General features: G+C 39.3%; 46 protein-coding genes, 1 tRNA gene, 1 other RNA gene and 1 pseudogene. 35 read left to right on the top strand and 14 right to left on the bottom strand.

The annotated features are described in order from the left end of the window. Positions 1–383: 383 nt before the first annotated feature. Positions 384–1,655 (bottom strand): polyamine aminopropyltransferase, encoded by a 1,272-nt coding sequence (speE, locus tag ACTB0Y_RS08855; RefSeq protein ID WP_463206455.1) that lies wholly within the window; start codon positions 1,653–1,655, stop codon positions 384–386. A gap of 84 nt (positions 1,656–1,739) precedes the next feature. Here speE and ACTB0Y_RS08850 point away from each other — a divergent pair, with 84 nt between their 5' ends. The 3 genes from ACTB0Y_RS08850 to ACTB0Y_RS08840 all read left to right on the top strand — a co-directional run bounded on the left by ACTB0Y_RS08850 (position 1,740) and on the right by ACTB0Y_RS08840 (position 3,138). Continuing rightward, positions 1,740–2,108 carry a response regulator transcription factor gene (locus tag ACTB0Y_RS08850; RefSeq protein WP_463206454.1) on the top strand — a complete coding sequence of 123 codons (369 nt, stop codon included), beginning with the start codon at positions 1,740–1,742 and terminating at the stop codon, positions 2,106–2,108. A gap of 11 nt (positions 2,109–2,119) precedes the next feature. Then, positions 2,120–2,929: a 3-deoxy-8-phosphooctulonate synthase gene (kdsA, locus tag ACTB0Y_RS08845; RefSeq protein WP_463206453.1), complete on the top strand. Its 810-nt coding sequence runs from the start codon at positions 2,120–2,122 to the stop codon at positions 2,927–2,929. A 136-nt stretch (positions 2,930–3,065) separates the two neighbouring features. After that, positions 3,066–3,138, top strand: a tRNA-Lys gene (locus tag ACTB0Y_RS08840). 236 nt (positions 3,139–3,374) lie between these two features. On the opposite strand, the gene ACTB0Y_RS08835 is transcribed toward ACTB0Y_RS08840, so the two are convergent. Next, on the bottom strand, positions 3,375–5,054 hold the full coding sequence (locus ACTB0Y_RS08835; RefSeq protein WP_463206452.1) for an alanine/glycine:cation symporter family protein: 1,680 nt from the start codon (positions 5,052–5,054) through the stop codon (positions 3,375–3,377). Between the two features lie 146 nt (positions 5,055–5,200). Between ACTB0Y_RS08835 and ACTB0Y_RS08830 the strand changes: the two genes are divergently transcribed. Both ACTB0Y_RS08830 and ACTB0Y_RS08825 read left to right on the top strand, forming a co-directional pair. Further along, positions 5,201–6,418 carry a hypothetical protein gene (locus tag ACTB0Y_RS08830; RefSeq protein ID WP_463206451.1) on the top strand — a complete coding sequence of 406 codons (1,218 nt, stop codon included), beginning with the start codon at positions 5,201–5,203 and terminating at the stop codon, positions 6,416–6,418. Between the two features lie 159 nt (positions 6,419–6,577). Next, positions 6,578–7,273 carry a cytidylate kinase-like family protein gene (locus ACTB0Y_RS08825; protein WP_463206450.1) on the top strand — a complete coding sequence of 232 codons (696 nt, stop codon included), beginning with the start codon at positions 6,578–6,580 and terminating at the stop codon, positions 7,271–7,273. Between the two features lie 169 nt (positions 7,274–7,442). Here ACTB0Y_RS08825 and ACTB0Y_RS08820 read toward each other — a convergent pair whose 3' ends face one another. Genes ACTB0Y_RS08820 through pbpC form a run of 4 tightly spaced genes read right to left on the bottom strand, consistent with a single transcriptional unit; the run spans position 7,443 to position 11,979 of the window. Then, positions 7,443–8,474: a hypothetical protein gene (locus ACTB0Y_RS08820; RefSeq protein ID WP_463206449.1), complete on the bottom strand. Its 1,032-nt coding sequence runs from the start codon at positions 8,472–8,474 to the stop codon at positions 7,443–7,445. Beyond that, the gene (locus tag ACTB0Y_RS08815; RefSeq protein WP_463206448.1) at positions 8,455–9,015 is read right to left on the bottom strand and encodes a hypothetical protein; all 561 of its coding nucleotides are present in this window, start codon (positions 9,013–9,015) and stop codon (positions 8,455–8,457) included. Before ACTB0Y_RS08815 ends, ACTB0Y_RS08820 begins: the two co-directional genes overlap by 20 nt. 25 nt (positions 9,016–9,040) lie before the next feature. Beyond that, entirely contained in the window at positions 9,041–9,610 is a 570-nt protein-coding gene (locus tag ACTB0Y_RS08810) for an RNA polymerase sigma factor (RefSeq protein ID WP_463206447.1), read from the bottom strand. A gap of 26 nt (positions 9,611–9,636) precedes the next feature. Next, positions 9,637–11,979 (bottom strand): penicillin-binding protein 1C, encoded by a 2,343-nt coding sequence (gene pbpC, locus ACTB0Y_RS08805; protein ID WP_463206446.1) that lies wholly within the window; start codon positions 11,977–11,979, stop codon positions 9,637–9,639. A 199-nt stretch (positions 11,980–12,178) separates the two neighbouring features. Here pbpC and ACTB0Y_RS08800 point away from each other — a divergent pair, with 199 nt between their 5' ends. The 7 genes from ACTB0Y_RS08800 (at position 12,179) to ACTB0Y_RS08770 (ending at position 19,990) form a co-directional block, all read left to right on the top strand. Beyond that, positions 12,179–13,276 carry a glutaminyl-peptide cyclotransferase gene (locus tag ACTB0Y_RS08800; protein WP_463206445.1) on the top strand — a complete coding sequence of 366 codons (1,098 nt, stop codon included), beginning with the start codon at positions 12,179–12,181 and terminating at the stop codon, positions 13,274–13,276. A gap of 12 nt (positions 13,277–13,288) precedes the next feature. Beyond that, complete coding sequence (gene citD, locus ACTB0Y_RS08795) at positions 13,289–13,579, top strand: citrate lyase acyl carrier protein (protein WP_463206444.1); 291 nt, start codon at positions 13,289–13,291, stop codon at positions 13,577–13,579. A 16-nt stretch (positions 13,580–13,595) separates the two neighbouring features. Beyond that, the gene (locus tag ACTB0Y_RS08790) at positions 13,596–14,489 is read left to right on the top strand and encodes an HpcH/HpaI aldolase/citrate lyase family protein (RefSeq protein ID WP_463206443.1); all 894 of its coding nucleotides are present in this window, start codon (positions 13,596–13,598) and stop codon (positions 14,487–14,489) included. A 6-nt stretch (positions 14,490–14,495) separates the two neighbouring features. Beyond that, the gene (citF, locus tag ACTB0Y_RS08785; protein WP_463206442.1) at positions 14,496–16,052 is read left to right on the top strand and encodes a citrate lyase subunit alpha; all 1,557 of its coding nucleotides are present in this window, start codon (positions 14,496–14,498) and stop codon (positions 16,050–16,052) included. 11 nt (positions 16,053–16,063) lie between these two features. Continuing rightward, positions 16,064–17,452, top strand: a complete 1,389-nt coding sequence (locus ACTB0Y_RS08780) for a triphosphoribosyl-dephospho-CoA synthase (RefSeq protein WP_463206441.1) — start codon at positions 16,064–16,066, stop codon at positions 17,450–17,452. Further along, positions 17,442–18,524: a [citrate (pro-3S)-lyase] ligase gene (gene citC, locus ACTB0Y_RS08775; protein ID WP_463206440.1), complete on the top strand. Its 1,083-nt coding sequence runs from the start codon at positions 17,442–17,444 to the stop codon at positions 18,522–18,524. Before ACTB0Y_RS08780 ends, citC begins: the two co-directional genes overlap by 11 nt. Before the next feature lie 161 nt (positions 18,525–18,685). After that, on the top strand, positions 18,686–19,990 hold the full coding sequence (locus ACTB0Y_RS08770; RefSeq protein ID WP_463206439.1) for a M28 family metallopeptidase: 1,305 nt from the start codon (positions 18,686–18,688) through the stop codon (positions 19,988–19,990). A 211-nt stretch (positions 19,991–20,201) separates the two neighbouring features. Here ACTB0Y_RS08770 and ACTB0Y_RS08765 read toward each other — a convergent pair whose 3' ends face one another. Beyond that, a complete protein-coding gene (locus tag ACTB0Y_RS08765) occupies positions 20,202–20,588 on the bottom strand; it encodes a DUF3276 family protein (protein WP_463206438.1) in 387 nt (128 codons plus the stop codon). A 329-nt stretch (positions 20,589–20,917) separates the two neighbouring features. Here ACTB0Y_RS08765 and nusB point away from each other — a divergent pair, with 329 nt between their 5' ends. The 13 genes from nusB (at position 20,918) to ACTB0Y_RS08700 (ending at position 29,978) form a co-directional block, all read left to right on the top strand. Beyond that, positions 20,918–21,877, top strand: a complete 960-nt coding sequence (gene nusB / locus ACTB0Y_RS08760) for a transcription antitermination factor NusB (RefSeq protein ID WP_463206437.1) — start codon at positions 20,918–20,920, stop codon at positions 21,875–21,877. A gap of 12 nt (positions 21,878–21,889) precedes the next feature. Then, positions 21,890–22,357 (top strand): DUF1573 domain-containing protein, encoded by a 468-nt coding sequence (locus tag ACTB0Y_RS08755; RefSeq protein WP_463206436.1) that lies wholly within the window; start codon positions 21,890–21,892, stop codon positions 22,355–22,357. Positions 22,358–22,367: 10 nt separating this feature from the next. Then, positions 22,368–22,682 carry a preprotein translocase subunit YajC gene (gene yajC / locus ACTB0Y_RS08750; protein ID WP_463206435.1) on the top strand — a complete coding sequence of 105 codons (315 nt, stop codon included), beginning with the start codon at positions 22,368–22,370 and terminating at the stop codon, positions 22,680–22,682. Between the two features lie 279 nt (positions 22,683–22,961). Further along, positions 22,962–23,984, top strand: a complete 1,023-nt coding sequence (locus ACTB0Y_RS08745) for a CdaR family protein (RefSeq protein ID WP_463206434.1) — start codon at positions 22,962–22,964, stop codon at positions 23,982–23,984. Positions 23,985–23,993: 9 nt separating this feature from the next. Beyond that, a complete protein-coding gene (gene coaE / locus ACTB0Y_RS08740) occupies positions 23,994–24,584 on the top strand; it encodes a dephospho-CoA kinase (RefSeq protein WP_463206433.1) in 591 nt (196 codons plus the stop codon). Continuing rightward, positions 24,577–25,296 carry a TerB family tellurite resistance protein gene (locus tag ACTB0Y_RS08735; RefSeq protein ID WP_463206432.1) on the top strand — a complete coding sequence of 240 codons (720 nt, stop codon included), beginning with the start codon at positions 24,577–24,579 and terminating at the stop codon, positions 25,294–25,296. The genes coaE and ACTB0Y_RS08735 overlap by 8 nt, the downstream gene beginning before the upstream one ends. A gap of 90 nt (positions 25,297–25,386) precedes the next feature. Further along, the gene (locus ACTB0Y_RS08730; protein WP_463206431.1) at positions 25,387–25,833 is read left to right on the top strand and encodes a DUF5606 family protein; all 447 of its coding nucleotides are present in this window, start codon (positions 25,387–25,389) and stop codon (positions 25,831–25,833) included. Between the two features lie 130 nt (positions 25,834–25,963). Continuing rightward, entirely contained in the window at positions 25,964–26,278 is a 315-nt protein-coding gene (locus ACTB0Y_RS08725) for a NifB/NifX family molybdenum-iron cluster-binding protein (protein WP_463206430.1), read from the top strand. Between the two features lie 15 nt (positions 26,279–26,293). Beyond that, positions 26,294–26,515, top strand: coding sequence for a DUF5320 domain-containing protein (locus ACTB0Y_RS08720; RefSeq protein WP_463206429.1), 222 nt, complete (start codon positions 26,294–26,296; stop codon positions 26,513–26,515). A 154-nt stretch (positions 26,516–26,669) separates the two neighbouring features. Next, positions 26,670–27,542: a damage-control phosphatase ARMT1 family protein gene (locus tag ACTB0Y_RS08715; RefSeq protein ID WP_463206428.1), complete on the top strand. Its 873-nt coding sequence runs from the start codon at positions 26,670–26,672 to the stop codon at positions 27,540–27,542. Between the two features lie 33 nt (positions 27,543–27,575). Beyond that, a complete protein-coding gene (locus ACTB0Y_RS08710) occupies positions 27,576–28,445 on the top strand; it encodes a nucleotide-binding protein (protein WP_463206427.1) in 870 nt (289 codons plus the stop codon). A gap of 1 nt (position 28,446) precedes the next feature. Beyond that, positions 28,447–29,340 (top strand): ATP-binding protein, encoded by an 894-nt coding sequence (locus ACTB0Y_RS08705; protein ID WP_463206426.1) that lies wholly within the window; start codon positions 28,447–28,449, stop codon positions 29,338–29,340. A 206-nt stretch (positions 29,341–29,546) separates the two neighbouring features. Continuing rightward, the gene (locus ACTB0Y_RS08700; RefSeq protein WP_463206425.1) at positions 29,547–29,978 is read left to right on the top strand and encodes an OsmC family protein; all 432 of its coding nucleotides are present in this window, start codon (positions 29,547–29,549) and stop codon (positions 29,976–29,978) included. A 63-nt stretch (positions 29,979–30,041) separates the two neighbouring features. On the opposite strand, the gene ACTB0Y_RS08695 is transcribed toward ACTB0Y_RS08700, so the two are convergent. After that, positions 30,042–30,545: a hypothetical protein gene (locus ACTB0Y_RS08695; RefSeq protein ID WP_463206424.1), complete on the bottom strand. Its 504-nt coding sequence runs from the start codon at positions 30,543–30,545 to the stop codon at positions 30,042–30,044. Between the two features lie 226 nt (positions 30,546–30,771). Here ACTB0Y_RS08695 and ACTB0Y_RS08690 point away from each other — a divergent pair, with 226 nt between their 5' ends. After that, positions 30,772–31,482, top strand: coding sequence for a DUF5020 family protein (locus tag ACTB0Y_RS08690; protein WP_463206423.1), 711 nt, complete (start codon positions 30,772–30,774; stop codon positions 31,480–31,482). Between the two features lie 13 nt (positions 31,483–31,495). On the opposite strand, the gene ACTB0Y_RS08685 is transcribed toward ACTB0Y_RS08690, so the two are convergent. Together ACTB0Y_RS08685 and ACTB0Y_RS08680 are read right to left on the bottom strand one after the other, a co-directional pair. Then, the gene (locus tag ACTB0Y_RS08685; protein ID WP_463206422.1) at positions 31,496–33,850 is read right to left on the bottom strand and encodes a cache domain-containing protein; all 2,355 of its coding nucleotides are present in this window, start codon (positions 33,848–33,850) and stop codon (positions 31,496–31,498) included. Positions 33,851–33,999: 149 nt separating this feature from the next. Continuing rightward, entirely contained in the window at positions 34,000–35,196 is a 1,197-nt protein-coding gene (locus tag ACTB0Y_RS08680) for an S-adenosylmethionine:tRNA ribosyltransferase-isomerase (protein ID WP_463206421.1), read from the bottom strand. 148 nt (positions 35,197–35,344) lie between these two features. Here ACTB0Y_RS08680 and ACTB0Y_RS08675 point away from each other — a divergent pair, with 148 nt between their 5' ends. The 3 genes from ACTB0Y_RS08675 (at position 35,345) to rnpB (ending at position 37,201) form a co-directional block, all read left to right on the top strand. Then, positions 35,345–36,403, top strand: coding sequence for a Smr/MutS family protein (locus ACTB0Y_RS08675; RefSeq protein ID WP_463206420.1), 1,059 nt, complete (start codon positions 35,345–35,347; stop codon positions 36,401–36,403). A gap of 13 nt (positions 36,404–36,416) precedes the next feature. Further along, entirely contained in the window at positions 36,417–36,821 is a 405-nt protein-coding gene (locus ACTB0Y_RS08670; protein WP_463206419.1) for a bacteriohemerythrin, read from the top strand. Between the two features lie 19 nt (positions 36,822–36,840). Beyond that, an RNA gene (rnpB, locus tag ACTB0Y_RS08665) (RNase P RNA component class A) lies at positions 36,841–37,201 on the top strand. Between the two features lie 144 nt (positions 37,202–37,345). Here the strand turns inward: rnpB and ACTB0Y_RS08660 are convergent. Genes ACTB0Y_RS08660 through ACTB0Y_RS08650 form a run of 3 tightly spaced genes read right to left on the bottom strand, consistent with a single transcriptional unit; the run spans position 37,346 to position 41,543 of the window. Then, the gene (locus tag ACTB0Y_RS08660) at positions 37,346–38,536 is read right to left on the bottom strand and encodes a tetratricopeptide repeat protein (RefSeq protein ID WP_463206418.1); all 1,191 of its coding nucleotides are present in this window, start codon (positions 38,534–38,536) and stop codon (positions 37,346–37,348) included. A gap of 9 nt (positions 38,537–38,545) precedes the next feature. Further along, complete coding sequence (locus ACTB0Y_RS08655; RefSeq protein ID WP_463206417.1) at positions 38,546–41,122, bottom strand: T9SS type B sorting domain-containing protein; 2,577 nt, start codon at positions 41,120–41,122, stop codon at positions 38,546–38,548. Continuing rightward, on the bottom strand, positions 41,112–41,543 hold the full coding sequence (locus tag ACTB0Y_RS08650; protein WP_463206416.1) for a DUF6702 family protein: 432 nt from the start codon (positions 41,541–41,543) through the stop codon (positions 41,112–41,114). The genes ACTB0Y_RS08655 and ACTB0Y_RS08650 overlap by 11 nt, the downstream gene beginning before the upstream one ends. Before the next feature lie 7 nt (positions 41,544–41,550). On the opposite strand from ACTB0Y_RS08650, the gene ACTB0Y_RS08645 reads away from it, so the two are divergent. From ACTB0Y_RS08645 to ACTB0Y_RS08630, 4 genes are all read left to right on the top strand, one after another. Beyond that, a complete protein-coding gene (locus ACTB0Y_RS08645) occupies positions 41,551–42,189 on the top strand; it encodes a HupE/UreJ family protein (protein ID WP_463206415.1) in 639 nt (212 codons plus the stop codon). Between the two features lie 82 nt (positions 42,190–42,271). Beyond that, entirely contained in the window at positions 42,272–43,309 is a 1,038-nt protein-coding gene (locus ACTB0Y_RS08640; RefSeq protein WP_463206414.1) for a T9SS type A sorting domain-containing protein, read from the top strand. Between the two features lie 121 nt (positions 43,310–43,430). Further along, positions 43,431–44,630 carry a hypothetical protein gene (locus ACTB0Y_RS08635; protein ID WP_463206413.1) on the top strand — a complete coding sequence of 400 codons (1,200 nt, stop codon included), beginning with the start codon at positions 43,431–43,433 and terminating at the stop codon, positions 44,628–44,630. Positions 44,631–44,663: 33 nt separating this feature from the next. Further along, a complete protein-coding gene (locus ACTB0Y_RS08630) occupies positions 44,664–47,804 on the top strand; it encodes a beta-phosphoglucomutase family hydrolase (protein ID WP_463206412.1) in 3,141 nt (1,046 codons plus the stop codon). Positions 47,805–47,981: 177 nt separating this feature from the next. Here the strand turns inward: ACTB0Y_RS08630 and ACTB0Y_RS08625 are convergent, their stop codons facing one another. Then, complete coding sequence (locus tag ACTB0Y_RS08625) at positions 47,982–52,505, bottom strand: carboxypeptidase regulatory-like domain-containing protein (RefSeq protein ID WP_463206411.1); 4,524 nt, start codon at positions 52,503–52,505, stop codon at positions 47,982–47,984. A gap of 368 nt (positions 52,506–52,873) precedes the next feature. Here ACTB0Y_RS08625 and ACTB0Y_RS08620 point away from each other — a divergent pair, with 368 nt between their 5' ends. Both ACTB0Y_RS08620 and istB read left to right on the top strand, forming a co-directional pair. Beyond that, the gene (locus ACTB0Y_RS08620; RefSeq protein ID WP_463206410.1) at positions 52,874–53,323 is read left to right on the top strand and encodes a hypothetical protein; all 450 of its coding nucleotides are present in this window, start codon (positions 52,874–52,876) and stop codon (positions 53,321–53,323) included. An 86-nt stretch (positions 53,324–53,409) separates the two neighbouring features. After that, positions 53,410–54,125, top strand: a pseudogene (istB, locus tag ACTB0Y_RS08615) (IS21-like element helper ATPase IstB); the annotation flags it as partial.

Genomic DNA, 54,125 nt, shown 5'->3' with positions numbered 1-54,125 from the left:
GAACCCATATTTTTCGTTAACAAATAACAAAAAACCTAAAAAGATATGGGACTGTTCCGAAGTCTTTTGATTTTGGCAGGCAGGGAACACTGTTTTGACATTATAAACTACTTTTTTTCTGGAGTTTCAAAAAAGATATCGCATAAATAAACAAAAGTAATTGTTGTTGATTCTCTTTTTAAAAAAGTTTCGGATGGATGTGATATTGGATAACATCCTGACCGTTGGAAGGTTATTGAATGCAGCTGCAACTAATTGAAAGGAATCGAAAAAGCCGGAAGTGGATGAGTGATCATAGGTTATAGATCCTGGATCAAGGCTTGACGGCCATTGAGTGGCGTGTGCGATTAGTTAAAGGGAATCGAAATGGCCGATCGTAGCCGCTAATTTAGCATCTTCTTCACATACTCAGGCATTGCAAAAGCTGCCATATGCGTCGCATAATTATAATAGCTAGTGCGTTTTTGACTTACAAAAAGTTTCACTGCGCCCTGATCTACATCGCGTGGATCTTTCCCACTTTGCATTACTACCTGAAATGACCAGATACCCGAAGGAAATGTGGGCACATTGAACAGCATATTAAACTTATGCTCAACACCAAAGACCTGTTTCAGATTCTGATCGATTTGTTTGAATGCCTTTTCATTAAATTTTGGAGATTCTCCCTGAACAACAAGGGCTCCTTCGGAGGAAAGTAATTGCCGGCACCTGTCAAAAAATGCCGGGGTATATAATTTTGATGGTTTCCCCGAACTGTGTGGCCCATCAATGATAATAAGGTCATAGGGAACATCGCCATTATTTTCGACAAACTCCAGTGCATCTCCTATTATTAAGTTGAGCCGTTCATCGTCGTAAGCTCTGGAAAGAAAAGGTAAATAATTTTTCGAGGCTTCCACCACCATTTCATCAATCTCGACAAGATCGACATGTTTCACACCGCCGTGCTTCAACACTTCACGTGCAGAACCTCCGTCACCCCCACCCAAAATCAGCACACGTTCTATATTTTGGCATGCCATCATTACCGGATGGGCAATCATTTCGTGGTAATGATATTCATCTTTTTCTGTGCAGATTAACCTGTTACCTGACGTTAATGCTTTGCCATAAGCATAGGTCTCAATAACCCTTATTCTATTGTAAGCCGAGCGTTCATCGAAAAGCACATTACCTGTGTAGCGTAACGACAAAGCCTGGTAATTATCGCGGTCGGTGAACCAAATATTTCGTTTAAAACGAGGAGTTACCTTTTCTGCTGTGTCGAGCCGTGCATCTTTTAACTTCAGCGCTGTATCAAGTAAACGAATGGTACCTCGCCGCATTTCCAGCGCCGAATAATTTTCTGCCCTGAAAGCGTTTTTCAGGTGTTCAAATGCAACCCATGGTTCAACAGTTTCACCGCAAGTAAACAAATCTACTGCGGCATAACGGTATTCAGGCCATGTATGTATGGCGAGGTGACTTTCCTGAATGACAATTACACCGGAAACGCCCAAAGGCGAAAAATGATGGAATGTAGAATTTATTATAGTTGCACCCGAATGTTCAGCCGCCCCAATCATTTGTTCTTCAATAATTTGAACATCATCCATTACATCCGGATCACATCCTGTAAATTCAACCAATATATGTCGTCCCAATGATTCCATAAGCAAAAGTCAAATGTAGTTAAAAATTCGTTTTTTTGATACCAAATAGTTATTTTCGTAGGATAAACATTAACGAATAAAACCGTGTACAAAATACTTATAGCCGACGACAACCATCACTTCACTAAAGCCTTATCATACTTATTAAAAGAACTTTACAAAGATCAGATTCAATATGTAAGATCGGTAAGCAATGGAGAAGAGGCCGTTGAAATAACTAAAAACGAAAATTTCGACATTATTTTCATGGATGCCGACATGCCGGTTATGGATGGTATTGAAGCTACCCGAAAAATTATTGATAAAAACAGATTTGTAGTGGTTGTGGCCGTGTCTTTTCATCAGGAAATGGAATACGTTCAGGAAATGTTGGAAGCCGGGGCCCGGACTTATATCATCAAAGAAGATATGGACAGCAAATCGTTGGAAAATTGCTTTAAACTCATTGTTTAATACATATAAAAATGCTTAATACAATTTCAAATATTCAGAACCTCGACAATGGTCAGTTTTTTCTATTGGCCGGACCATGTGTGGTTGAAAGTGAAAACATTACATTGCGCACTGCAGAAACACTTAAAGCATTAACCCATAAATTAGAAATACCTTTTGTATTTAAATCATCGTACAGAAAAGCCAATCGTTCGAGAATTGATAGTTTTATGGGTATTGGCGACCAGGAAGCGCTAAAAATACTTGAAAAAGTTAAAAGAGATTTTGAATTACCCATTATTACCGACATTCATTTACCCGAAGAAGCAGCCATGGCTGCTGATGTAGCAGATATTTTACAAATTCCTGCCTTTCTTTGCCGGCAAACGGATATTTTAATAGCTGCTGCAGAAACAAACCGTGTAATTAATATCAAAAAAGGGCAATTTCTATCTCCGGAATCCATGAAATTTGCTGTGCAAAAAGTAGTTGACTCAGGTAACTCAAGAGTAATGCTCACCGATCGGGGAACCATGTTTGGCTATAACGATTTGATAGTAGACATGCGTAGTATACCCAAAATGCAGGCACTTGGTTTTCCGGTAATTGTAGATGTGACGCACTCATTGCAACAACCCAACACCACATCTGGCGTAACCGGAGGAGAGCCGGAGATGATTTCTACGATTGCTCGAGCAGCCGTAGCAGCAGGAACAAACGGTATTTTCATGGAAACACACCCTAATCCGGCAGAGGCTAAAAGCGATGGAGCGAATATGCTACAACTCGACCAGCTTGAGGCCATTTTACAGAAGCTGGTGGCCATAAAAAATGTTTTATAATTTTTTTCATAGAGCAACCTACTTCAAATCAATAATTTGAATATCAAACTCATTTTAATACCTAAAAAAAAATATAAATATTTTTTGGAAACTATATAAAATAGCCTACTTTTGCAACCGCCTTTGAGAAAGGAATGACTCGGTAGCTCAGTTGGTAGAGCACATCCCTTTTAAGGATGGGGTCCTGGGTTCGAGACCCAGCCGAGTCACAAAAAAGTTTGGAGTGTGAGTTTTGAGCAAGAAGCACAAAATTTGCACTCCTTTTTTTTATTGCTCAATACCCAAACCCTAACTCAAACTTATCGACTTCTTCCGGTGGTCATATAAAAGTTTGGAGTGTGAGTTTTAAGCAAGAGGCACAAAATTTACACTCCTTTTTTTATTCCTCAAGACTCAAACCCAAACTCAAACTAATTAAATGCCATCAGCAGGAACAATTTATTTATTACTCCGGCGTTTTTTCATCCGGCCATTCTTTCTTAAAATCGAACCAGTATTTCTTAATGGTTGACCGTACCTCTTTCCGAAGCATTAACAATCCAAATAAGTTAGGAATAGCCATAAATACCACAGTTAAATAAGACAAGCTCCAAATTATGGTTGTATCGGTAAAACTGGCAAAAAAGAAGGCTGCCACATAAGCTAATCGGTACCATATCACGTATTTTGATCCGAATAGGTAAATAATAGATCGATCACCGTAATAAGACCATGCGATTGCTGTAGAAAAGGCAAAAAGTATCAACCCAATTGAAATTATGTATTGCCCATAATCCCCAAAATAACTTCTTTTGAAAGCTTCAGCAGTTAAAGGGGCACTATGAATCAATGATTTACCTTTCAAAACAATTTCTCCGCTCTGTGTGTCGAGCACTCCAGCATCGACATTAATTTTTCCGGTATATGGGTTCTGATTCTTATAAACTATTACGTCTTCTGCAACCGACCTGGCATGTAAAATGGTGTTATCCTCGATGATATTTCCGTTTTCTGCTGTTAACTCACCAGAAAACATATCTAAAGAGCCCTTATCCATCATGTAAGTCTTAATTTCTTTAAGTTCTGATTCATTAGATGTGTCATATTGTTGGTCAAGTACTACAATATCGGTCTCTTGAAACTCATTTTCAATTTTTTGTGACCAAACACCGGAAGAAAGCAAAACGAGCCCGGTAATGGTGCAAATTATAATGGTATCGATAAAAGGTCCAAGCAAACCAACAAGCCCCTCAGATACTGGTTCTTTAGTTTTGGCGCTGGCGTGTGCTATAGCTGCAGAGCCTTGACCTGCTTCATTCGAAAACAACCCTCTGTTAACACCGTTATTGAATGCAAAAGCAAAGCTGGCTCCAATAAAACCTCCAACTGCAGAGGTGCCATTGATTACATCCGTAAAAATAGCTGAAAAAGCCGAGCCAATATTTTGATAATTGTAGGCAATTACAGCAAATGCACCGATTATATATATCACGGCCATTCCCGGAACTAACTTTTCTGTAACCCTTGCAATTCTTCTGATGCCGCCAATAATAACAAATCCAAGCAATAAAGCCATAATTATACCAGTGATGATATGGTCCACACCAAAAGTTGCAAAAACAGAGTTGGAGATGGAATTAATCTGGGGTAAACTTCCCGACCCAAATGATGATAACACAGTAGCTATGGCAAAAAATGCAGCCAGCCATTTCATATTTAATCGCTTGCGCATATAATACATTGGTCCGCCAGAAACGGTACCATCCGAAGTAAAGTCGCGATATTTATGTGAAAGGGTAATTTCGACAAATTTCAGTGTCATTCCAAAAAAGGCAGTCACTAACATCCAAAATAGGGCTGCCGGCCCCCCCAAATGAATGGCAAGGGCTACTCCGGCTATATTTCCGGTACCAACAGTCCCTGATAGTGCTGTAGCTAATGCCTGAAAATGCGATGTGTCTCCTTCATCATCCTCTTTGGCATATTTACCTTTCACGACTCGAATAGCATGTTTAAAATATCGAATCTGAGGAAATCTTAAATACAGGGTAAAAAACAATCCGGTACCTAATAAAAGAAATACAAACCACGGATGACCACCCAAATAACTGTGCAGAGTGAGTAAAAAATCGTTAATTTGTTGCATAGTTGAGCTGTTTCGATTACTAACAGATGTAAATATATAGTTTTATGTTTAAAAAACATCAATTTTTCAAATTTTCAACTTGTTAAAAAACGGACTCCAAATTCACATAATTTTAGATCCTAACTGTTTATCAAATATTTATCATAATGTGTATTGACCCCAAAAACAGAAAACTTTTTGTTTTTAACCCTACCTGTGAGATGGCTATTGCTAATGGCAACATTGCCTGGTCGCCCAATAAACATATGCAACAATTTGAAAAAGACCTGGAATACCTGCCCATACTTTTCACTAAAGGAAATGACTTACTTGCAGTACATAAAAAGCCCTCAACAGTTTTTGCAAAATGGTTGAATAAAACAATCAAAATACAACCTTTATTAATTGACCGGACACATATGGTCCCGGAAATTGAAAATTATGGGTCTTTTCCCGCGGAGCTACATCCCTGGGGTTGGAGTCCTACGATTTACCATACGTTAAAAAATTTAATGCCATATACTTCAGACGTTTTTCGAAAAGGTCCAAATGGCGAATGGAGCAATGATACCAAGAAATTTTACAGTAGGAAAACGGCACTGGCTCTTTTAAAAACCATTGTTCGAGAACACTCACAAGAATATTTACTTCCTCCGGCATATCATCCTGTAGTGGCAAAAACCGTAGAAGAAGTGGAACAACGATTCAGGAAATGGCCCCAAATTGTGTTAAAAGCGCCATGGAGTGCATCAGGGCGAGGAATACAAATTTTACGTTATAGATATTTGAATAAATCCAATGTCCAATGGATCAATTCGGTTCTAAACCAACAGGGCTACATTATGGTGGAGCCCTTACTGGATAAAGTGGCTGATTTCTCGCTACACTTCAAAATTAATGCTGAAAATATCGAATATATTGGGTCCGGGCAATTTACCACCAATGTAAACGGACAATACGAACAAAATATAATTAAACCTAAAAAAACACAAACGCCCGTACCGCTTAGCTCGCTTGCAAAATGGATTACAGGTGCCATGACAGAAAACCGTGTTAATACCTTTTACCGGGGTTTTGCGGGTGTTGATTTAATGACAATTAAAATTAATGAAAAAACTTATATCCACCCATTAGTAGAAGTAAACTGGCGCTACAATATGGGACTGGTTGCTCTTCAATTGGAAAAGTTTATACACCCTAATTCAAAAGGCAGTTTTAAAATACACGTGAATCCTAAAATTCCATTTTTCGAAATTCATAAGCAACATACCGCAGCTTATCCGCTTACAATCAAAGAAGGATTACCCTATTCGGGCTATTTTCCACTTTCTGACCCGGAAATAGCCAGATCAGGTGCATACGTTATCCTGAAGGCTAACGTATAACTAAAGCAATATCTCATTATTGATTTGCCATTTCAAATTGCTTCACTAGTTTCCTTTCCAGATAGTACACAAAAAAATTTACTATCTCAGCTATAAAAAAAACTTGCTTTACATCCATTATTTCACTAACTTATATCCATCCACCTTAAACACAAAACTATGGACAACATTCTCCTGCAATACCTCAGCGAACGTGTTCGTAAAGCACATGACCAGACCCAGCGAGAACCGGGTCCTGTAATTACCATTTCACGCCAATATGGTTGTTATGCCAGTGAAATTGCCCGCCTATTATCTGATCATCTGAATACATTGGTGGATAAACAAAATGGACAGTATAAATGGAAATGGATTGCCAAAGAGGTATTAGACGAAGCAGCCAGGGCGTTGGATACTAATCCCTCGAAAATAGCTCATGTGTTTGCAGCTAATGAACGTTCATTTCTTGAGGATATGGCTATTGCATTCTCAATAAAAAAGTATGCACGAGATCCGCAAATAAAGAAACTCATTAGTAAAATAGTTAAGCAGTATGCTGAACAAGGGCAGGTGATTATTGTAGGAAGGGCTGGATGTGTATTGGCTAAACACATAAAAAAATCATTGCATGTGCGGTTAATAGCTCCGGATAAATTCAGGATAAATCATATTATGGAAAGGTTTGACCTGGATAAAAAAGCAGCCATTAAACGCATAAAAGAATATGATGAACAGCGCAAAACCTTTATGCGATTTTATAATGGGGATAAACCCGATGCTGAGCTTTTTGATCTTATACTCAACAGAGATAAGCTCACCAACGAAGAAATGGTGCAAACAATAGTTAGTTGTGCGCAGGTCAGAAATATGCTGTAATTAAAGTAAATATGCAGTTAAAAAGCCATTAGATATAATTTACAGCTCTTTTTCATTTCTATAGAAATTTGGTAGAAATGGTCAATATTGTTTTCATGATGTTTTTCCAAATATAAAAAAAGCATGAAATGTATAACACACTTCATGCTTTAATATTATTATGGACGATTTACAATTCTACATCACCATACGATGTTTTAACAGTTACCTTGCCTGTAGGTTCATCTCCTATGGTTCCATTAATGGTGAGCGACATCATTTTTGATTGATATGAACCTTCGAAGCGGTTTTCGGGATATTCTACATCTGCATAGCTGCCATCTACCTTTAATGTGTAAGAAGCACCCGGATCTATATTCATTTCGCAATCGGTATAGCTTATATCGAGCGCTATGGTTTTAAATTTCGAAGAAGTTCTGCTTACTTCACATTCTCCAAAATCAGCATCCAGGACAAAGGCTTTTTTCACAAAACCTATATCAAATTCAGAATAGCGGCTTGTGGCTGAAAAATCTAATATTTCAGTAATTTCCCACTCATCGTATTTACTCATGCTCAGGTTGATTTGTCCCACATCTTTTATACGGTATTCCGAATATGCACTGCGTCCTGAAAGTCCACTGGCTTTTTCAATTATAATTTCAGAATAACTTATATCTATTAATGCTTTGTTCACATAACCAATGCTTACCTGATCCATATAAGCCATTTGAAATTGATTATCCGGCGAAGCCATCACATCGCTTTTAAAGTTGCTATATCGAAGCTCCAGGTCAGCCTTTCCCGCCAGCTCTTCCAGATATAAGTTTCCATAATGCAACTCAACATCTGCCTGCATGTAAGTTGGGGCTTTTATATCAATTTTTATTTCCAAACCGCTGTTGTTCGTCCTATTTGGCAGCTCGGTAATTACTGAAACCTCATTCCCCTTCTGGGCCAGATTTACCTGGATATCGTCAAACAAAGCCTTATCTCTCCGACTATCGCCATCGAGCTTTATGGTTACATCTATTTCTACTTCGTTGGCAGTAGATTTTAGAATATTTACGTTGCTGTAACGTGTATCAACTACTAACGTGTGTCCTTTTTCTACTTTGTATACCTTATGCATATTGCGCTTAAGGTCATCTGCTTGTGCAGCAGCGAATGTAAATAAAACCGCTACTGACAGTGCTGTGATTTTATAAAGATATTTTTTCATGGTTTTGGGTTTTTTGTGCTTTAATTCTTTGTGCTTCCTGAAGTTGTTCTACTATTTGTTTCATAACATTAATGCGGGTTTGATAATGCTTTATCATAGCATTAATTACGCGTGGATCTCCCGGATTTGCATCCAGATCTTTTCGCAGCTGTTTGTATAATTTATCCATTTCCTGCAGGTCTTTTTCCATCTGTTCTTTATGTGCCTGCATATTATCATCGCTTAACTGGTTTATAATGTTATGCTGATGTTGGATTGTGGATACAAAATAGGCTTCAGCTTCAGCATATTGTGGACCGGCATCGGCCAAGGTGGGCAGCTCCTGTACAGGTTCTGTAATCCAGTTGTCGTGTATGTACAATCCGGAAAGGGTTACCAGGAAAGCTATCACTGCAGCAGCAGCGGCATACCTGATATAAACCATGGAACGGGTTTTCTGGCGAGGCAGTTTTTCTAAAAATCTGGCTTCATGTCCGGCACGTGGTTCCTCGTTATCGAAAGCCTTCCTGTTTTTTCTTATATAATTCTCTATATGATTCATATTTTTAGTTTTTCGTTGGAATCTTTTAATTGATCATTTGCATTTTTTCTTTCACTTTTGCTTGCAACTTTTTTCGGGCTCTTGCATATTGTGAACGTGATGTTGAATTGGTAATATTTAATATTTGACTAATTTCCTCATGATCGTAACCTTCTAGTAAATAAAGAGATAAAACAGCTCTGTAATTATCCGGCAACTCTTTTATACAATCTTTCACAGCATCGATATTAATTTGTTCTTCAGCATAGCTTACATCCTCTTCCGGTTCATCTTTTATTACATCGGCTGTTTCAAACTCCATTTTCCTTTTTCTTAGGGCATCCAAAGATCTGTTTACTGCTATTCGTCTTAGCCATGCACCTATCGGGACTTCACCCTTGTATGTCTCCAGTTTTTCAAATGCTGTTAAAAAGGACTCCTGCATTATATCTTCAGCTTCCTGTGTATCTTGTACAATGCGTAAACTGGCATTATACAGTTGCTTATAGAAAAGCTGGTACAACTCGAATTGAGCTTTTCGACTGCCTTTCCGGCATTGTTTGACAAGTTTTGCATGCATGTCCACCTGTCTTTTTTCTACCTTTAATTTGCTCATTTCTGTTAATATGACGTTAGTTATTTCTAAATGCTGCTTCGATCTGCATTTTTTTCTTCAATTTTAAAACTTATTGTTTTCCGAAACCCCTTTTCATCCTCCACAAGCAAGGTATGCCAGCCTGCATGAGGTTTTATCCCAATTTGATGATAATTAGAAGTCTGGGCAATAAACTTATCGTCAAGATACCAAAATAAATTGGAATGTGCATAACGGTGCACTGCCTGAAAAACTACCTCCTGCCTGATTCCTCCAATATCATGTGGTAAAACCAACCTTACACCAGCATGTGGATATACAAAAGCAATAGGGTTTTGATCGTTCTGAGCTCCCCGGCAATTTTCTGCCAGTGGTGGTAATGCTTTATAGCGGCTGTGTCTGCGCTGATAAAACCATTCCATTCCCGGTGGCAAAACAAACCAGCTTGTATCTATCACATGTTCAGGTGCACACTGGTGAAAATATCGTTTTTCAAGGCTTTTGTCAAGCATTACCGGACGGCAATAACTACATTTACCTGTTCGCAAGGTACGCAATGGTATTTGCATTTCCCGGGTATGGCTGCAATGTTCACCGGCGGGCATTCCACTATGTTTGCATATTTCTACAGTCTCTAAATCGTCCCATGGAACAGGAAACCAACCCTCATTATCCGGTAAAAGCCTGAAAACATCAAAAAATACGGGTCCGGCTTTTAGCACGCCAACCAAACCGTCGCGGGGTTCGCCACTCGCATTTCCAACCCATACTCCTACCGTATACTCCGGATCCAATCCAATGGCCCATGCATCCCTGAATCCGTAACTTGTTCCAGTTTTCCAGGCCAGCCTGCGCGAAGATGAAAATTGCTGCCAACGCCCCTCTCCATCCGGACGTTCCAGTTTACGCATTGCTTCAAGGGTGTACCACACAGCACCAGCTGTCAATGGCGGTTCATCGTAAAGCTGTATAGAATGTGGTTTATCTGTAAAGCTCAAAGCATAATAATTGTTTTCATCATAGCGACCAGATAAACGCGGATAGCTTAGCAATACCCGGCCCAAACCTGCATACATCGAAGTAAGGTTGAAAAGTGTTGCATCGGCCCCTCCCAAAATTAAAGATAGTCCATAATGCGAGGATTTCTTATCAATAGAGGTCATACCCACCTCTCTTAATCTCCGGTGAAACCGATCTACCCCAAACTTTCTAAGCAAGCGCACCATTGGTACATTTAATGAGCGCGATAAAGCTTCTGAAGCCGGCACAGCTCCAAAATATTCATTGCTGTAATTTTTAGGGCTATAGCCTGAATAATTGACAGGTAAATCAGTAATAAGCTCATCAGGAGCTATCATTCCTTCTGAAAGTGAACCGGCATATAAAAAAGGTTTCAGCAAAGAGCCGCTACTTCTCAAGGATTGTATTACATCGACGTGTACACCGGGCGTATGAGATGTTCCCGCGTTACCCACGTAACCTAAAACCTTTCCTGTTTTTGTTTCGGCCACAACAATAGCTATGTTGCGCACCATTTGGCGCGCATACTGTTGCTGGTATTGGTGCGCTAAAACTGTTAAGCGTTTTTGCAAAACCGGCTCAATACTCACAGTATAACGATTGGATTTCCTCGCTCCTTCAATTTCATCGATGTGCTGTGTCAAATGAGGCAATTCCCTGGGCATAGTGTGAAAACGCTCCGGTAATGGCTCATCAAGTGCCAGTTGCCAGGTTAATGAATCAATAAAAGCATTTTCATTTAGCCTGGCCAATAATCGATTACGTTTCTCTAACAAGCGTTGCTGATTACGTCCAGGGAATATTAATGCCGGTGCATTGGGTAAAACCGCAAGCAGTGCCGCCTCTGCCCATGATAATTGTTTGGGGCTGCGACCAAAATAACGCCACGAAGCCGCTTCAAACCCTACAATATTACTCCCAAAAGGTGCCCTGGACGTCCATAGATTTAAAATTTCATCTTTGCTATACATCATTTCCAATCGCAGGGCTATAAACATTTCTAGCACTTTCTCGCCCAACGACCGGGAAGCATCTTTTCTGCCAAGCCGGGCCAGTTGCATAGTTAAAGTCGATGCTCCGCTTACTTTACGCATTTGGGTTGTGTTGAGCCAGATGGCTCTGCCAACAGCGAGCGGGTCAATACCCGGATGTTTATAAAAACGCTTATCTTCAAATGTAATAATAGCTTTTTTTAGTTTTTTAGGAACCTCTGCTGAAGGTGAAAAACGCCATTGCTCATCTGCTGCAAGAGTTGCATTCATCAACTGTCCGTCTCGACTGAATATAAGTTGCGAATAACTGTTATTATAATTTAAGAACTTATCAGAAAGAATAAAAAAAACAATTCCGGCCAGGGAAAGTAATATCATACTCCAGGCCCTGATTTTAGTTTTATTGATGAATTTCATAAACACATTACCCCAAAATAGGTATTAAAATATAAAATTATCGAAGCATAAAGGCTATTTTTATACAAACAAAGGTACAATCAATCAGTGATTGTTATAATTTTGTATGCAAAATATACATTTTAAACCATTTTTTCGAATCAAATAAAGACTGCCACACATGCCTAATTACCTTAAAATCAAATCGATTCTATATGCATCTGCCTTGTTTTTAATTTTATCTGGTTGTAATGATATACCAGAAGGCAGAAAAACCATATCGAGAAAAAAAGCAAAGCCAGCAACAAAGCATCTTGATATTACTAAGCCATCTGTTAATTACAAGGTTGTACCAGGTGAAAAAATACAATTTGACTGGCAATGGAAAGATGTTAAAAAAGCCGATAGTGTTATATGGTTTGCCAATAAAAACCGCATTACACGGTTAAATAAAGGAGACAAAGTAATTGTTCCCACAAATTTACCTGTAGGAATCCAACATTTTGTTTTACACAGCTACCTGAACGGGCAACAAAGCAATGACCAGGTTTTGGTAGAGGTTCTTTCAGAAATTACACCTAAAAAAAGTAATGCCCGAATCGTAAAAAAACTTTATCATGATCCCGGTGCTTATACCCAGGGATTAGAAATTCATGGCGATTATATCTATGAAAGCACCGGCCAATATAAAGAAAGCTCCATGCGCAAAATCGACATTGAAACAGGCAAAATAATTGATATCATCAACCTGGAGGATGATATCTTCGGTGAGGGCATGACGGTTTTTGAAGATAAAATTTATCAACTCACCTGGCAATCCAATACGGGATTTGTATACGATGTCAATTCATTCAAACGCTTGTATGAATTTGTATATCCGACGGAAGGCTGGGGCCTCACAAATGATGGTGAATCACTTATAATGAGTGACGGTTCGCACCGGCTCTACTACATTGACAGAGAATACTTTACCGAAACACGCAAGATTTCGGTTTACGATAATAATGGACCCGTTTCCCGGCTCAATGAACTGGAATATATAAACGGTAAAATTCTGGCCAACATATATGGCGAAAATTTTGTTTTAAGTATAGACCCGGCTACAGGAAAAGTTTTGCATGAAGTTGACATGACTATGCTTAAAACCGAGGCAAATTTACCACCCAAAGCAGATGTGCTTAACGGTATTGCCTGGGATGCTGAAAACAAAAAACTTTATGCCACCGGCAAATACTGGCCTGCCATGTTTGAAATTACCATTAAAGGTTTAAACCGCTAAAGACAAAACCACATGAAACCTAAGCACAAAGCACAAGCAGGTACTTTTGAATCCAGTGATATAATGATACTTATTGAACCCGCTAATTATGAGGTTGATAACTTTATTGAACTTTCATCAAATGTTAGCAAACAGTATGAAAATCAAATAAAAGAAGCTATCATGCAGGTACTGGATGCATACGAGATTAAAGGTGTGCATCTTATTGCAAAAGATAAAGGAGCCCTTACTCCCACCATTAAGGCCCGGGTTGAAACTGCTGTAAAAAGGTCATTGGATTTGCAAGAAGGAACGTTGCAGTAAAATAATTTTACCCAACATGAAAAAAAATATAATCAAAAAGCGCCGCAGCATGCTGTATATTCCGGGAAATAATCCGGCTATGCTACAGCAAGGCGGTGTTTATGGAGCCGACAGCGTATTGCTTGACCTTGAAGATGCCGTGGCACTGAATCAAAAAGATGCAGCCCGAATACTGGTTCGTAATATGCTTAAAGAAGTAGATTATTACGGTTGTGAAATTACAATCAGGGTCAATCATATCAGCACACCGTTTGGTAAAGCTGACCTGGAAGAAATTGTACCGTTGCAGCCCGATGCCATAAGACTCCCCAAAACCGAGACTCCAGAGGAGCTGGTTAAGGTGCTTGAAATGATTGAAGAAATTGAAAATCATAATGGCATTTCCCATGATAAAATGAAGATTCACGTAATGATTGAATCTGCATTGGGCGTCCAGAATGTTTACGAACTGGCTTCTCTCTCACCAAGAATCGATGCCATAACCATTGGCGGGCAAGACCTTACCGCTGATATGCAAATAGAAAAATCCAAAGACAATTACGGTATTGACTACGCACGTAAACGAATTGTGATGGCATCGAAAGCAACCAAAATAGATGCCCTTGACACTGTTTATGTAGATGTGGAAGATGAAGAAGGGCTGCGCGAGGAAACCGAATATATTAAGAAAATAGGCTTTACAGGTAAGGCCGTAATCAATCCACGACAGATTAATATTGTCAATGAAGTATTTGCCCCTACTGATGAAGAAATCAGGAAAGCCTATCGAATAGTAAAAGCTTACTACGAAAACAAAGGCAGGGATTTGGGCGTATTTGCCGTAGATGGCAAAATGGTAGATGCTCCAGTAGTTACAAGAGCTATGCATACCCTTGCATTGGCAGAGATTGAAGTAGAACCGGTCAAATAATACAAAATGATAAAAAATGCTCTTGACATAGAAATTCCTGAATATCTGGAAGGACTCGGTAAACTTGAACCATACCAGGGAGTATGGAAAAAGCTGCAAAAAGGCTGGATGGACGAGCAAACCGTACCACCCGCCATAAAAGCAAGATTACCTCATACTTCCAAACTGCACAACAACCTCGAGGAAGCTATATTAAAATGTAGCCCCAAAGATGGAATGACTGTCTCTTTTCATCATCATTTGCGCGGCGGCGATTGCATTTTGGTACAAGCCATTACAATATTGGCCAATTTGGGAATAAAAAACATCACCCTTGCTTCATCTTCGCTCACTTCAGCACATGAGCCCATTTTACCTTTTATCGAAGACGGTACTATTACACAAATTTACACTTCGGGCATTAGGGGGGAATTAGGAGAAGTCTGCGCCCAGGGTGTTTTGCAAAAGCCATTTGTGATACATTCACATGGTGGCCGGGTACGTAGCGTGCAAACCGGTAAAATACACATTGACCTTGCCCTTATAGCAGCCTCTGCAGCCGATGAAGAAGGCAACGCAACCGGCACACACGGACATTCAGCATTTGGCTCCATGGGCTATGCCATGATAGATGCATGGTACGCCAAACAAGTAGTGATTGTAACCGACAATTTGGTCGATTATCCCTGCGTGCCACCTTCCATAAGACAAAACTATGTAGATTATGTGGTAGCCACAGACACCATTGGTGATGCCAAAAAAATCGCATCAGGAACTACACGCATCACCAAAGCACCTCTTGATTTGCGGATTGCTAAAATTGCTTCTGATACCATTGTTCATTCAGGATTTTTCAAAAATGGCATTTCATTCCAGGTAGGCGCCGGAGGAGCTTCACTTGCCGTTGCCCGATTTATACGGGAGGCCATGAAAAAGCACGAGATTAAAGGGTCGTTCCTGTTGGGCGGTGTTACTTCATACGGTGTGGATATGTTAAACGAAGGCCTGTTCCGAGCCATATTCGATGTGCAATCATTCGATGCAGCAGTTAGTTCTTCTCTGAAAGAACATCCCTACCATATTGAAATTCCTGCCGGACTGTATGCCAATCCATACAATTGTGGGTGTATGATTAATAAGCTGGATGTGGTAGTGCTGGGTGCACTGGAAGTTGACATCAACTTTAATGTGAACGTGATTACCGGTTCAGAAGGTGAAGTGCGTGGTGCATCAGGCGGGCATTCAGATACGGCAGCCGGAGCCAAACTTACCGTAGTTGTTTGTCCTTCGTTCCGCGGCCGGTTACCCATCATCAAGAAAAAAGTAAAAAACGTAGTCACGCCAGGCGAAAGCGTGGATGTGGTTGTAACAGAACGTGGCATATGTGTAAACCCCAAAAACGGTGAGCTCAAACAGAATCTTATCGATGCGGGAATGAACGTCAGAGATATCGTAGATTTGGAAAAAGAAGTGGATAAAATTACAGGTACACCCGACCAAATAGAACATACAGATCAAATTGTGGGTGTCATCGAATACCGCGACGGTACTATAATCGATACCATCAAACAAATTAAAGTTTGATATTAAATTTTATGGCACAAGCACCGCTCGAACAATTACTTAATGCCAAAGAATCAATTCATACAGGAAAACAACAATTGGTTCAACAATATAACCTCCCTGTGGTAAGTCTTGCACTTAATATTGCCGGCTGGCCCAAAAGCGATAAAACCAAACGAAAATTCTTTTTTGACACCCTGAGCCGGTTAATGGATTTTTTCTATGCCAACAGATTATTCACCATTACGGGCAGTCAAAGGGTAATGGACACAGCTGCGGGATTAAGCTTCATGGCTGCCGTAAAAATGCCGGAAAATGCAAAGCAAATAAAATGCATTACAGAGCAGTTCGAAAACCAACATACACTTGGCCGTTTTATTGACGTGGATGTAAATAGCGCTACAGGAGATGCAATTAGCAGCGAAAAAGAAAAGCCTTGCTTTTTCTGCGGGCAGTATCCTGCTTTGGATTGCATGAGAAGCCAACGTCACAGTCTGGAAGAATTAAAATATTTCCAGCAACAGAGCATTCAGAATTATTTAAAAAAGCTCCGTCGAAAAGAACAATCCGAAAAACTCACAGAACTTACAATGTTTGCCCTTCTCTCAGAAGCATCACTTGAACCCAAACCAGGCTTGGTCTCTCCTGCCGACAGTGGTTCACATCAAGACATGGATTACAGCACTTTCATAAAATCCATTTCAGCACTGACGCCACTTTTTGCAGACTTCTACAGCCGGAGCTTAAAGCAAAATGACGGTTTTACCATGGCGGAACTAAGAACCTGGGGCATAAGAGCAGAAAAAAAGATGTTGGAGGCCTCCCGTGGCATTAATACACACAAAGGCGCCATTTTCCTCATGCTGTTAGCAGGCAATGTCATGTCTGAACTAGTCAAAAAAGACGAGTTAATTTCCCCAGCAGCAATTCAGGAAGAATTGAAAGCGTTCAGACGACACATTTCGAAGGACATTACACAAATTTATGAACCTACTCACGGTAATAAAATAAAACAAGCTTTTCCGGAAATAAAAGCAGGCATACGGCAACAGGTCATTGATTTATTACCTGCGGTTTTTAATGCAGGCATTGAACCTTTATTTGTTTTCCATTACAGCCCGCATAATACAACAGAGCATAACAATTTCATTTTAAAATTAAGTCTGCTTTCCATAATGGAGCAAAACGCCGATAGTAATGTTATTCACAGAGGAAGCCCGGAATTGCTAAAAACGATGCAAACCAAAGCAGGTGAGAGCAAAACAGCGCTATTGAACGGCCAAAATAAAACCTATTCAGAGTTTTGTCGTTGGACTAAAAACAATAATCTATCCCCGGGAGGTTCTGCAGATCTTTTGGCACTAACGATTTTCATTTACCTTTGCAGCATAAACCCGCTACTTAAGCCTTATGAGTTTTGAAAATGCCGATTTCCGCGAAGAAGTACTGGACCTTGAAAATCCTTTTGACGTTAAGTTCGTGTCAAAATTTCTTAAAAAACTCGATTTTGACTTTTCGCCGGGCGATGTAGACTACACAATGGTGCTCTACACCCTGAATGATGAAATAATCGGCACTGGTTCTTTTCAAAATCATGTGCTCAAATATGTGGCAGTTGTCCCTGAATATCGTTCTACAGCAGCATTTTCACAAATCGTAACCCATTTGATGGATAAACTGCTCACAAAGCATAAAAATATTTTCGTTTATACATTACCCAGAAACACAAAAATATTTGAAGGATTAGGGTTTACAGAAATAGCCACTGCCCAACCACTTTTCTCGGTATTGGAATTTGGATATGAAAATATTAAAACTTACCAGGAATATTTACGCTCACAAAAACAAAACGTCTCCACTGGTCCGGTTTCAGCCATTGTTGTCAATTGCAACCCTTTTACAAACGGACACAAATACCTGATAGAAAAAGCAGCTGAAGAGAGTAGAATTCTATATCTGTTTGTAGTAGAAGAAGACCGTTCAAGTTTTCCATTCAACGTCCGATGGAAACTCATAAGCGAAGGCATAGCACACCTTAATAATGTAGTGATGCTGCGAGGCGGCGACTACGTGGTATCAGGAGCCATTTTCCCCTCATACTTCTTAAAAAACGAAAACCCGGGAATGATTGCCCAAAAGCAAGGTGAACTCGACATACGAACCTTTATCAGCTATATAGTGCCCGTACTGGGAATTACACGCCGGTATGTAGGTACCGAAAAATACGACCCCACTACCCGGGCCTACAACAATGCCATGAAAGCACTATTGCCCCGTGCCGGCGTTGAATTAATTGAAATTGAACGAAAAAAAGCCGCCACATCGGAAAACGAGGAAAGCATCATTAGTGCATCGAAAGTCCGCCGGGCCATAAAAGAAAACAAGCTCAACGACGTAATAAAATTTCTTCCTGAAACTACACGCAGATATCTGAACAGTCCTGAAAGCCAGCCGATAATAAAACAAATTGAATCAAGCGATAATCGTCATTAACCATTGATAACCCGAATGCACGTTAACGCACACCAATTATAGAAAACGTACATTTATCTAACATCGGTAAAACCACATAAAACCCTCATAAATAATCACTTAATCCGAAATGGCACGTTCTTGGATTGTATGTAACACGTACAAACCCTTAAAACATTATTATGAGAAACTTTAAATTAGTCATTTCAATCCTGATGACCTGTCTTTTATTTGCAGATTTTACTCAGGCTCAGGATGTAACGCATGTGAAATCCATTGTCAAAGAACTGGCATCTGAAAAATACCATGGCAGGTGTTATACAAACCGTGGTGCCGACAAAGCAGCCAACTACATCCAATCAAAATTTGAAGATGCAGGATTACAACCGGTTGAAAAACAATGGATGCAACCCTTCAGCTTTGATATTAACCAAATAAAAAAAGTAAAGCTTAAGATTGACGGCAAAGAACTGCTACCGGGAGCAGATTATGTTGTAAGACGCAACAGTCCGTCCGTAAAAGGAACATGGGAACTGAAACATGTTACACCAGAGCACCTGAAAAACCCTCTAAAAATGGCAGCCTTGCTCAAATCCGATATTGAAAAACATTTTTTTGTGGTTGATATTGATGACTTTCGCAAGCACCGAAAAATGTATGATTCTGCCTCAAAAATGCTTTTTTTAGGTGAAGCCAAAAAATTCATACTACTTCAGGAGGCCGCTATTAAAGATTATGTGGTTTATGGCCGGAGAAAGAGTGAAAGTGTTGTTATAAGCATTAGAAAAAAAGCGTTCAATGATAATGCGAAAAGCCTTTCCATTAAGCTTAAAACAGCATTCAACAACATCACAACCAACAATGTAATGGCCATGTTGCCGAGTGAGTCTGAGCACGATTCCGTAATAATTATTTGTGGCCATTATGATCATTTAGGAGAGATGGGGCCAAAAACCTGGTTTCCGGGAGCAGATGACAATGCATCATCGATTGCAGCAATGATTGAGTTGGCAAGCTACCTGAAGGACCAGCAAAACCCACCTGAAAAAAATATTTTGTTTGTCGGTTTCAGCGGCGAGGAAGCCGGGTTAATCGGTTCAAAATACTTTACTGAAAATTTACCTGTACAAAAGTCCAACATCTGTTATGTATTAAATCTGGATATGATTGGTTTCGGAAAATCAGGTTTGCAAATTTGGAATGGGAAAAATGAAACCCGTCTGGTGAAACGGTTAAAAAACATAAACAGTCGTTATGAATTATTAGACACGCTAATTATAAAAGAAAACACACCCAATAGCGATCATCATTATTTTACAAAAAAAGATATTCCCGCCTTGTTTTTCTCAACAGGTGTAGCACCCTCAAAGTATTACCATACTGTATATGATACATATGAAAATACTGATTTAGCTAAAATGCGTGAAATATTGCAACTTGTGGCCAGGATGGTAATGTCTGAAGAAAGCTTGTCGGTCCAAAAATAAAAACAAAACTGCATCATAAAAAAATGGTATCGTTCCTATTCCGTATAATTACAGAAAGGGAACGATACCTAAAAAATCTTGAACGAAAGCAGCCTTTCAATAAACTTTTGAAAATATGCTTCGTTTTTGCGCATTCCAATATTACTTCCAGGGCAAGATAAAACCCTGAAAGGTCATCGAACACTTACTTTGTTAAACCGCCTTTAAGTAATTAGGCGTTATTATCATCATTCAAATCGTCAAAATCTACATCGGTAAATTTCTCGGTTGGCTCCTCTTTCCCTTCGCTTTTAACCTCGTGGTTATCTTTTGGCTTTAGCTCGGGCTGGTTGGCTCTAATGTATTCAACAACTTCTTCCAATCCTTCAGCAAACTTGTCAAAGTCCTCTTTATAAAGGAAAAGTTTGTGCTTTTCGTAGTAGAAAGTGCCGTCCTGATTAAACTTCTTCTTACTTTCAGTGATGGTCAGGTAATAATCGTTTCTACGAGTAGCCTTTACATCAAAGAAATAAGTACGTTTGCCGGCCCTAACTGCTTTAGCATAAATTTCTTCTCTCCCTTTGTCTTTTCCGTTTGCTTTGTTCTCAAATCCTTCCATTATTCAAACATTTTCAATTTCAACAATCAATGACAAAAATAGAAATTATTTTCTGTTTAGAACATTAAAGAATAAAAAACGGCCAAACAATTTTACAGATCCAAAAAGTTTGTGTTAAATACCCCAAAATCCGCAAACAAAAAAATTCTAAATTAAGGCATAGTTTCGAAAGTTAGGCATAAGAAAAATTCACTACGTCGCTATGTTACCCCTGGGCAACCTGAGTATAATTGAATTTTTAAACTATTTTCGTTAAAAAAAGCATCTGATATGCTCATGATAAAGACATTTCCATTACTTTTGCAAACTAACAAGGAAATTGAAGGAGTATGATAAGCAGAAGGCTACTGAGAATAAAAAACATGCACATAGTATATGCATGGCTACGCAACCCGGAAGGATCTATGGGTCAGTATCAGAAAGAGTTACAAAAAAGCGTAAAAAGCTTTGAAGATCTTTACTATACTTTTTTTCAGCTCCTCATAGATATTCATCACTACCTTTTGCAGGAAATTGAGCGGAAAAGAGCAAAACACCTACCCACGGAGGAAGAGCTAAACCCTAATATGCGGTTTATAGAAAATCCTGCAATACAGGCACTTGCTAATGATGAGCATATACAAAGTTATGTACGTAACAATTATATAAGTTGGAATGATGATAGCGATCTCGTAAAAAAGTTAGCCCAGCAAATAGAAGAAAGCAATTTTTATAACCGATACATGGTTAAAGAAGAAGAACCTGACCATAAAGCGCATAAAGAAGTAATTATTACAATTCTAACTGACATCATTGCCACTTCCGACCCGCTGTTCGAAGCACTCGAAGAAAAGTCCGTATATTGGAACGATGATATTGAACTGGTGCTCAGCATGAATATAAGAACCATTGAGCGCATAAAAAGGACATACCGGATAAAACCCATGAAACTGTTTAAAAACGAAGCTGACGAAGCGTTCGTTTACGACCTTTATAGAAAAACAGCAGCTCATTTTGACGAGCATCAGAAAATTATAAAAGAAACTGCCAGCAACTGGGAGCTTGACAGAATTGCATTGATGGATAAAGTTATTATTGCATTGGGGATAACAGAACTAAGAAACTTTCCGGAAATACCTGTCAGAGTGACACTCAATGAGTATATTGAAATGGCCAAATATTATTCCACAGAAAAGAGTAATACTTTTGTAAATGGCGTTTTGGACAAAATTGTACTTAACCTCAAAAATAATAAAGAACTGAACAAAATTGATGGTTCAATTTTTGATAAAAATAAGAATAATCATTAAAAAGAAATAACTATGATACGAATCACAGGATTAATATTTATTATTCTGTTAGCTTTTGGATGTAACAATGGAGATAAAGATACCGTTACAGCCGAAATGGTAAAAAACCCAGTAAGCGGAAAAGCTGATAACAAACAAATGGAAATGCCTGAAATTACGTTTATCGATGAAAATAGCGATAATCCGAAATATTTTGATTTTGGCGTCATTATTCAGGGAGAACGAGTTGTACATACCTTCCGTTTTAAAAATACAGGAAATGACGACTTAGTTATACGTTCCACCAGTTCCACCTGTGGCTGTACAGTATCATCTTATACAAAAGAACCCATAGCGCCCGGAAAAACCGGTAAAATTGACGTTAGTTTTTCTAGTGCCGGTCGTAAAGGCCGTCAACACAAAGCGGTTACCGTGCTCACTAATGCACAACCCGCATCAAAAAAATTAGTTATCGAAGCAAATGTTGTAGTACCAAATTAAAATAAACTTTATGGACATTTTATTAATGATGTCGCCAGAAGGCGAAACAGGAGGTTTAGGGGCATTTTTACCCTTAATAATTATAATCGTAATTTTTTACTTTTTCATGATTCGCCCACAAATGAAGCGACAAAAAGAAGCTCGCAAATTTAGAGAAAACATTCAAAAAGGCGATAAAGTACTCACTATCGGGGGTATTTACGGAAAAGTAACAGACGTAAGTGAAAAACAGGTAGATCTGGAAATCTCAGATAATATCAGGGTTAAAGTTGACAAAACAGCTCTGATTAAAGATACAAGCGAACTTAGTAATGCAAACCGCTAAAATCTGAGTAGACCTGCACAACGTCTCCAGTTAATTCACTTACTTGTGAGATGTATAAAATACAAAAGCTGCTTAATAGTTAAAATTAAAAATCGTTTACTATAAGCAGCTTTTTTACAAATATATTTCAAAGGCATTCAACTGGTTTTGTGAAATTTAACATTCTTATCTGCTTTATAGATAAATATACAATTTTGAAAATATGTTATGCAGGACCATTTTTAAGGCAAGTACATTAAAACTCACAAGGTTTTCTTATCTTCGCTTAAAAAATTACTCGTGACAAAAGATAATCTACAGAAAAGCACCCATAATAAGCCTAAGCTCAGCAACTGGAAAAAGCAGATTGGAAATATTGATAGAAGAATACCAATATTTCTGATATTTATAGCTATCAGCGCTTTTCTTTGGCTAATGAATGCTTTATCGAAAAACTATATAACGGAAATAGATTGTCCCGTACAATTTTACAACATACCAAACAACCATGTGATGATAGGTGAAACACCTGATGAAGTGCAACTTCAGGTTTCCGGAAGGGGTTTCACACTTATCAAATACACCATCGGATCTATTGCATTACCGTTTAATATCGATTTACAGTCATATTTTTCCGGCAACCAGGAAGATCAGGGACAGGTAGCGTTTCAATATTATCTTTCTGGCAAAAAAGAACAATTCGAACGTTTCCTGAACGATGAAATTAAAGTATTAGACGTGCGCCCCGCCACCCTGCAACTAAATTTCGACAAGTTGTTCAAGAAAAATATAAAGATTAAACCTGTAACAAACTTCTCATGGGCGCCTCAATACAGACAAAAGGGCAAACTCTTAACTACTCCCGATTCTGTTGTGGTCAACGGGCCAAAATCTATGCTGGATACGCTAAAATACATTATGACAGAATTGATTGAAGATGACAACATACGAAAAAACAAAGCCTATATGGCTGATTTAATCGCACCCGAAAAGTGTAACCTCCAACGGAAAAAAGTCAAAATAAACCTGCGAACCGAACAGTTTACAGAAAACACTATTCAGGTGCCAATAAGTATCACCAACAAACCAGATTCGGTAAACCTCACTATTTTTCCCAATAAAATCAATATAACCTACCTTGTTTCGTTTGAAGACTATGAAATTATCGGGGCCAATGATTTCCAGGCAGCAATAAACTATAAAGAAATCAAAAAACAAAATGAACTACAAGAATTGCACATTAATCTGTTGTTTGTTCCGGAAGAAGTTCAACTTATTCGTTATTGGCCCCAAAAAGCAAGGTTTATTATTAACGAAAAATAATCCTGTTGCATGTTAAAAATTGGTCTAACCGGAGGAATAGGATCGGGTAAAAGTCTTGTGGCCCGAATATTCAATGAGTTGTATCGTATTCCTGTTTTTTACGCCGACAATGAAGCAAAAATACGTATGAATTCAGATGATGAATTGCGCGCCGAAATAATTGAGTTATTAGGGCAGCAAAGCTATACTCAGGAAGGAAATCTAAACAAACCATACATAGCAAAAGCCATATTCAACAATCATAGTATGCGTGAGGAGTTGAATAAACGCGTACATCGAAAAGTAAAAGATAGTTTTAAAACCTGGTTAGAAAAACAAACCAGCGAATACATTCTGCACGAAGCTGCAATAATGATTGAAAGTGGATTTTATGAGCAAATGAATCAACTGATTACAGTGCAGGCGAATGAAACAATACGAATTAACAGAATAAGGGAACGTGACAATTTGTCAAAGGAACAAATTTTGCAAAGAATGGAAGCGCAGCTCAGCGATGAAGAACGCAAAAAATATGCTGATTACGTAATTACAAACGATAATACACACAGTGTTGTGTCGCAAATAAAAAATATACATTTAAAAATATTGGCTCATGGGTAAATTTGGAAAATGGATAGCAGGTGGATTAGGATGGGCACTATTTGGCCCCATTGGCGGCATTATAGGCTTTGTAGCCGGAGCTTACCTCGAAAAAGATGAACACCCCGCTCAAACCAGACAAAGAAGAACCACCACCGGCGGTTATGCAATGACCTTACTTGTACTTACCGCTGCTGTAATGAGAGCCGATGGTAAAATACTTAAATCGGAACTGGACTACGTAAAAAGATTTTTTGTACAAGCTTTTGGAGCTAATGCAGCCACTGAAGCCCTTAGAATGTTGAGAGATATTCTGAAACAAAATATCCCGCTTAACGAAGTATGCGCCCAGGTCAAAGCCAACATGGATTATGCATCGCGCACGCAACTGCTGCATTTTCTCTATGGTATAGCCCAGGCCGACGGACGTATTGATGCCTCCGAACAAAAAGTAATTGATGAAATTGGCTACCGCATTGGTGTATCTGCCGGCGACATTGGGTCGGTACGTTCTATGTTTATTCGAAACAACAATTGGGCTTACGATGTATTGGAAATTAAATCAAACGCTTCCGACGAAGAAGTAAAAAAAGCCTATCGGAAAATGGCAGTGAAATACCATCCGGACAAAGTTTCGCATCTTGGCGAAGATTTTCAGAAAAACGCCAAAGATAAATTTCAAAAATTATCTGAAGCCTATGAAGCAATTAAAAAAGAGCGTGATATAAAATAACATAGAGAAAAAACTAAACTTTTTATAAAAATTGATTCTCACAAACCATCATAATTCTATCTTTGTCGCACAAAATTAAAAGCTACTATTATGTTAAAGGATATTTTAGCCATTACCGGAGAACCCGGATTGTACAAACTTGTATCGAAAACACCCAAAGGTGTGATTGTTGAAAATATCGAAACAGGAAAAAGAATGCCGTTTTATGCAGCTGCTAAAATCAGCGCCCTGGAAGATATTGCCATTTTTACCGAAGAAGATGATCTACCATTGAAAGACATTTTCAAAGCCATTAGTGATAAAGAAAACGGCGGTCCGTCCATAAATCATAAATCTTCGAAAGACGAACTTATTGCCTATTTTCAGGAGGTAATACCCAATTACGATGAAGACCGTGTATACCCTAATCACATCAAAAAAGTAATAAATTGGTATAATTTATTGCAAAAGCACGACATGCTTGATTTTTCAGAAGAAGAAAGTGCTGAAACAGAAGATGAAAACACGGAAAAAGACGATAAAAACGAAAATGACTAAAATAACACAGTAAGCCAAACATAATACAAAAAAAAACTGCCTTCTCGGAGGCAGTTTTTTTTTGTAAAAACTTTCCATTATTTTTTTATATTGAACATATGTTCATTATATTTGTATAAAATTTGAACATATGATAACTGCAATTACAGCAAAAGACAAAACAACAAAAGCCCAATTAGACGAGCGCTTTGGGCGTTGCCCATTTTTTGCCATTTACGATCATCGTACAGGAAAAACAGAATTTATTGATAATCCTTACCGCAACGACCAGGGCGGAGTGGGCACACGGGTAGTTGAACTACTGGCCAACAAAGAAGTAACACAGATAGTTGCAGCAGAATTTGGACCCAAAGCCCAGGCATTACTTGAAAAATTAAAAATTCAAATGATTGTGCCCGGTGAGCAAAGCCAAACAGTGGAAAACATTATAAACAATATGAATTAAAAAAAGGAGGTAATTATGCCAGGTTTAAATCACAGAGGACCGGAAGGTGAAGGTCCAAAAACCGGAAGAGGTTTGGGAAACTGTGGCAAGCCCTCAGATTCTCAGGCAACCACCAACACAACACCCGATGAAACTTTTCAGCCAGGCAGAGGCTCAGGCCGTGGGCGTGGAGAAGCTTTTGTCCGTGGCAGAGGATTGGGCAGAGGCCTAAGAAACGGCCACGGAAGAAACATTTAAACATCATAAAAGCTGTTCCCGGAACTTTTCAGTATAAAAAAAAGCAAATTGTATCTAACGTTACATGAAGCTTAATTTGGTTCACACACTAAATATTCATTTCATAGTTGATTATTTTACCGGGAGCAGCTTTTTTTACTTTCAAAAATTTCATATGCACACAGACTGTTTTTTCTGCCATATAAGAACACTCGAAAAACAAATAAAGAAATTTGCGCCTCCTGAACATGTGAGAAAAAAGTTGGTAGGTGAATTTATTGATAAATACACCGGATTACAAAAACAGTATAATCCCTATGCTGCCGCCGCAATACATGCCATGATTCGTAAATATCTGAAAATTGAAGACCCCTACGAAACAGAAAAAGCTGAAAGCAATCGTAAAGCCCTGGAAATACTTAAAATATGGCGGGAAAAAATTGATCAGGCATCCAACAAACCTTATCATGCTTTAAAATTGGCATTAGCAGCTAACATAATAGATTTCGGTCCCGGACATGAATTTGATATTGCAAGGGATATTGAACGCCTTCAAGCACAGCAATTGGCTATTGATGATTCTGAGAATTTGTTTGCCAACATAAATTCAGCAACAAAAATCTTGTATCTCGCTGATAACGCCGGAGAAATTATATTTGACAAATTATTTTTAAAACAAATAGCCTGTGCAGATATTACAGTAGCTGTAAGAGGGTTTCCGGTAATAAACGATGCAACCATGGAAGATGCCAAAATAGCCGGACTTTCAGAAGTAGCAAAAATTATACATAATGGCAACGATGCCCCATCCACCCTACTCGATCGATGTAGTAGTGAATTTATGAAAACATATCATGACGCCGATATCATAATCGCCAAAGGACAGGGCAATTTTGAGGGCCTGATGTTTGCTAAAGACCCAAGAATATTTTTCGCATTAGTTGCCAAATGCAACGTAATTGCCAATTTTATTGGTATTGAGAAAGACCAAACGGCGTTGGTAAATAGCAGCCGCATTGATAAAACAAAAAAGAGCAAACTGAACTAAAAAAAAGGTACACACCCATTAAAACATTTTATAGTGAAACGAATAGTTGTCGCAAGCGGTAAAGGAGGAACCGGTAAAACTACCATTTCGACCGCATTGCAATACACAGCCAAAGATTACTATGGCAGGTCATCTACTTTAATCGATTTTGATGTGGAGGAACCGAACGACCATTTATTCTTTGATAATCTCGAATTAAAAAAGTCTTCAGCAGTAACACTGCCTGTTCCGGTCATCAATAACGATAAATGCACTTATTGTGGCAAATGCAAAGAAGCCTGTGCATTCAATGCTATTACGCTTATCCCGAAAGCGGGCATTGCAGAAGTATCAACAGATCTATGCCACTCATGCGGAGCGTGCCTCGTGGTGTGTAAAGATGATGCCATGGACGAGCTTTTTCATCCAATCGGTGAAGTTAATGAGTATGGCGACCAGCAAGATATTATTTTAAAGGAAGGTAGATTGGAAGTCGGATTGCCACACCAAACAGCTGTCATACGCGACATGAAAAAACATCATTTGCCCGATACTGATTTAGCCATTTTTGATGCACCTCCGGGTACAAGTTGCCCGGTAGTTACCACAATGGAAGGAGCCGATTATGTGGTAGTTGTTGCAGAACCCTCCCCTTTTGGACTCAACGACCTTAAGCTGTTGGTTGAAGTAATTCGGGATATCAACCTGCCTTTTGGTGTGGTCATTAATAAAGCTGGTACCGGAAACAACGATATGGAAAGATACCTGAAAAAAGAACAAATTGATATTATTGCTAAAATTGAGTTTAACCGCGAAATAGCTACAGCTTATTCCAATGCTTCTATTGAAGAATTAGTCACACATGAAGCGATGAATAAACACCTGAAACACATTTGGAAACAGATTAAGAAAAAAACAGCCTGAAATGAGAGAAATAACTGTGATAAGTGGTAAAGGAGGAGCCGGAAAAACCACTATTACCGGAGCAATTGCAAGTTTATTAAACAACCCGGTAATTACGGACTGTGATGTGGATGCAGCAGATCTATATTTATTACTTCAACCCGAAATTCAGGAATCTCATACCTTTCCGGGTGGGGCTAAAGCCTTTGTCAATAAGAGCTTATGTGTTAATTGCCGGAAATGTATAAATCACTGTCGTTTCGATGCCTTACACTATAACGAAGATGGTGTGCTTACTGTAAATGACTATAAGTGCGAAGGTTGTGGCTTGTGTAAAAACATTTGTCCAACCAATGCAATTAATATGGTTCAGGAATTTAGCAATCACTGGTACATTTCTACCACACGCTATGGTAGTATGATACATGCCCGCATGAAACCTGGTGAAGAAAACTCCGGTAAACTGGTTAGTGAACTCAGAAGTGCAGCCCGAATAAAGGCAGCAGAAAATAAGGCTTCCTATATTATAAACGACGGACCTCCCGGAATTGGATGCTCAGCAATAGCATCGGTAACAGGCACCGATATGGTTGTTATGGTGATCGAAGCAACACGAAGTGGCTTCCATGATTTTTTGCGTGCACGGGAATTGGTCAACAAATTTAACACGCCTATTGTAGCAGTTCTTAATAAATACGACATTAATAAAGCGCTAACAGCCGATATAGAAAAAAAACTCACTGAGTTAAACATACCTTTGCTGGCCAAAATTCCATTCGACAAAAAAATGGTCGATGCTACAACTCAAAGCTTAACTTATCCGGAATACCAGCCTCATGATGCCATTACTCAAGCATTGCAAAATGTGGTTCAATACCTCCAGAAACCTACAAGCTATGAAAAGAATATAACCTGAATATGACACACATTAAATGCAGCATAATGGACATAAAAAATAATAAATAAATAATTTGTACAAAACAGCCTAACAGCTCTCAGATTATTTTTCTGTTTTTTATTGTTCTTGAACATATATGGCAATGTTTTAGAACACTACTCCAAAGCCTAAATTGGTATATTTTTAGTCATAATTAAGATATAAAAACATATAAATAAATAGTTATGGCTATATCAAAACTAAAAGTAAACGGTAAATTAAACGAGGGTTTTAGAACCGAGATCGGATGTTCACATAATTTCATAGTAGATCAACCTAAAGCCGCGGGCGGCAATGATGAAGGTGCCAACCCGATGGAAGTTTTTCTGGCATCTCTTCCTGCTTGCATTTGTGCTATTGGCCGCATCATTTCAAATCAGAAGCGCCTGAACGTGCGTGCTATAAATGTTGACGTGGAAGGTTCCATTGATAAAGATTTCTTAATGGGCAAAACTGAAGAAGGACGTGCCGGATTTACTGAAATTAAAACAAACGTATCGGTTGATGCTGATATGACCCAGGAAGAAAAAGAAGCTTTTGTTGAAGAAATTGAGCGCCGTTGTCCTATTGCTGACAACATCGTAGATAAAAGCAACCTGAAAACAATAGTAAATTAGTTTTTTCATAGTAAAAAAAGGGAGGGAAACCTTATGGATACCTCCCTTTTGTGTTTTATTAACTTAAAAAGTTATCCTTACACCTACACCATGCCGCCCTGCTCCAAGAGTAATTTTATCTATCAATCGATCTCGATTCAACGCTGCCGATAACTCTTCTTCATTATAAACCTCCACGGCTTCATGAATTTTTTTATTACCGGTAGAATATATTGGTATACTAATTAATACTATTCCCCCGCCTATTCCAGCAATAAACCATTTAGGATCTTCGGCTCCGCTCAATGCCGAGACCAGCGTGTATCCCATTAATGCTCCGCCAATGGCAGAAATTACGGTACTGGTCTTTTGCAGTTTTTCTCCTTTAATGGCCAAATTATATGCCTCCCCGTTTTCGCTAAGAATATTAAATGCCTTATCGCGACTAATGTTCCATACGCCTTTATAATATTTATTGCCAAAAAATCCGGTTTCGAGCTTTAACTTGTCACTTTTCTTTTGGCCGTATGTTTCATGGAACAATGCTAATGCCAGTAAAATGGTTAATAGAAAAACAATCTTTCTCATAGCATAACAAATATTAATTCGCCGACGAATATACAAGTTTGCTTTTTATTATCAAAGATGAGCAGGCTAAAACAATAATTATTAATGTTAAAAAGAGCATGACAACTATAATTAACTTTATAATAGATAATTAAATTCATAATTAAGAACAATTGAAATTTCACCTTGACAGAAATTTTATTTTAGTATTTTTGCCTCGATTTTGAAAAAAATGAAAAATACGCAAATGAAAAAACTCCTTCTTTTCACCTTTGCTTTATTTTGTTTAGTGACATTAAGCGGACAAAATCTGCAATTGCATTACGATTTCACCGACGCAAATTCAGAAAGGGCTGATAATCGTGATTATATGACCGCCACCTTCGAAATGTTCAGACCCGACAGCCTTGGATCAACATTTTGGTTCATAGACCTTGACTTCAATGGCAGGCATCACGAGCCAAGCCTTTCATACCTTGAAATTTCAAGGGACTTTAAAATGTGGAATTTCCCATTAGCCATTCATGGGGAATACAACGGTGGTTATTTGTACAATTCAAGAATAGGCTATGCAGATGCTTTTGCTAATGTTGGCATTTTGGGTGTTTCTACCAATTTTAATCTCGCTAATGTTTCCTTCGGAACATATGCAGGATACCGCTATGAAGATTACAACAAGGAAGGTGCTGATTTCCAGTGGACCCTGACCTGGTTTACCATGCTTTGGGACAAGCGTATTACACTTTCTGGTTTTTTTGATGTTTGGACTGACGACGACTACAATGAAGTGGGTGAAACCGATGGGAAAAGGCTCATCACGATTACAGAACCGCAGGTATGGTATAACATTACACCGGCCATAGCAGCAGGTGGCGAGGTTGAAATATCGCACAACTTTATATATGGATCAAAAAAACTTGAAATATTCCCAACCCTGGGAGCAAAATTTACTTTTTAAACTTTTCTGAACCCTATGCTTCTTCAGCCGCGGAACGAAGCGTAATAATAAAGGTAGTGCCCTTATTTGGTTGGCTCTCTACTTCGAAAGTAGCATCAAGATACGATGCAAACTCCTGACAAATAAGTAATCCCAGCCCGGTACCCGACTCATTATTTGTTCCTTGAGAAGAGTCTACCTTTTCCCCTTGATTAAGCTTTTTAACCATGGCGGCAGACATGCCAATACCATTATCAGCAACAATTAGCTGTACATTTTCTTGAGGTGTCTTATGGGTACTTACCACTACCTCACCCCCTTTTTCTGTGAATTTAATACCATTGGCCACAAGATTTTGCACAATTATGCGCAACATAGAAGTATCGCTTGCCAGGGTTAAATGCGCTTCCACTTTATTGACTAATTCAACATTCTTCTGAACAGCCAGCGGCGACAGCACATTAATTACATCCTGCGTTAGCATATGTAAATCAACAATTGAAATGTGGAGTTTTATTTGACCTGATTGTGCCCTTGCCCAGCTTAACAGGTTAGTCAACATGGTATGCATGGACTTGGATGAATTGTAAATGTGTTGCAAATACCTGCGTTGCTTGTCAGCACTGAGTTTACCTTTATTGTTCAACAAAATGTTCGAAAAGGCAATGATTGTATTAAACGGCCCGTGCAAATCATGTGAGACCACAGAAAGTACCTTATCTTTGGTTGCATTCGATTCTGCAAGGCGCTTTTGCTGCTGATATAACGGAGTTATGTCAAACCCGGCCAGAATAATTTCTTCGCCAGCGGTTTTAAAGCAGGCCCAGTTATGGTTTTGTTCTCCGTGTGATGTTATCACGTCAATCTCCCGGAATTCTCCATCGCAGCTTTTCATGGCATTGACAACTTCTTTATTCTTTTGCGTATTTGGCAGACATCTTAACAAAAATTTGGTATTGATGGACGTGTTTTTATTGTGGTTAAAAACCTTATCAAATTCTTTATTTCTAAATGTCAGTTTCAAGTCTTTATCAAATACCAGGAGCATAATCGGTACATTTTCAAAAATGGTCCGAAACCTTATTTCACTCTCTTTTAATTGTTGTTCTATTTTGGCTTTATGTGTAATAATCTCATTAATAGGTGGCAATATATTTTGCAAATCAAGTAACGAGTAATCTTCGGGTTTCATTTGTTTCCCCATTTTAACGGCTACCCGCAGTTTTAAAATAAAGGTTTCCAGATTATTCCGGATAATGAGCGCATTTTTTCGTGCAAGAAAAAATATTACCATCAGCACAATTAAAATTAAAAGTAGTCCCGACAAACCTTTTCTCAACATGCGCTTGTAAAGCAGTTCTCTTTCTTTGGCAATATTGGCTTCAATTTCGTCAATGTAAACACCTGCACCAATCATCCATTGCCACTCGTCCACACCTTTAATAAACGAAATTTTTGGTGCTATCTCATTGGTTCCGGGTTTAACCCAATGGTAACGAATATACCCGCCACCTGCTTTATTTACTGCTTTCCACTCTTCCTGAACCACTTTAACACCGTTGGGGTCTGTTAATTCCCACACAGTATCGCCTGCTGTATAGTGCCTTGAGTCGATTACTACGGCCACACCATTGTAGGTATTTACAAACACATAACCAAACTTACCAAAACGTATTCGTCTTATCCGCAAAATAATATCTTCCTGAATATCTTTCCGCACATCGTCCAAATAATCGCCGCAACCAACATAAATATTAAGGGGTTCAAACATTTTCAGAAATGAAGTTTTGGCATACATGCGCGTACTATCCCCATCTGGTTTTCGCCAATATCCTTTTACAAAACCTTCTCCCTGGCCCTTAGCAATTTCCATTTCATCCTCAATAACATAGTTGCCACGAGCATCTTTCAACTTTAAAAGGTTTTTACCTTCAACCTGAGGTCTTACAGGGTATAATTCTTCTACGCCATTTACATTTACAATAAAATAATAGCCTCGACCATTGTTAAATCGAATAGGTCTCAAAGCCTGTTTGATCATAGTAAGAATTTCGCGATCTGTGTGGGTTTTATGGTTTTTGTGGTAAATATTGTTGATTATGCTCCAGGCTTCGTATGTACGCTCTTTAAGACTATTGCGCATTCTTTTCTCCATTAAGAGCCGGGTATAATGAATATAATCGATTACATTTTCGACTTCCCTTTTAACTTGTTGCTTTTTACTTGCTAACCCCTCTTTCCTGGCTTTTTCAGCGTCCTTATTAAATTCTCTGATTTCAAAAAATATAAAAATGGCAGCTACAGTCAAACCAATTGAAATACTGACAATCAGGTTGTTCTTGAATGAAATAGATGTAAGCGACTTACTTTTGGTGTTTTTCTTAATCATACACGACTGAACTAAAAGAATAACCGATCAATTGATTGACGAGCTTAAAATACAATTCTTTAGCCTTAAATACAAGGCAAATTTGCCTTTTTTCAGATCAATCAAATAATTGCTACTATTTATTATTAATGATTTTAACAATTGTCATACTACAACTTAATTAAACAGCTGTCTCCATAACTCAAAAAGCGGTAATTGTTTTCCAGTGCATGATCATACATTTTTTGCCAGTTGTCTCCTACAAACGATGCTAATAAAAGCAACAACGTACTCCGTGGCTGATGAAAATTGGTGAGCAGCAGGTCTACCACGTGGTGCTTATAGCCGGGTACAATAATTATTCGGGTATTTCCTGTAATATAATCCAACTTCAACCGGGTCATGTATTTTAGAATAGCTTCCAATGCCTCATCAATTGTTATTTCTGCGATTCTTTCATAGGGCTCCCATTGTTCCACATCGAAAAATTGCTCCGATTCAGGAAAATGATGATTAATTTGCACTCCTATCCAGTAAAGGCTTTCTAATGTACGGACAGTAGTGGTGCCTACCGCCAACACCGATTGCTTGTTATTGTATAAAGATTCTATTGTTTCCCGGTCAACATGAATATATTCTTCGTGCATCTCGTGACGTCTCACATTATCATGATCTACCGGTCTAAAAGTACCGGCACTCACGTGAAGGGTAAGTTCATGTATGGGAATATTCTGTTGAGCAAGCTTTTGAAACACAGCCGGCGTAAAATGCAATCCTGCCGTGGGTGCAGCAACTGAACCATCGATTTTACTGTATGTAGTTTGATAAGTATATTTATCTTGTTCTTCGGCAGCTCTATTCAAATATGGAGGGATAGGAACATTGCCGGCTATTTCCAAAATATGTGCAAAACTATAATCCGCTGTCCATGTAAAAGCTACCACAACATGCTCGGTTGTTTTGGTAACCAGGTGGGCTTCGAGTCCAATTTCTTCATGGCCTATTAGTTTCAATGGTCCGGACTTCCATTTTTTCAAATTTCCCACAAGGCATTTCCATTGACAGCTATTGCGTGTAGTAAGATTCAAGGCATAATCTGCTGGCTTATGCGGCTCAAGGCAAAAAATTTCGATTTGTGCTCCTGTAATTTTTTGAAAAGGGAGGCGTGCATATAAAACTTTTGTATTATTAAAATACACACTTGTTTGCTCCGGTAGAAGTTCAGGAAGTTCACTAAATACGTGGTCCTCAATGGCACCTTTATTGTACACCAATAGCTTCGAGGCATCCCGTTTTTCCAGGGGATATTTGGCAATTCTTTCTTGCGGTAGATTATAATTGTATTTATTAATGTCGATATCTTTCATGTGATCACTATTCTAAACAAAATCCTTACTTTTGTGTAAAATTTAAGCCACAAAGATAAGCAAACGAAGATAATTATACCCTGTGGGAACAAGCGGAATCTTGTTTGTTTTTATTAAGGAACAGTAAAATAAAACAAAAAAGGAAAAAATGAAATTTAAAAAAGGAGATAAAGTGCGGTTTTTGAATGCCGTAGGCGACGGGCTTGTAACAAAAACAACTGCCGACGGAACTATTTTTGTTTTGGACGAAACAGGTTTTGAAGTACCTGCGGAACAAGATGAACTCATTTTAATTAGTCAATACGAACCACCGGAAACAGACAATAATGATACAGCTGCAGCAGAGCAGGTGGCAGATACCTTTGATTTTTACCCGGAAGTATCCACCATTGAAGGCAACGAAGCAGCTAAAGCATTCTTTGCCATGGTTCCACAACCCGGGCGCGATGCTACCGATGCCGACCTCGATACTTACTTAATTAACGATAGCAATTACATAATTTTCTATAATTTGGTAGAAGCTGGAAAAGACCAATCCAGGGGAATTGATGCCGGCATAGTGGAACCCAACACCAAAATAGCGCTCTTTACATTGCTGAGACATGAAATAGGCAAATCATCTGATTACATTTTCCAGCTAATTTTTTACAGCGAAGGAAATTACAAACCCGTATCTCCCATTGAGAAGAAAATTGTAATCAGTCCTATAAAGCTGTACAAAGAGCAAACATTTAAGGAAAATGAGTTTTTCCATGAAAAATCATTAATTTTTGATCTTGTGGCTATTGAAAAACCAGATGTTCCGCCGCACAAAATTGAGAACGAAGAAAAGGAAAAACTGAAAGAGTTGGAAAAGATGCTGCAAACAAAAAAGAAAGCAGACACCCGACCCAGAAAAACAGTAAAAAAAGTTGAACCGGAAGAGAAACGGGAAATTGATTTACACATTAACGAGCTTGTTGACAATACTACGGGGTTAACTAACGGTGAAATTCTTTCCATACAAATGGATAAATTTAAGTCCGAAATAGAACAGGCCATTAAAGACCATATAAAACGAATAGTTTTTATACATGGCATTGGCAATGGCACATTAAAAAATGAGCTGCGCAAAACACTCACACAACAATATTCTAAGTATGCATTTCATGATGCTTCTTATAAAGAATATGGCTTTGGCGCAACACTCGTAGTATTAAACAACTAAAAACTTTTGGCATATGGCAGTTTTTGAATGGGAACCAAGGTACAGCGTGCACATTGAAGAATTTGATGCACATCATCAAAAATTATTGGCACTTTTAAGAAAGTTACATCAAAGTATGCTCGACGGACAGGGAAAACAAATAGTAGGCACCATACTTGTTGAGCTAAAATCATACACGCAGTACCATTTCGAAGCTGAAGAGGAGAAAATGCAACTTCACGGCTATCCAAAATTTGAGGAACATAAAAAGCAGCATGAAGCTTTAATTGACCAACTTGATGAATTAATTAACGAATACAAAGCAGATAAACGGCAAATAACGACCGACACGTACCGTTTTTTAAACAATTGGCTTACCAACCATATTATGAGCGCAGATAAGCAATACACTGCTTTTTTTAAGGACAAAGACATGTAAGCAATATTTTAAAAACATTACAGCAAGCCGTTCTATCGCGCTTTGCTTAGGCAAAGTGAGGAAAGTCCGGGCAGCAAAGGGCGCTGTGCTTCTTAACCGGAAGATCTCCGTGAGGGGATGAAAGTGCAGAAGAAAATAACCGCCCCGATTCGTCGGGGTAAGGGTGAGAAGGTGAGGTAAGAGCTCACCAGGGCTGTAGGCAACTACAGCTGCTGTGTACTCCGCAGGCTGTAAAACCATGTAAACCAACGCTTGAGGGTTGCCCGCCCAATGTTGGAGGGTAGGTTGCTAGAGGTTGCCAGTGATGGCAATCCCAGATAAATGATAGAATCTCCTGCCATGCAGGATGACAGAACCCGGCTTACAGGCTTGCTGTTAACTTATTAAAGAGGCTGTCTAAAAAGGTTTGAAAACGTCACTCCGAGTTCCCACCTCCCAAAATCCTGGAGGTATACAGACTACACAAAAGGTAACCAGTGAGGGTCTCGCTCGAAGCGAGGCCCTCACTATATATTTAAAATCCGTCACCGGCACCACTCCCCGATCTTTTTATCCGCTTCAAGGGCTCCCAAATCCAGCGCTTTTTGTAAATCGCGGCAACTCCCCTGTCTGTTACCCGTGTGATATCTACAAATGCCTCTACCGTAATACAAATCGGCTTTTTGTGGCCAAAAATCCATGCACATGGCATAATCTTTTTCCGCCTGTGCATAAACTTTACAACTTAGATAAATCTGAGCCCTCAGGTAGTAAAGCTCCGGGTTGTAACTGGCTTTTGCAATAGCCCGGTTGATGTAGGGCAACGCCTTCATGCAACTTCCATTTTGGTATACCATAAAGGCGTAATGATAGAGTGCCTCAGACTTTTCAGGATAGGCCGTTAAATACCTTTCGGCAAATGCTTGCCCTTGCTGAAATTTCTCAAGCGTTCCTGAAACTTCAATGGCAGTGAGATAATAGTCAGGCTGGTAAGGATCAATTTCCACTGCCCGGATTATGCTTTTCAATGCTTTTCTTTCGCGCCCAAGTTTATGCAAAATTTTTGCCCGTAGTGCATAAAATGCTGCCTCATCATCCTCCTCTTCGATGGCGCGGTCGATATCATCTAGGGCAGACTTTGTGAAACCTTGCTCAAAAAGCAGCCTGCTGCGATAAAACCAGGGCATTTCACGGTACGAACGGTCATCAATCAATTCATCGAGCAGGGTAAGTGCAAGATCATAGTTTTGCACCTCCAGCTCTCTTTTGGCCATGGCTACTTTTATATCATAGCTTTTATAATGGTCTCTTTTCCAGATGCTGTCCCATTGGGGCATTTTCTTTAACCTGTCGAAAGCAGTGTCGGTTCTTATGGCTGCCCGTGGTGGCTTATGCCGACTTTCAAGTAATTCAGTCAATATTTCAAATGCTTTATCATAATCCTTTTTTACAGCATAATAACGTAAGAGGTAGTGCAGTCTAATACCCTCGTTGCGATAACTGTCCAATTGTTTGGACAATTGATACATCTCATCAAACCGTGTCGTATACCAGGCCAATTCTAATTTTCGTTTCATCACCCAATCATCGTCATTCTCTGTTTGTAGGAATAATTCCCGGGCAGCTTCATAATTTCCCTCGTTGTATAGCCCCTGCGCTCTCAATAAAAGCGTATCAACCCGGGCCGTGGCCAGCTGGCTGACAAAAACAATAATCAATAATGCGGTTATTCTCATTTACTTTTTCTATTTGGTATGATAAACATGCACAAACCCAACTTTGTAGCGCTCCTCGAGGCCTGAAATACGTTTTTCTTTTAAATTGCAGATATAATAATAAACCCCATTGGGTACGAGTTTACCTGTATGCTTATCGCGACCGTACCACAAAATGAGCGGATCGGTGGTTTCATAAACCAAATTTCCCCAACGGTTAAAAATCTGCACCTCCGCTTCGGCAATGGTTTTCAGAACAATATCGTCTGATGCTTTGGGCCTGAACACATCATTTATACCATCGTTATTTGTGGTGATGACATTGGGTAATTCATAATAATCACATGAATCGATGCAAATTTTTGTGGAGAAATTGCTTTTATTCCCGGCCGAATCTATGGCTTTAGCTGCATAGCAGCCACTTACAGATAATTCGGGTGTATGGCGATACATCGTTGTATCGGGATAAAGAAATTTCTGCAACATTGACAAGGGTTTATCTGTACGCGATGCATAATAAAGTTCCACATCTACCACTTCTGCATCGGTGCTTTGCCAGTTTATTTCATTATAAAAAGCATCACAGTTGGCCACCACACTTATTGCCGGGGCATTTGGTGGCACAGTATCAATCGGTACACCTTCAGCTATTTGAGAAAAATTGACAATGGGATACACAAAACCACTTTCGGTATAGCTGCCTGTGGATTTCACCCTGTAATAAAAAGATTCGTTGTTGGGCAAATCCTGATGCGTATAACTGAGTGAGTCAACTTCCGCCAGCAGGGTTTCATCCGGCCCGTCGACTCGGTAAAAAGCATAACTTTGGTTAATCCACGGTACGTTTTTCTCAACAGTGAGCGCTACCCGGTTGTCGGCGCCATTGGCCTGCAGCCACAATGTACTTGCCACCATAGGTTGCGAAACCAGACCATTATTATTGTGTAACTCTACCTTATAGCTGTATGCATTTGCAGCTGTATTCATCCCGCTATCAACCAAGAGCGTATCATTTAAACCGCTTAATGTAGCTATTGGTGTAGGCTCGAAATTGCTTCCCCAAAGGTCTGGTGACCGGAAAACCTTGTAATTATATGGTCCCGGATGCTCCAGCGTGTCAATTTCAGTGGGTTTACTCCAGGCTAAATATATTTTACCATTGAGGCTGTCGGTTCTTTCCACACTTACGTTGGTAATTACAGGTACGCCTCTAATTAGTGTTTCGCAAACTTCGGCAGATGAATATCCAACAGCATCGTCATATCGCGGTACAACCCTGTAACAATATTGAAATCCCTGTGGTAACCCCGCTCCGCCTGCATTGTCTGTAAAACTTGTTGTGCCGGCTTCCACGCTACCAATTTTCTCATAACCGCTACCGACGGGTATACCTGTAATACATGGATCAAATGTCCACTGATAACTTTGCGTTTTGCGATACAGGTCGTAGCCGTTGGTAGCACACGAAGGATTAAACCAGCTTAGCTCAATACTGTTATTCGTAGGGGTAATGGCTGTAAATTGGGTAGGTGGTCCGTTGACCCAAATTTGAATGTGATGTAAGTCGGCCAAAGGAATATCTTCATCCTGATCTTCGGCTTTTATCACAAGTAAATAAGGTTGACGGCGAATATGACTACAATCTGTACCCCAGCGAATTGCACCATACGTAGTATCGGCTGCTGTTCCGGAGATAGTAAAAATTGCCGGATTGGCCACTTCAAAAGCGCCACCCAGCGGAGTCAGCACCAATTCATCGCCATCGGGATCATAGCCCATAATCTCTATATTCACTGAATCGCCGGCTTCTACGCATATTTGTTGTTCAGAAAGCACCTCAGGCGGCATATTATCCGTTTCGTACACCTCAATTTGTAAATCGCGGGTTATTTGCCCTATTTTAACGCCCTCGCGCCACTCTTCAATGAGAATGGCCACATTAAAAACCCCCAGTTCTGTAGGTTTATCCCAAACCAAATCGCCGGTAGTTTCATTCATGGTAATATCATCAGGAAAGGTAAACCCCTCTATGGGTTGACCGTTCTCACCGGTGCATGGAGTAAGTTTATATGCCAGGCTATCGCCGTCAGGATCCCAGGCTGCCGGGTTGTGTATAAACAAACGGTTCAGGGCCGCTTTGTCGACAGGCGGACTCAACAACTGTGGTGTACTATTGGGGCCCAGTGCCGGGTTAATTTGCATGATGGTTTTAATGGAAAACACCACCGTAACAGAGTTGGGAATGTTCGAAACACCTTCGTTGCGGTTGGGGTCTTCCACTACCAGTTCGTAAGTACCCGGACCGGGAAAAGTGTGGGTAGTAACGTAGGTGTTTTTGCGGTAATAGTCAGGCAAATCGATCATTTCCACACGCTCTACCATGGCAGTGGTATTGTCGCCGAAGGCTATTTCGAGCACAGGCCGATCTACCGGGGGCCAGCCGGAGGTTGTGGGTTGTGTATTGGTAAAGGTGGTTATGGTAATTTCATAGGTAAACTCATCAAGCTGCACATAGGTAATTTCTCCCGCCCGGTTATGTGTAGCCCAGGCGCCGGCTATTAAAAACCAGGCGAGTAAAATGGTCATTATAAACCTTTTATTCCACATGGGCACATGTTTTTCGGGACGACAGCCGGTAGCCCTCCTCATCATTTACAATATTAACAATTAATAAATTGGTCTGGTCGTTGAACAACTCATAAAAAATATGGCAACATACTTCAAACGGTACATTTTTTTCAATTGTTGCTGTATATTTAAAACCGGTTACATCACGCTCCTGAAAAACCTTTTGAAACTCCAACCCCACGGTTTTGTTCATTTGCTTAATATTAAAATGGTTTTCGATGTATTGATTTGCTTCGCTAATAACCGTTTTATCAGCATAGCTCATCTTAAAATCGCGGTTTTGGGTGTGCAAAATGGCATTCTCCAGATCATCGGTAAATACTTTTACCTCTATACCTGCCTGTCCGGATTCATCCACATCGAAATGAACTACACCCAAATGCAGTGGGTGATACAACATCAACGATATGATTAAACTTACGATATTAAACATGCGTAAATTTACTATCTTGCAACCCGAAAACAAAGGCTTTAATTACAAAATGTTTGATACTTATTTTATTCTGGGTCTGGAACACATCGTCAACCTCAAAGGCTACGACCACATAATTTTTCTAATCACCCTATGCGCTGTATACAAAGTTAAAGAGTGGAAACCCCTTTTGATACTGGTGACAGCATTTACCATTGGACATTCGCTCACGCTGGTGCTGGCCACTTTGGATTATATGCATATCAACGCGAAACTTATTGAGGTGCTTATACCGGTAACCATTCTGATATCAGCCATCATCAACATTATCTATCCCACACAACGCAAACTTATGGCGGTAAAATACGGGTTAGCACTTTTTTTCGGTTTAATTCACGGTCTTGGATTTTCGAACTACCTCAGCATGCTCCTCAGCAAGGAACATAGTCTTGTTATGCCCCTGTTTGGTTTCAATACCGGAGTAGAAGGCGGACAAATTCTCATTGTAATTACAATATTGCTAATTAGCTACATGATATTACGGTGTACTTCTGTCAAGTTTCGCGACTGGGTGTTTTTACTTTCGGGGATGGGTATAGGTACCTCCCTGATCATGATTATTGACCGCATTTAAAAACCAGACTTTAACGATTGTTTAACCGTAAAATGGTCTATTTTTATTAGTTTTGAATACCCTAACCCTCAAAATCTGAACTATGAAGATATTCATATTAACGCTTTTTACGATATACCTTTCATTTCCAGGGTTTTCACAGGAATTATCCTATACCACAGACCATTTGGGTACTATTGGCGATGTTTATGCCACCGCCGAATTACAATTAGATACGGCCGAATGGATTCCGGCAGACAGTGTAGACCCACAGTTATGGAATTTCACCTCGCTTCAACCCAATGTGAACGGAACAATTGAGATATTGAGCAAAGATGGCTTCCCCGAACTGGATACATTACCCGAAACCACTATGGTAATGAAAAACCAGGACAACAGCTACACTTGTCTCAACCTGGAAGCTAATGTTCTTTATTTACTTGGAATGTTAATCGACATGGAGGGAGAATTATTCCCTGTATTGCTGGATCCTGCACCGGAATATCTAACCTTTCCCTTAACAATTGGAGCAGGTGGTTCAGAAACCATTAATCATGAAATTGAAGGCACACCCGAAGATTTTAATCTTTCCATACCTTTTCACGATTCCGTAAGGTTTGATATACGAATTACAGCATCACGGATGGTTGAAGATACAGGTACCGTTGAAACCTGGCAATACGCCTATTCGGCATTTAAAGTCTCGAACGCCACCATATTTGAAGTCGATTTATACGGCAAACCTTCCATTGGCGGTTGGTATCTCATGGAGGATGATGTGGCTGTAGATTCTACTAAAGGACTACAGTTTTATACGCCCGAATATGGTGTTCCTGTAGTAGAAATACAAATGAACTGGGACAACGAAATACAGGGGATGCGCATGATTGATGAAAATGCGCAAAATATTACGTACCCTGTACAACAAAATATCGCAATGTATCCTAACCCGGTGCAATCGGGGAATACACTCCATTTCAACAGGGCTGTCTCCGGTGTGAGCCTGTTTGATATGAATGGCCGGCTTGTTTTAAAAAGCAGCACACCCGATAGCAAAATCAAGTTACCCGATTTGCCATCCGGTATTTACATCCTGAAAAGCAAAAATATGCCTGAGGCAAAAAAAATTATTGTTCAATAGAAACAGCGCCGGGAGTTTAATTTATTTGAATAAGTAACCAGATTTCACTACATTACCTATGTAGACCCATTTAGGTCTAATATTGTTGCACAAATGAATTGACGTCTAAAAAAACAAACAGATGATAATTGACACTTTACAAAGTTTTTATTCCGTAATGTCGGCCACAAAAAAAACCAGGAAAAAATTAGTGGCCCAATACCTTGAGACCAATGCCATTTCGGACATCCATGATATTGAGCAACTCAAGACACATCTTGCGTCACTGGAGCATATTCCCCGCGAAAACAATAGTTTTATACTGAAAATTGATACGAAAAAGACCATAAAAGTCGACCTAAGCTATGAAATAGATGAGCTAAAAAGAGACATACTGTTTCTTGAAAAAGGAGAAGACGCCTTTAACAAGCACTTACAAAGCATACATCCGCATTTTGCTGAGCAGGTGAGCCAGGGGATTGAATTTTTGAGCAATAAAACCATCAGCAACCTAATCACCGACCGCGACGGCACCATCAATAATTATTGCGGCCGTTACCGCTCGTCTATCCAGTCGCTCTACAATGCCGTATTTCTCACCCGTTTTGCCCGCAGCGCCGCACAGAATACTATTGTACTCACTTCTGCCCCACTGCAAGATCCCGGTCTGGTAGATGTAAGCACCACCCCGGATAAAGATTTTATTTATGCTGCATCGAAAGGCCGTGAATTTATGGTGGAAGGAAAACGCCATCAACTGGAGATAAAAGAAGAAAAACAAGCCCGGCTGAATGAACTCAATCGAAAAATTGATGAATTATTACAAAACCCGGATTATGAAAAATTCGGTCTCATAGGCTCGGGCATACAGCACAAATTCGGGCAAACAACCATAGCACGGCAGGATGTAAGCCAATCGGTGCCGGAAAAAGAATCTATGGAATTTCTAAAAACCGTTATTGCAGTGATGAATAAAATTGACCCCGAAAAAAAACACTTCCGGGTAGAAGATACCGGTAAAGACATTGAAATAATTCTAACTGTAGACAGCGATACAGGCCAGTCTAAAGATTTTGACAAAGGTGACGGCGTGATGTATTTAAATGAATCGTTGAATCTTAAAATTGAACATGGCGAAAACCTCGTTTGTGGCGACACGCATTCTGATGTGGCCATGGTGAAAAAAGTGGCAGAACAATCCAAAGACACAGCTGTTATTTTTGTTACGGAAGACAAAAACCTGATGGACGAAGTACTTGAATCAGTCCCAAAACAACAATGTCTGTTTGTTACAGCACCAGACATACTGGTAAGCATTTTCAATGAAATAGCGAGAAAATAAAAACTGATAAACAACAACTTAAAATACACCTATATGCAAGTCAAAGGAGTAATATTTGATTTAGATGGCGTAATAACCCAAACGGCCAGTGTGCATTTCAGGGCATGGAAACGCACGTTTGAAGATTTTCTGAAAAACCAGGAAGCAGATACCACATTTACTTATGAAGATGATTATGTACCTTATGTCGATGGCAAACCCCGATACAAAGGTGTGCAATCTTTTGTGGAATCAAGGGGATTTAAATTGCCCTTTGGAGACCCAACTGACAAGGCCGGCAAAATGACCTATTGTGGTATAGGCAACAGTAAAAATATAGCCTTTCGTGAGGTCATAAAAGAAGAAGATGTGGATTTATACGACTCTACGCTGGCGTTTATCAATGAACTACAAAAAAATAATATTCATATTGGCGTGGCCTCTTCCAGCAAAAATTGCCGTTTTATACTGGAAAGTGTGAACCTGGCCAACCGTTTCGAAACGATTGTTGATGGTGAAGTTTCGCAAAAACTACAGCTAAAAGGAAAACCCGAGGCCGATATTTTTGAGAAGGCTGCCAGCGATATGGGATTGCATCCCAAAGAGTGCGTGGTGGTGGAAGATGCCATTTCTGGCGTACAGGCCGGACGCAATGGTAACTTTGGCCTTGTTTTGGGTATAACCCGTACAGGCGACAAGCAATCTCTTCTGGCCAATGGTGCCGATATTGTTGTAAACGATATGGAAGAAATTACCTTTGCCAATATATTGCAGTGGTTTAAAAATGATGTATACGAAGACAACTGGCACCTGACTTATCACGGGTTCAACCCGGAAGAAGAATTGCTACGCGAAGTACTTACAACTACAGGAAACGGTTATTTTGGTTCGCGCGGAACCTTTGAAAGCCAGCGTGCAGATGATGATACCCACTATCCGGGGACTTACGTGGCAGGTGTTTTTAATAAAATCCCTTCTAAAGTACACGACAAAACCATTTACAACAACGATTTTGTCAACATACCCAACTGGCTGCTCATTGAGATTAAAATAGGTGATAAGGAAAAACCGCTTAAACTGGAAAATTGCGAAATACTGGAATATGAGCACCGCCTTAATATGCGCGATGCCATCATGACACGGTATATGGTGTTGCGCGACAAAAATGGACGGGAAACAGAAATTAATGTCGAGCGTTTTGCCAACATACAATTGCCCCACCACGGACACATTAAATACGAAATTACACCACTGAATTATAACGAAAACATTACGATAATAAGCGGTATCGACGGCTCCATTATTAACTACGGAGTACCCCGTTACCGGCAATTGAACTCCAAGCATCTCGAGGTGGTGGAGAAAAAAGCCGAAAACAGCACCATCTATCTACATGCCCGTACCAACTCCTCAAAAGCAGACATACATACGACCATCAGGAATCAGCTTTTCGAAGAAGAAAAACAATACCAGTTGCACACAAGTGAGGTGGTAGAAAAAGACGAAGAGATCTACGAAAACATCAAATTCAAAGCCCAAAAAGGCAAAACTTATAAGCTGGAAAAAACTGCAGCCATCTTCACTTCGCGCGATATGGATGTGGTTGATCCCAAACAATCGTCGCTCATGAATGCCTTGAATGCGGCCGACTTTGAAACCCTGTTCACCTCACACCGCGACTATTGGCACGGCATGTGGGAAAAGACCGGCATTGAAATCGAAGGCGACCGTTTCACCCAGAAAGTAGCCCGGCTGCACACATACCATCTATTGGTTACAGGCTCTCCCCATAACCAGAACTTCGACGCAGGCATACCCGCACGCGGGCTGCATGGCGAAGCTTATCGCGGACACATCTTCTGGGACGAAATTTATATTTTACCCTTCTACGTTAAACACTACCCTGAAATAGTAAAAGCTTTTATCAAATACCGCTACCGCCGGTTAGACGATGCCCGGGCCTATGCACATGAACATGGATACAGCGGTGCCATGTTCCCCTGGCAAACCGCGGATGACGGCAAAGAAGAAACACAGGTTATACACTTCAACCCCGTTTCTGGCGACTGGGGACCAGACCTTAGCCGCAGGCAACGACATGTATCCATTGCCATTGCATACAATGTGCTGGAATACATGAAATACACCGAAGATGATGCCTTTTTCGAAAACTATGGCAGCGACCTCTACTATTCTATTTGCCGATTCTGGGCCAGCATAGCTGAATACAACGAAGATGACGACCGCTACCACATTAATGGTGTGATGGGGCCCGATGAGTTTCATGAAAAATATCCGGGTAAACCCGACGAAGAAGGCGGCATAAACGATAACGCATACACCAACGTGTTGGTGAGCTGGCTATTGAACCGCGCCGTAGAACTACTCGACGAAATACCCGAAACACTCATAAAGCGCATCAACCCAACCGATGAAGAAGTTGAACGATGGAAAAATATTGCTTCCAAGCTCCACGTTCCCATAAGCGATGATGGCATCATAGAGCAATATGCCGGATATTTTGACCTGAAAGAGCTTGACTGGGCACATTACAAAGAAAAGTACGGCAACATTCGCCGTATGGACCGCATTCTGAAATCAGAAAACGATTCGCCCGATAACTATAAAGTATCCAAGCAGGCCGACGTGCTCATGATTTGCTTTTTATTACAGCCACAGCAAGTGAAAGAAACACTGCAAAGATTGGGCTACGAATGCGATGACCCGGTGGAGATACTCCGTAAAAATTTTGACTATTACATACAACGCACCAGTCACGGCTCCACGCTGAGTTACGTGGTACACAGCTACGTACTCAAATATCTTAACGTAGACAAAAAAGTGCTCTGGAAATGGTTTACCAATGCCATGGAGAGTGACATTTACGATACGCAGGGCGGCACCACCCGCGAAGGTATTCATGCGGGCGTGATGGCCGGTTCACTCGACATTATGATTAAGAACTTTGCCGGTTTAAAAATGAATGAAACCATTGAAATTGCCCCTAACCTGCCCGAGCATTGGGAGCACTTGTCGTTTAACTTGCAATATAAAGGATCAACATTTAGTTACACCATCACCCAGAATGAAGTTGTGATTAAACCCGTGGAAACGGTGGCGCAGGGTTTCCAGTTTAAGATTGCAGGCAAAACCCACAGCATGGAAAACCGGAAGGAACTCAAGGTGAAGTACTAACTACAGTAAAAACAAATATAAACCCCAGGCACCCAGCCTGGGGTTTATATACTTTTAAAAGTATAAAAAAGAAAAAAATGTCCGCAAGAAAATTCTCGCGGACATTTAAAACTTGTAATAAGTCAATTACTTTGAAGTCCAAAGTATTCCTTACCCGTGAATCTACTTTTTCTGTTTCTATTTGATTACAATTCTAATGATCTCGGCTTGATCATTATCAGAGTTTACCCGCATTAAATATACACCTGCATTCAGGTTATCTATATTTAATTCAGATTCATGGGCCGCTACTTTTTTACTAAGAACAACCTCTCCTACCACGCTCATTAATTGAATTGTTTCAATATAAACTTCACTCTTAACTATTACCCATCCCGATGCAGGATTAGGATAAACGCTAAGCTTACTAACTTCCATTTGCTCAATACCTGTTGTGGTGTCTATCAGGGTAATGGTTTCATTTACATTCTGATCAACTACCGAAATATTCCCATCGGCATCATTATAACCCTCAAGTGAAACAGAATAGCTATAAGTTCCACTACTCACATCAGTAAATTCAGCAATACCTGAATCATTTGTTAAGGTTTCACCATATCCAGACATAGTAACACTTGCATTGCCCAGCGGATTGGTACCGTCATTTATTGTAAAAGTAACAGCGTAAGTGACAGCAGCTTCCTGCAGGGTAATATTTTGGTTTGTATTTGCATCATTAACAGTTATTGTGCCCTGTGTTTGTTCATAACCAACCATGGAAACAACATAATCATAATTGCCATTGATTGTATCAATATGCGCCACACCATTGGTGTTTGTAATCAAATTTCTATCACCTATAGTAACAGTTACGCCTTCTATCGGATTAGAAGCTTCATCTAAAATAGTGAATGTTATTGTGTAAAGAGGTTGCATTGTAAATTCAATATTCAGGTCTGCACCGTCAACAGTTAATTCACTTGATTGTGACTGGTAACCATCTTTCGAAAATGCACAGGTATATGTACCATTAACTGTATCAACCAAAGCAATTCCGCTAAAATCTGTAATCAGAGTATCCTCTCCAAAAGCAATTTCAACCTCTGGTAAGGGATTGTTGCCATCTGTTACATTAAACTGAACCGTATAAAGCGGAGTAAGCGCAATCTCCACTGTTTCATCAGCACCATCAACAACAATTTCTCCAGCCAGACTTTGGTAACCCTCAATTTCAACATAGTAACCATACGTACCATCGACCAGTTCCACATCCAGGTTACCATTTGCATCAGTACTAAAAACATTTCCGGCTATTTCTACCTGTACATTCTCAACAGGATCCGAATCCACTGTTATATGAAAGGTAACGATATGAATTTCGTGCAAAGTAATGTTTTTGGTTAATGCTTCACCGCTTACAGTAAGGGTTTCGGAATGAGTTAAATATCCATCTTTTGTAATGGTATAGTCATATTCATCATCAGGTAATACAATCACTGTATTACCATCCTGGTCGGTAGTTAAAACATCACCATTGGATAAACTAACCTCAGCACCGACAATAGGATTTGTACCGTCAGAGACACTAAAAGTTACCTCGTAGCGTGGTAAAATAACTCTTGCAGTATCAGTATTAAGGGTTAAATCAGGATAGCGTTCATTTGTAATTGTACAGGAATAATTGGTTGAATCTACAAATGGAATTAAAAGACTATTGGTATCAGTTGTGGCAATAAGGTTTGTATCTTTATACCACATGTACTCATTATCTATGCATGAATCATTAACGCTTAGTAAGACCTCTTCACCATCGATTGTAAACTCAGGTGCTTCCATCATTTGTTGTGGTGCATAAGCATAATCCGTTCCCATTACAGTCCAGTCAATTCCCGCACTATCCAGATCTGTAAAATTAAATTGATTTTCATGGATATAGGAAACACTTAAGTTGGTAAGTTCAGAGAAATCCGGCAATTGAGAAAAATTATTATTGCTTAAATATAAATATTTTAAATTCACAAGATTTCCTAGTTCTTCCGGAATCGCACCAGTGAATTGTTCATTTCTAAAAGCCAATTTTTCTAAAGCTGTCAGGGATCCTATTTCTGCAGGAATTGTTCCGGTTATTGACTCATTATCATAAATATAAAGCACTTTAAGGCTATCCAGGTTGCCCACCTCAGGAGTTAATGTACCACTTAGATTATTTTGGTATAATTCAATGCCAGTTACGCGACTCCCATTCACTGTAACGCCATTCCAGGTATAAACAGGAGATTCTGAAAGCCAGTTTTCATTATCGGTCCAGCTTTCGCCATTAGTGCTATTATATAAAGCCACTAAAGCATCATAATCCTGAATTTTCACTCCCTGGATGATGTTTGCACCAACTGCCATTGTATAAAGTGTAAGATCCGGATAAGTCGCATTCGTAACCATGCAATAATATGTACTTTCATCAGTTACATCATAGGTAAGTATACTATCAGTTTCGCCCGTGTATATCTCTCCATTGCGCATCCACTGATAATCATTAGTAGTGCTTTCTGATATGACAGTAAGAGTTACAGTACTTCCAACCGTATCGATTTGTTGCGATAGAATATCTTGTGGGGTATAGGTAAAATTAGGAATTTCACTTGCCAGATACCCTGTGTTTTCAAAATCTGCAAAAGTAAATTGATTTTCTTGAGCATAGAAATAATACAAACCAGCGTAACTGCTTCCAATATCGGAAAGATCAGGTAAAGAATCAAGGTTATTATCATCAAGCAGTAGTGCAAAGCAAAAGGATAAATTATTTAACGATGCCGGAACAGCGCCTTCAAATTTATTTCCAGAAAGGCCAAGGGCATATAATGAACTAAGATTTCCCAACTCAGAAGGAATTGCACCAGTGAACTCGTTGTGATATAGATATAAATCCTCTAATTCAGACAAATCTCCTAATTCTGCAGGCAATTCACCTCCTAAATTGTTTTTATTGAATTTGACATAAACAAGTTTATCAAGAAACTGAATATCAGAAGGTAATATTCCTGTTAAATTATTCTCTTCCAAACTAATTTGTCTTACTCTACTCCCTTCGACAGTAATGCCATACCATTCTTCCACATTTGCCTCTGTCATCCAGTTCTCTTTGTTCTTCCAGTTGTCGCCATCTGTAGCATCGTATAAAGCCACAAGTGCATTATACTCTTCGATAGCCACACCATGGCTGGTTTCACCTGAGTACACCTCATACGTCTCGAGGATCAATTCAGGAAATTGCGCATTTGAGATTTTACATGAATAGTAATCAGAAGATGAATTGGTTACAGTAATATTATTGATTGAAGTGGTATCAAATGCGGTACCGTTTTTCAGCCAGATATATTCATTGCCTGTACCACCGATATTCGCTGTAAGTGTAAGCTGATCTCCATTTTTAATGGTGTCTGGTTGCGGTGCATAACCCTGTTGAGCATAATAAAATTCGTCGATTGACCAATCGACTCCGGCTTGTTCCAAATCTCCAAAATCAAGATTATTTTCTTGTACTGTAATCATAAAAATAGTAGTTAAGCCGGTAAGATCTGGCAGCTCAGTAAAATTATTATATTCAACAAAGAAATAATCCATATTGGTATAATTACCCATTTCAGGAGGGATAGCACCTTCCAACTCATTATACTGTAATGAAAGGTGGTATAAATCATTAAGGTTTCCTAATTCAGGAGGGAGGGTTCCAGTTAGCTGATTTCTATCCAAATGAAGTCCTGTTATTTTTGTTAAATTTCCTAAAGATGAAGGGATGGCACCTGTTAAATTATTGCCACTAAGTGCTAAATCTTCTAAATTCAATAAATCACCAAGTTCTTCAGGAATAGTACCTTCCAATTCATTGTCGTTAAGTAACAATCTTGTTAAGTTTGGCATGTTCCCTAACTCCGGAGGAATAGTGCCGGTAAACTGGTTTTCAGAAATAGTTAAATCAGAAAGATAGGTCAAATTGCTGAGTTCAAACGGGATATCTCCTGATAATTGATTGTTCCAGAGTATCAACTTCGTTAACTTGCTCAGATTTGCCAACTCTGAAGGAAGATTACCAGTAAGCTGATTGCTACCAAGATTAAGGATTGATAATTCAGATAAACTTCCGGTTTCAACAGGTATATTACCAGAGATTTCATTTCTTGATAAATCCAATTGCGTCAGATTGGTAAGATTCTGAATGTCGGCAGATAGGGTTCCTGTAATAGTGTTATCTTTCATTTTTAGGAGTTCCAGACCTGTCAACGTCCATAGCTCATCAGCAAGATTACCTGAAACATTTTGTGAAGTACTGTAATCAATATAAAAGTCGATAGCGGTAACACGATTATTCTCAACCGTAATTCCCCACCAATCTTTCACCGGCTGATCGCTTAGCCAATTATCCTGCATTGTCCAGTTTGTACCATTCATCTTATTATAAATGGCCACAAGCGCTAAACTATCAGCTTCTAAACAGAGGTTAGATTCTGACCGAACATTTGTTTTAATATTCAGTTCACTAAGTTCCCTTTGATACTTTAACAACTTTTTTTGCAATACCTCATTCCTCCCTTTATTATTTAAAGGGTTAATGAGGTTTTCTTTTTTTCCATCTGGAGAAGAAAAAACATCAAATTTCTGATTTTGTGCGTTGATAAATGTTGAAAAAAACACAACAAAACCAACAATGGTAATTAAGCGTTTCATAAAATGTAAATAATTAAATAATTAAACAATATAATTCTATTCTATAATAACAGGATAATAATCAGACCACATAGCATACAATGAATTATGAAAGGACAATCCAATCAAATTCCTTACATACTATAATTTTGTTATATTATTTAAGCCCACAAAAGAAATAAATAAAACCCATATATTCAACTCATTTCTGCCACATCAATACATTTATTACCGTTAAAGCATATCAATCAAACCTTTAGCATACAAATATTTTTTGTTATAACTAAAAAATTTAGATTATCAGAATTCATTTCAATAAAAGCTGATTCGTATCAATTTGATTAATTTGACTACAAATGATGTAGGGCAAGAAAGCAAAACCTGGTTTATTGGCTTCGCAGAATACCTACACCGAGGATTATATCATTTCACAACACCAATTGATACATTATACGGGCAAAACCGTAGAAATTTATTACAATCACGAGCGTATTGCATTCCACAAACGGAGCTACGAAAAAGGTGTTTACATCACTGTCAAAGACCACCTGGGCAGTCAGCAAAAAGCATACACTGAGTATAATGTAGACTATTTTGTAAACAAAGCGGCAAAACACGGCAAGCATGTAACCGAATGTATAAAAGGTGTGCTCTCTTTTGGAGAATACCCCAAAACACAATACAAGCGCGCAATGGGCATCATACAACTGAATCGCAGCTATGGTTCTGACCGCCTGAACACAGCTTGTAAAATAGCTATCGAAGCAGGTACCTTTTCATACAAAAAAATATCTAACATATTAAAAAACAACATGGATAGAATTAATGCAGAAAAATAGTTGGAAATAAACTTTGCAACACATATTCCTAAACACTCGAACATAAGAGGTGCAAGTAATTACAAATAATTTAAAACGAAAGAAAAATGAACAACAATCAAACAGTAGAGAAGCTTAGGAACATGCGGTTAAGCGCAATGGCCGAAACGCATTTGCAGCATGTAAAAAACAACCAGTTCAACGACCTTACGCCGGATGAATACGTTGCTTTACTGGCCGATCATGAATGGGAAGACAGGCAGAACAGGAAAATCAGCCGTTTGATCAAAGCGGCCAATTTCAGACAAAAAGCATCTATTGCTGATGTTAGCTTTTCTGAAAGAAGAAATTTGGACAAAAACATGTTCAACCGTCTGGCAAAGCTTGATTTTTTGCAAAAAAGAGAAAACATAATCATTACCGCTCCATCTGGTGTTGGCAAAAGCTATCTTGCACATGCTTTAGGCCATCAGGCTTGTCTGATGGGGTATAAAGTCCACAATACCGGAGTATCAAGATTAATGGAAAAACTCACACTATGCAAAGTTGATGGAACATATATCAAAGAACTCAAAAAGCTTGAAAAAAGTGATTTGCTCATACTCTATGATTTTTGACTGCAACCATATGACAACAAATCACGTGAAAAAATGATGGATATTATTTATGACCGTTTTGACCGTAAATCGACCATTATATCATCACAAATCCCAGTCTCTGTATGGTATGATCTTATTGGAGAAGGGACAATAGCAGATGCTATTTTGGATCGGTTGGTAAACTCTTCTCACAGGATCGACCTCAAAGGAGAATCGTTAAGAAA

This window comes from Salinivirga sp. (genome assembly GCF_055145285.1).
Note: the sequence above shows the minus strand (reverse complement) of the source record. Positions and strands in the feature narration are given on the sequence as shown.

What these genes read in the sequence shown, in the direction of transcription:
- ACTB0Y_RS08800 (WP_463206445.1), top strand. Translation starts at nt 12,179, where the DNA reads ATGCCTAATTACCTTAAAATCAAATCGATTCTATATGCATCTGCCTTG.
- citC (WP_463206440.1), top strand. Translation starts at nt 17,442, where the DNA reads ATGAGTTTTGAAAATGCCGATTTCCGCGAAGAAGTACTGGACCTTGAA.
- ACTB0Y_RS08765 (WP_463206438.1), bottom strand. Translation starts at nt 20,588, where the DNA reads ATGGAAGGATTTGAGAACAAAGCAAACGGAAAAGACAAAGGGAGAGAA.
- ACTB0Y_RS08835 (WP_463206452.1), bottom strand. Translation starts at nt 5,054, where the DNA reads ATGCAACAAATTAACGATTTTTTACTCACTCTGCACAGTTATTTGGGT.
- ACTB0Y_RS08790 (WP_463206443.1), top strand. Translation starts at nt 13,596, where the DNA reads ATGAAAAAAAATATAATCAAAAAGCGCCGCAGCATGCTGTATATTCCG.
- ACTB0Y_RS08825 (WP_463206450.1), top strand. Translation starts at nt 6,578, where the DNA reads ATGGACAACATTCTCCTGCAATACCTCAGCGAACGTGTTCGTAAAGCA.
- nusB (WP_463206437.1), top strand. Translation starts at nt 20,918, where the DNA reads ATGATAAGCAGAAGGCTACTGAGAATAAAAAACATGCACATAGTATAT.
- ACTB0Y_RS08755 (WP_463206436.1), top strand. Translation starts at nt 21,890, where the DNA reads ATGATACGAATCACAGGATTAATATTTATTATTCTGTTAGCTTTTGGA.
- ACTB0Y_RS08680 (WP_463206421.1), bottom strand. Translation starts at nt 35,196, where the DNA reads ATGAAAGATATCGACATTAATAAATACAATTATAATCTACCGCAAGAA.
- ACTB0Y_RS08770 (WP_463206439.1), top strand. Translation starts at nt 18,686, where the DNA reads ATGAGAAACTTTAAATTAGTCATTTCAATCCTGATGACCTGTCTTTTA.
- ACTB0Y_RS08715 (WP_463206428.1), top strand. Translation starts at nt 26,670, where the DNA reads ATGCACACAGACTGTTTTTTCTGCCATATAAGAACACTCGAAAAACAA.
- ACTB0Y_RS08670 (WP_463206419.1), top strand. Translation starts at nt 36,417, where the DNA reads ATGGCAGTTTTTGAATGGGAACCAAGGTACAGCGTGCACATTGAAGAA.
- yajC (WP_463206435.1), top strand. Translation starts at nt 22,368, where the DNA reads ATGGACATTTTATTAATGATGTCGCCAGAAGGCGAAACAGGAGGTTTA.
- ACTB0Y_RS08820 (WP_463206449.1), bottom strand. Translation starts at nt 8,474, where the DNA reads ATGAAAAAATATCTTTATAAAATCACAGCACTGTCAGTAGCGGTTTTA.
- ACTB0Y_RS08705 (WP_463206426.1), top strand. Translation starts at nt 28,447, where the DNA reads ATGAGAGAAATAACTGTGATAAGTGGTAAAGGAGGAGCCGGAAAAACC.
- ACTB0Y_RS08700 (WP_463206425.1), top strand. Translation starts at nt 29,547, where the DNA reads ATGGCTATATCAAAACTAAAAGTAAACGGTAAATTAAACGAGGGTTTT.
- ACTB0Y_RS08725 (WP_463206430.1), top strand. Translation starts at nt 25,964, where the DNA reads ATGATAACTGCAATTACAGCAAAAGACAAAACAACAAAAGCCCAATTA.
- ACTB0Y_RS08675 (WP_463206420.1), top strand. Translation starts at nt 35,345, where the DNA reads ATGAAATTTAAAAAAGGAGATAAAGTGCGGTTTTTGAATGCCGTAGGC.
- ACTB0Y_RS08810 (WP_463206447.1), bottom strand. Translation starts at nt 9,610, where the DNA reads ATGAGCAAATTAAAGGTAGAAAAAAGACAGGTGGACATGCATGCAAAA.
- pbpC (WP_463206446.1), bottom strand. Translation starts at nt 11,979, where the DNA reads ATGATATTACTTTCCCTGGCCGGAATTGTTTTTTTTATTCTTTCTGAT.
- ACTB0Y_RS08625 (WP_463206411.1), bottom strand. Translation starts at nt 52,505, where the DNA reads ATGAAACGCTTAATTACCATTGTTGGTTTTGTTGTGTTTTTTTCAACA.
- ACTB0Y_RS08780 (WP_463206441.1), top strand. Translation starts at nt 16,064, where the DNA reads ATGGCACAAGCACCGCTCGAACAATTACTTAATGCCAAAGAATCAATT.
- ACTB0Y_RS08645 (WP_463206415.1), top strand. Translation starts at nt 41,551, where the DNA reads ATGATTAAACTTACGATATTAAACATGCGTAAATTTACTATCTTGCAA.
- ACTB0Y_RS08690 (WP_463206423.1), top strand. Translation starts at nt 30,772, where the DNA reads ATGAAAAAACTCCTTCTTTTCACCTTTGCTTTATTTTGTTTAGTGACA.
- ACTB0Y_RS08630 (WP_463206412.1), top strand. Translation starts at nt 44,664, where the DNA reads ATGCAAGTCAAAGGAGTAATATTTGATTTAGATGGCGTAATAACCCAA.
- ACTB0Y_RS08830 (WP_463206451.1), top strand. Translation starts at nt 5,201, where the DNA reads ATGTGTATTGACCCCAAAAACAGAAAACTTTTTGTTTTTAACCCTACC.
- ACTB0Y_RS08640 (WP_463206414.1), top strand. Translation starts at nt 42,272, where the DNA reads ATGAAGATATTCATATTAACGCTTTTTACGATATACCTTTCATTTCCA.
- ACTB0Y_RS08735 (WP_463206432.1), top strand. Translation starts at nt 24,577, where the DNA reads ATGGGTAAATTTGGAAAATGGATAGCAGGTGGATTAGGATGGGCACTA.
- ACTB0Y_RS08695 (WP_463206424.1), bottom strand. Translation starts at nt 30,545, where the DNA reads ATGAGAAAGATTGTTTTTCTATTAACCATTTTACTGGCATTAGCATTG.
- coaE (WP_463206433.1), top strand. Translation starts at nt 23,994, where the DNA reads ATGTTAAAAATTGGTCTAACCGGAGGAATAGGATCGGGTAAAAGTCTT.
- citD (WP_463206444.1), top strand. Translation starts at nt 13,289, where the DNA reads ATGAAACCTAAGCACAAAGCACAAGCAGGTACTTTTGAATCCAGTGAT.
- ACTB0Y_RS08685 (WP_463206422.1), bottom strand. Translation starts at nt 33,850, where the DNA reads ATGATTAAGAAAAACACCAAAAGTAAGTCGCTTACATCTATTTCATTC.
- ACTB0Y_RS08635 (WP_463206413.1), top strand. Translation starts at nt 43,431, where the DNA reads ATGATAATTGACACTTTACAAAGTTTTTATTCCGTAATGTCGGCCACA.
- ACTB0Y_RS08815 (WP_463206448.1), bottom strand. Translation starts at nt 9,015, where the DNA reads ATGAATCATATAGAGAATTATATAAGAAAAAACAGGAAGGCTTTCGAT.
- citF (WP_463206442.1), top strand. Translation starts at nt 14,496, where the DNA reads ATGATAAAAAATGCTCTTGACATAGAAATTCCTGAATATCTGGAAGGA.
- ACTB0Y_RS08730 (WP_463206431.1), top strand. Translation starts at nt 25,387, where the DNA reads ATGTTAAAGGATATTTTAGCCATTACCGGAGAACCCGGATTGTACAAA.
- ACTB0Y_RS08720 (WP_463206429.1), top strand. Translation starts at nt 26,294, where the DNA reads ATGCCAGGTTTAAATCACAGAGGACCGGAAGGTGAAGGTCCAAAAACC.
- ACTB0Y_RS08650 (WP_463206416.1), bottom strand. Translation starts at nt 41,543, where the DNA reads ATGTTGTATCACCCACTGCATTTGGGTGTAGTTCATTTCGATGTGGAT.
- ACTB0Y_RS08655 (WP_463206417.1), bottom strand. Translation starts at nt 41,122, where the DNA reads ATGTGGAATAAAAGGTTTATAATGACCATTTTACTCGCCTGGTTTTTA.
- speE (WP_463206455.1), bottom strand. Translation starts at nt 1,655, where the DNA reads ATGGAATCATTGGGACGACATATATTGGTTGAATTTACAGGATGTGAT.
- ACTB0Y_RS08660 (WP_463206418.1), bottom strand. Translation starts at nt 38,536, where the DNA reads ATGAGAATAACCGCATTATTGATTATTGTTTTTGTCAGCCAGCTGGCC.
- kdsA (WP_463206453.1), top strand. Translation starts at nt 2,120, where the DNA reads ATGCTTAATACAATTTCAAATATTCAGAACCTCGACAATGGTCAGTTT.